A 55,813-nucleotide genomic window follows, 5' to 3' on the forward strand; every position below is an offset into this window, starting at 1 on the left:
TAAAGAGCGGCCGATGCCCACCGCGAAGCGGTATCAAGGGTTGGTCAAACAAGCCGTTTGCTGAGCGCCTTCAACTTAAAGCGGGGGCGTTCGGTGGCAAGTAGTGAATTTCAACAGCCTGTTAGGTGACCTGTCCAAGAATACGCTGCCGAGCGCGCGTGCCCTGTAGCTCTTCCAGAGCCCCTGAAAGACATGGCGCCGATAATCCCGTCCTTATGGCACTTATCACCTTACTGGACGCCCAACTCGCTTTCGGGCACGTCGCACTGCTAGACCATACAGGTTTCTCTCTAGAGGCCGCCGAGCGGGTCGGCCTCATCGGCCGCAATGGGGCTGGCAAGTCCTCCTTGCTCAAGATTCTGGGCGGGCTGGCCAAGCCCGACGATGGTTCGCTGCAGGTTCAGCAGGGTGTGCGAATTGCGTTCGTAGCGCAAGAGCCCGCGCTGGATGCCTCCGCCACGATTTTCAAGGCGGCGTCCGAAGGTCTCCAGCGCGTGATTGCCGTCCGCGACCTCTACCTCTCTGGAGCCGAGGGGCTGGATCTGGACGCTCTTCAGTCGGAGATCGAAGCCTACGATGCATGGAACTGGGAGCAACGCGTGGAAGAGACTCTGCAGCGTCTCCACCTGGATCCCAACGCGATCGTAGGCACGCTGTCCGGCGGGACGAAGAAACGGGTTGCGCTGGCGCAAGCGCTGGTCGCCCGGCCGGATGTTTTGCTTCTTGATGAGCCCACTAACCATCTGGACTTGGACTCCATCGAGTGGCTCGAAGACTTGCTGATCGACTTTCCAGGCAGTGTTGTCACCATCACCCACGACCGCGCATTTCTCGACCGCATCGCCACCCGCATCGTGGAGCTCGACCGTGGGCAGCTTCGCTCTTATCCAGGCAACTTTGCGCAGTACTTGCTGCAAAAGGAAGAGCAGCTCGCGCAAGAAGCCGTGATTGCCGCCAAGGCGGACAAGCTGCTTGCGCAGGAAGAAGTATGGATTCGCAGAGGCGTGGAGGCCCGCCGCACGCGCAGCCAAAGCCGCATCACGCGGCTGGAGCAATTGCGGGCACGCCGCGAGGCACGCCGGGACGTGGTGGGCAGTGTCCGCATGGACGTAGCCACTGGTGGGTCGAACGGCTACCAGGGGAAGATCGTTGCCGAACTGGAAGGCGTGAGCAAAGCTTTTGGGGAGAAGACCATCGTGCGCAACTTCACCGGCACGATCCTGCGGGGTGACAAGGTGGGTCTGATTGGCCCGAACGGTGCGGGCAAGACCACACTGCTCAAGATGATTCTGGGCGAGCTGGCGCCCGACAGCGGGACCATTCGCCAGGGAGCCAACCTGCAGGTGGCCTACTTTGACCAGATGCGACACGCCGTCAATCTGGATGCGACGTTGGAAGACTTCATCAGCCCGGGTAGCGAGTGGATTGAGATCGGCACCCAGCGCAAGCATGTGAAAAGTTATCTCAGCGATTTTCTCTTCTCGCCTGCGCGCGCTCACTCGCCTGTGCGCTCTCTCTCTGGGGGAGAGCGGAACCGGCTGCTGCTGGCGCGCCTGTTCGCGCGCCCGGCCAACGTGCTGGTTCTTGACGAACCCACTAACGACTTGGATATCGACACACTGGACCTGCTGGAAGAACTGCTAGAGAACTATGAAGGCACAGTCTTCCTGGTCAGCCACGACCGTACATTTCTCGACAACGTGGTCACCAGCACCATTGCGTTTGAGGGCGACGGGCTCTGGCGCGAATACGAAGGCGGCGTGCAGGACTGGCTGCTGCAGTCCAAACGGAGCCGCGCCTTGGCGGCGCCTCCCACCGCCCCTAGCAAGGCAGCACCTGAAAATACCGATGAAAATGGCACCCAGCGCTTATCCAGCAAGCGCGAGCAGCTATCAAAAAAGAAGCTTAGCTACAAGGAACAGCGGGAACTGGACCAGCTTCCGGACCTGATCGCAGGGCTTGAAGCCGAACAGCAGACGCTGCAGCAAGCGCTGGCCGATGGCACGCTTTACAGCACCGACCCGGCCCGCGCCACGGCCATGACCTCCCGGGCGGCAGCCATTGAAGACGAGTTGATGGCGGCACTGGAGCGGTGGACCGCCCTGTCAGCCTGACCGACTCCGGCCCGTGACGGGGCACCTTCCGCGCTTCGCCAGCCCCGGAAAACGACGCGCAGCGGCCAGCTCACTGCGGGAGGTTGAGGCCAGATCGCTCAGATGCGGTGGTGCAGGCGATCGGTGGCACCGCGCAGGCGGGTGATCAACGCGGGCGCAATTTGACCCAATGGCAGAACCTCATCTGCCGCACCATGGGCAATGGCTTCGCGGGGCATGCCAAAAACGATGCAGGTCGCTTCGTCCTGCACATAGTTGTAGCTGCCGGCGTCCTTCATCTCACGCATGGCTGCTGCGCCATCGTTGCCCATGCCGGTGAGCATGACGCCAAACGCATTGCGCCCCACCACAGCAGCTGCAGATTTGAACAGCACCTCGACGGAGGGCTTGTGTCGGTTCACGGGCGGGCCGTCGTCCACCACCGCCACATAGTTCGCGCCGCTGCGCGCCACGCGGAACTGGGTGCCGCCGGGCGCAATATAGGCATGGCCTGGCAGGATGCGCTCTCCGTTGACCGCCTCCTTCACCGTGATCTGGCACAGCCCGTTCAAACGCGCTGCAAAACTGGTGGTAAACCCGGGAGGCATGTGCTGCGTGATGACGATTGCCGGGGAGTCTGCCGGCATGTGCACCAGCACCTCCTTGATCGCCTCTGTGCCGCCGGTGGAGGCCCCGATGCAGATAAGTTTCTCGGTAGACAGCCGACCCAGCAGCGTGGTGGCCGGCACAGCGGCGCCCCCGGCGCCCGGATGGCCGGCAGGGGCCGCCTCACGAACGGGCGCCCGGCGCACTTGAGCGACGGCGGCAACCCGGATCTTGTCCACGATTTGCGCCGCCAGCTCGTTCAGCCCGCTGGCCAGGCCCACACGCGGCTTGGCGACAAAATCGACAGCGCCCAGTTCCAGCGCCTTCATGGTCACCTCGGCGCCGCGCTCGGTCAGGGTAGAAATCATAAGCACCGGCATGGGCCGCAGGCGCATGAGGCGCCCCAGAAAATCAATGCCGTCCATGCGCGGCATTTCGACATCAAGCGTGATGACGTCGGGGTTGAGCTCGCGGATCATCTCGCGCGCAATCAAGGGGTCATTGGCCGTGCCAATGCACTCCATGTCCCGCTGCCGGTTGATGATCTCCGACAGCAGACTCCGGACCAGCGCCGAATCGTCCACCACGATCACCCGGATTTTCCTGCTCATCAACTCACACCTTTTTCAAAACAGATCCACAGAACCGCCGGAGGTGGTCTTGGCCACGGTAGCGGCATTGCCGCGAACTTCCTGGGCCACGAGCGCCTCGGGGTGGGCGTGGGCCAGCCGCTTAACCATGGCCTTGCCCGTCACCGGGAAAAACACCACCTTGCGCGGATAGATGTCGAGCACATCTTCAGACACGATGGGAATACGCTCCGTGTGCAGGTAGTTCAGCACGAAGTTGGTGTTGCGCTCGCCCACGTTCATGGTCGTGAAGTTGTGCATGACCTGCGCGCCGCCGAATATCTTGGCCTGCATCGTCTCACGCCGCGCACCGAGTTTGAGCATTTCGTTGATGAGCAACTCCATCGCGTACGAACCATAGCGCCCGGACGCATCGGCCAGATCCCCATCGGGCAGCATGAAATGGTTCATGCCCCCCACACGCGCGCGGCTGTCCCACAGGCAGGCTGCAATGCACGACCCGAGCACTGTCATGATGACCAGGCTCTCATCGGCCACAAAGTATTCGCCCGGCAACACCTTCACGGAGTTGTGCTGGAAATGGTGGTCCAGGTAAAAGAATGACGCCTCTCCGGGCTTGCGGGCGCGCGCTTTCAGCTCTTGCAGGGAGGACTCGCGTACAGGCGCAGCGCCTCCTGCGTAGATGTCTGCGCTCAGCGGGGCGATGCGGGGGGCCCTGCGGCGCTCGGGCGCGCCCGGCGCGCCAGCAGTGCCGGAGAACGTGGAGGGCGATGCGCCTGGTGGGAGATTGGTCATGGGTGCGTACGGCTGGACAACACGGACAGGTCAACGGCGTTCGTACACCGTCTTGCCACGCAGGGTGAAAAGATCGCGGGACTCGCTGAAATTCTCGGCATGTCCCACAAACAGCATGCCGCCCGGCTTCAGCACCCGGTGAATCCTCTCCAACACCCGCCGCTGGGTGGGCGCGTCGAAATAGATCATTACGTTACGGCAGAACACCACGTCGAACGGCTCCTTGAACGGCCAGTCGTCCCGGATCAAGTTGACGCTCATGAAATCGATCATCCGCCGCAGCTCCGGCTTGGCCCGCACCATGCCGGCATTGCTTCCCTTGCCACGCAGAAAGAATTTTTGCAGGCGCTCCGGGCTCAGGCCCTTCAGTGCGTCCAGCCGGTACACGCCTTGCGACGCCGTGGCCAGCACGCGGGAGTCAATATCGCTCGCAGTCAGCTTGAAGGACGCGTTCGCCCCCAGCGCCTCAAAAGCCGTCATCACGATGGAGTACGGCTCTTCGCCCGTGGACGCCGCGTTGCACCAGACACGCCAATTGGCCGTGGGCTTGGCACGCAGATGCGAAGCGAATATCTCGAAGTGGTGCTGCTCGCGGAAGAACGCCGTCAGATTGGTGGTGAGCGCGTTCACGAACTCCTGCCACTCGGGGCCATCGTGCGTCTCCAGCCAGCCCAGATAGTCGTGAAAACTGGTGTGCCCCGTGTCACGCAACCGCCGCGACAGGCGGCTGTAGACCATGGCATGTTTCCCGTCGTGCAAGCTGATGCCTGCGCGCTGGTAAATCAGCGCCTGCACACGCGCGAAATCAGCGTTGGTCCAGACGAACTCCCGTCCCTGCGCGAGTGGCCCGGAAGGAGCGGCAGCCGCGGCATATGCCGGATCCACCCTGGGCGCGGCGGATCGGGCAGAAGAGGAGACGCTGGAGGAATGGGCCATATTGATCGTCCGAAAGGAAATCCTGTTCGCTCCAAGAGGCCGTCAAGCGGCACTTGCGACCTGCCACGCACCTAGACCGCCCCGGCGGTCTTCCAGGGCGCATGTGTCTCACTCGTTGGCGGTCACCAGCCCCATGTCTAAGCTGGACATGAGCTTCTCGATGTCCAGCAATATCAACATACGCTCACCCACCGAACCCAGCCCCAGAATGCAGCTGTTGTCGATGGCGCTCTCGATATCGGGGGCCGACCGGATGCTCTCGGGGGTCAGCTCCATCACGTCACTCACAGAATCCACCACGATCCCCACAACCCGATTGCGCAGGTTGAGGATAATCACCACCGTAAAGCTGTTGTAGTCCGCCTGGGCGCAGTTGAACTTGATGCGCATGTCCACGATGGGAACAATCGTGCCGCGCAGGTTGACCACGCCCTTGATGAAATCGGGCGCGTTGGCAATGCGGGTGGGCGGCTCATAGCCCCGGATTTCCTGCACCTTCAGAATATCGATGCCGTACTCTTCCTGGTCGAGGCGGAACGTGAGGTATTCACGCGCGCCTGCCGGTGCGGCTTCTGTTGCTTTCCCCATCACACTCATGGTGCATTCTCCTTTCTTGACCACACGACGCGCCGCGCGCGCCCGTGTTTGGCTCTAATGGCGGGCTCGGCGCACCAAGCCGCCGGTGTCCAGAATCAGGGCCACGGTTCCATCCCCCAGGATGGTGGCGCCTGACACATTCGGAACCTTGCGGTAGTTGGTTTCGAGGTTCTTGACCACCACCTGGTGCTGCCCCAGCAGTTCATCCACCAACAGCGCCACACGGCTGCCGTCGGCCTCCACCACCACCATGATGTTGCTCGATTTGTTGAGGTCGAAGCGCGGCACCTGGAAGATCTTCTCCAGGGCAATGACAGGCATGTACTCGTCGCGCACCTTTACCAGTTGTGAGCCCTGGGCAACGGTGCTGACGTCGTCGGCATTGACCTGGAAGGATTCCACCACCGACGACAGCGGCAGGATGTAGACCTCTTCGCCCACGCCCACCGACATGCCGTCCATGATGGCAAGTGTGAGCGGCAGACGCACGGACACCTTCATGCCATAGCCTTCGGCGGAGTCGATCTCCACCGAGCCGTTGAGTGCGGCGATGTTGCGCTTGACGACGTCCATGCCGACGCCGCGTCCCGACACATCCGTCACCTCTTCGGCGGTGGAGAACCCGGGCGCAAAAATCAGCTGCCAGACTTCGGCATCGCTCATCTGCTCGGATACGTCAAGGCCGCGCTCCTGCGCCTTCTTCAAAATCTTCTCGCGCGACAACCCGCGGCCGTCGTCGCGCACCTCGATCACGATCGAGCCGCCCTGGTGCGAGGCCGAGAGGGTGATGGTGCCGTGCTCGGACTTTCCTTTGGCCAGACGGTCGGCAGGCATTTCGATGCCGTGGTCACAGCTGTTGCGCACAAGGTGGGTCAGAGGATCGGTGATCTTTTCCACCAGCCCCTTGTCCAGCTCTGTGGCTTCACCCAGGGTGACCAGCTCAACCTTCTTACCCAGCTTGTTGGCCAGGTCGCGCAGCATGCGGGGAAAGCGGCTGAACACGATGGACATGGGGATCATGCGGATCGACATGACCGACTCCTGCAGGTCCCGCGTGTTGCGGTCCAGGTCGGTAAGCCCCGCCAGCAACTGCTGGTAGGCACCCGCGTCCAGCCCCCGGCTGTTCTGGGCCAGCATCGCCTGCGTGATCACCAGTTCGCCCACTAGGTTGATGAGCTGATCAACCTTCTTTACGTCCACCCGTATGGTGGTTGACTCCATCTGCGCCTGCATGGCCGCCTTGGGTTCAGCCGAGGCCGCCTTGGACGCTGCCTTGGCAGGCTGCGAGGCGGCTGCGGCTGCCCCTGGAGATCCATCGGCGTGCGGCGCGCCCGGCGCGCCATTGAAGAAACCATAGGGTGTCTCAGAGCCCGAGCCCTCGGCCACCACCGTCGGCTCGTCGTCGACGGGTGCATCTACGGCGGCAGGCGCTGCAGACGCGTCGCGGAACTGCACCTGCTCCTTGGACACATGAAAGGCAAACAGGTCGAGCAGGTCGTCCTGTGTGGACGATGTCTCTACCGCAAACACGCGGGTATTGGGCTGGGTGGCCGGCAAATCGCGGATGGTGCCGAGGCCGGGGATGTCGCGGAACAGCTCCTTGATCGCGTCGGCCTGCTCCAGGCGCTCCAGCGGGCCGACCTGGATTTCAATCTGGCGCGGCTGTCCGGCGACTGCAGCTTTGCTGGCGGCTGGCGCCGGTACGGCGGCTGCCACAGGCGCGGGCGCCGGGGCCGCAGGCGGTGGGGGAGGCGCAGATGCAGGGGCTTCAGCGGGCACACGGCCTGCAGCAAGTTCGCTGATGCGGTGGACCAGCGAGGTAGTGGATACGGCTTCTCCCTGGCCACCCGCCTGGTGGCGCGCGAGCAGGCTGCGCGAGGCGTCTGCAGACTCCAGCAGCACATCCACCATTTGTGGGATGGGCTGCAGCTCATGGCGGCGCAGGCGGTCCAGCAAGGACTCCATCTGGTGCGTCAGTTCGGCAACGTCCGAAAAACCGAAGGTGGCCGAGCCGCCCTTGATCGAGTGGGCGCACCGGAAGATGCCGTTGAGTTCTTCGTCGTCGGCGTTGGTCAGGTCCAGATTCAGGAGCATCTGCTCCATCTGGTCGAGGTTCTCGCCCGCTTCTTCGAAAAAGATCTGGTAGAACTGGCTCAGGTCGAAGTCTGCGCCGCCTCCTGATCCTTCTTGGTAGGTTTCCGCCATGGTGGGCTCCTGTGTACTGGCTGATGAGCGTCCGTCGGGCCTAACGGATCACTTTCTGGATGACTTCAATCAGGCGATTGGGATCGAACGGCTTCACCAGCCAGCCTGTGGCGCCCGCCGTGCGGCCCGCCTGTTTCATCTGGTCGCTGGACTCGGTGGTCAGGATCAGGATGGGAATCGTCTTGAACTTGGGGTGCTCGCGCAGCTTGCGGGTCAGCCCGATGCCGTCAAGCCGCGGCATGTTCTGGTCGGCCAGCACCAAGTCGATGTCGTGGCTCTCAGCCTTCTCCAGCGCGTCCTGTCCGTCCACCGCCTCCACCACGTGGTAGCCCGCACCCGTCAGGGTGAACGACACCATTTTTCGCATGGAGGGTGAATCATCTACGGCAAGGATCGATTGCATGTAAGGCTCCAACTGACTTGAATATATAGGTTAACCAGGGATCTGATCGTCAAAACAGGTCGACCGAACCTGCGTCCATCTCGCTTTGCGTCACCGGGTTGGGCCGGTCGGGCGCCATCTCCGCAAAAGGCGCGGCCTCCTCGCCCTCCTCGTGGCCCATGGCCTCAGAGGCGAGCCGGAAGGCGCACCCCTGCAGCACTTTCGTGGTGTGCCAGATGAGTTGGGAGGCCATGTCCTGGAACTGCAGCTCTGTCACCGCACTCCGCAGTGCTGCACGCGCTGCCACCAGCTCTGGCGTATCGGCCACCACAGCGTCCGACAAGGCCGCATTGGCCTCGCCAAAACGCTCCAGCAGGTTGTCTGTTGCATGATTGAGCAATCCTTCCAGCCGGTGAAGATCGTGCATGACCACCAGCAAGGAGTCCTGCAGTTCTGCCGCCACCATGACGGGAACCTGGACAGCAGGTCCTCCAGACGTTGTTAGCGTAGATTGCATCGTTTCTCCATCGCAGCACGCAGCAGCAAAACACGCAAAAACACAGGACTACGATACCTGCACAACAGCACTCGGACCCTCTCGCGAATCAGAGCGCCTGCGCCCATTTGACGCTGGCACCGAAACCATCCCAACCGGACAAACACCCTTGTTTGTTCCAATTTGTATCCTATGATAGCGCTCCTATGGTCACCATAGCACCGGACCAGGCATTGAACATTCTCCATTTGGAAGATTCATTGGCCGATCATGATCTGGCTGCCCGCACCCTGCGCCGCTCAGGGCTGTTGCTTCACATCACCCGTGTGGACTCGCTCACCGAGTTCCAGCACCTGACCGACTCCCAGCCCTTCGACGTCATATTGGCAGACTACCGATTGCCTGGATTCACGGCGCTGGACGCCTGGGCTCATGTTGCGCAAAAGCCGCACCACCCGCCTTTCATCCTGCTTTCGGGCGCTATTGGCGAAGCTGCAGCAGTCGATGCGATGCGACTGGGCATCGCCGACTATCTGCTCAAGGAAGACATGTCCCGGCTGCCCCACGTGGTGGCGCGTGCGCTGGAGGTACACGAAGCCCGGCGCGCTCACGACCTGGCCGTGGCCGAGCTGGGGGCGTCGCAGCGCCGGCTGGCCGAGTTGACGGAGCACCTGCAGTCATCCATCGAGCAGGAGCGCGCCTCCATTGCACGGGAGATCCATGACGACATTGGAGGGGCGCTGACGGCCGTGCGCTTTGATGTGGCATGGATCGGGCGCCATAGCGTTGATGCGGAGATGCAGGCCCATGCCGCATCGGCCGCCGAGATGCTGCAGCATGCCATTGGCGCTAGCCAACGCATCATGATGAACCTGCGGCCGCCCATCCTGGAGCAGGGCCTGGTGGCTGCAGTGCAATGGCTGGCCGCCGGCTTTGAGCGGCGCACAGGAGTGCCTGCGCGCGTGCATGCCAGCAGCGACACGCTGCATACGCCGCCCGACATCCAGCTGGTCGCCTACCGCACCGCCCAGGAGGCGCTGACGAACATCTCCAAACACGCCGAGTGCTCCCGGGTGGAGATTGATCTGTCTGACAAGGAAGACGTGCTGACGCTGGAGGTTTCCGACAACGGCCGGGGCATGGACCTGGAGCAGGCGCGCGACAAGCCCAAGGCCTTTGGGCTGAAAGGGCTGCAGGAGCGGGCGCGCACCGTGGGCGGCTGGCTGGACATCAGCAGCCGTCGCGGCCACGGGACATCGGTCATTCTGTCGGTGCCGCTAACATCGCCCGCATTGCCAACCGATACGGGAGATGTCCAGTGATTCATGTGGTCCTGTGTGACGACCACGCCGTGTTGAGGCGCGGCATTCGCGACACCCTCACGGAAGCCCCCGACATTCAGGTGACGGGCGAAGCCGGCGGATATTCAGAGCTGCGGAATGTGCTGCGGACCGCCGCTTGCGATGTCCTCCTGCTGGACCTGAACATGCCGGGCCGCAGCGGCATCGAAGTGCTGACCAGCCTGCGCGAGACCCATTCCAGCATCAAGGTGCTGATCGTCTCCATGTACCCCGAGGACCAGTACGCGCTGCGCTGCCTGAAAGCCGGTGCGCAAGGCTATGCCAACAAGGCGGGCGACCCAGTGGAGTTGATTGCCGCAGTGCGTACCGTGATGCAGGGCAAGAAGTATCTGACCCCCGAGGTGGCCCAGATGCTGGCAGACAGCTTGGCACAACCCACGCCGGAAGCTCCGCACACCACCTTGTCAGAGCGCGAACTGCAGACGCTGGTGAAGATTGCCTCCGGCCGCAGGCTGTCAGACATTGCCGAAGAGCTGATGCTGAGCCCCAAGACGGTGAGCGTGTATCGGGCGCGCGTGCTGGAAAAGCTCAAGCTCACCAACAACGCGGAGTTGACGGTTTACGCCATCCGCAACCAGTTGGTATGAAAAAGATAGCTGGCAGCGCTTGTCTTCAGGCGCTTCTAGCCCCCTAGGCGCTTGAAATCATTTTAAATCAAGCGCTACCAGCTATCATATTTGCAGCATTCACCGTCCGCCACCGAACAGGTCGATGGAGCGCTGCAACAACGCCAGCACGGGCTGCTCCAGCATGGGCAAGGTGGCCGCGATGCCCAGCAGGCCAACGGTGAGCGTGACCGGGAAACCCACGGCGTAGATGTTCATCTGGGGCGCTACGCGCGAGATGATGCCCATAGTGAGGTTCACGAACAACAGCAGCGCGATCATCGGCAAGGCGATCCACAGCGCGCTCGAAAAGATCCAAGCGCCCAGCTCGTACAGGCGCATCTGGCCCAGGGCCTCCATGAAGTTACCGTTCACCGGGAACCGGTCAAAACTCTTGACCACCGCCATCAGGATCATCAAATGCCCGTTGATGACGATGAAGAGCAGCAGAGCCATGTGCCCGAAGAAACGCGCCACGGCGCTGAGCTGCGCATTCGATGCGGGGTCGAAGAACGAAGCGAAGCTCAAGCCCATCTGCAGGCCGATCACTTCACCCGCCATTTCGACAGCGGCAAACACAATGCGTACCGAAAAGCCGATGGCCAGCCCCACCATCACCTGTTGCGTCACCGCCGCCAATGCCGCGCGGTCGTTCACGCTGATCACGGGCTGATCGCCCAGCACGCCCTGCGCGCACACGGCCACCAGAAACGCAAGCCCGATCTTGACCCGCATGGGCACCACGCGCATCGAAAAAATGGGGGCCACCGAGAACATGGCGAGCACCCGCAGAAATGGCCACAGGATCGGCGAGATCCAGGCGACCAGCTGGGCTTCTGAAAACGTGATCACGCCGAGGCCCCGTGCTGAACGGACTGCTGCAGGCTCAAGGGGACTAGCCAATCATCGAGGGAATGGACTCGATGGTTCGGCGGATGAAATCGACCAGCGTGCTCAGCATCCATGGCCCGGCAATCGCAAACACCACCATGGCGGCAATCAGCTTGGGAACAAAGGCCAGCGTGGCCTCGTGGATCTGGGTGACGGCCTGGAAGATGCTCACGAGCAAGCCCACGGCCATCACAACGCCCAGCACGGGCATGGCAATCATCAACAACAGCGTCAGGGCATCGCGCCCCATCGTCAACACCATCTGTGAGGTCATGGCGAGGCTCTCCTTGTCAGGGCACGAAACTGGCGGCCAGTGAGCCGATCAGCAGGTTCCAACCATCCGCCAGCACAAAAAGCATCAGCTTGAACGGCAGCGCCACGAGCACCGGGGACAGCATCATCATGCCCAGCGACATCAGGATGCTGGACACCACCATGTCGATCACAAGGAACGGGATGAAGATCATGAAACCTATCTGGAAGGCGGACTTCAGCTCGCTGGTGACGAACGCGGGCACGATGACCCTCAGCGGCGCGGTCTCGGCCGTCACCTGCGGGTCCAGCCGCGCAAGGCGGGAGAACAACGCGAAGTCGGACTGCCGGGTCTGCTTGAGCATGAAGCTGCGCATCGGGGCCTCGGCCCGCTCCAGTGCCTGCTCAAAAGTGATGGCGTTGGTGGTGTAAGGCACATAGGCGTCCTGGTACACGCGGTCCAGCGTGGGGCCCATCACAAAAAAAGTGAGGAACAGCGACAGGCCAATGATCACCTGGTTAGGCGGTGCCGATTGGGTGCCCAGCGCTTGGCGCAGCAGCGACAACACAATGACGATGCGCGTGAAGCCCGTCATCATGAGCAGTACGGCAGGCAGGAATGAAAGCGCTGTGAAGAACAGCAAGGTCTGGATGGGCACCGAATAGCTGGTGCCCGCCGGGCCGCTGCCGACCACGAGCGGCAGCGATGCACCCGATTGCGCCATGACCGTAAGGGGCGCGAACAACATCCCCAGAAGACACAGCGCAACGGCCTTCGATCCCGGCAACCTCCGCCGCATTGACTCAACCATGGGACGACTTTCCAGAATCGCCCACCGCCACAGCGATCTCCTGGGCAAACGAGGGATGGCCGGGCACGGCCGCCGGCGATGCCAACGCCCCCCCCGGCTGCGATGAAGCAGGCATCGTGTACAGGCAGCTTACGCTTTGTGCCGTGACCCCCAGCACCAGCCAGGTGCGCGCATGCTCGGGCCCCACTTCGACCGTCACCACCCTCTGGTGAGGCCCCACCGCCACGGCAGACAGCACTCGCGATGCGCCACCGGCGGCTAGCCCGCCCGCACCCTGCCGCTGCTGAATGCGCCGCACCAACCAGGGCAGCATGGCCATGGCGCCCACGAAGAGCACCACCACCAGCAGGGTCTGGGTCATGCTGCCGCTATCCACGGCTGACCCGGCGCAAGCGTTCGGAGGGTGTTACCACGTCGGTCAGGCGGATACCGAACTTGTCGTTCACCACCACCACTTCGCCCTGGGCAATGAGGTAGCCGTTCACCAGCACGTCCATGGGCTCTCCGGCCAGGGCGTCCAGCTCGACGACGGAACCCTGAGCGAGCTGAAGAATGTATTTGATGGGGACTTTGGTGCGCCCCAGCTCCACGGAGAGCTGGACCGGGATGTCCAGCACCATGTTGATGTCGTTGGCTGTTCCGTCTCCGCCGCTTCCGCCGCCAGAGAACGGCCGCACAGGATCGCCGGATAGCGGCCCGCCCTGCTCGGCGGCGTCGGGTTTTTCATCGGTGCGCTTTTGCTCTTCCAGCGCTTCGGCCCAGCCCGCGAACGGGTCTTCTGCGCCGGCGTCCTTGTTGTCTTCTTCAGTTGACATTTTTCTCTCCAAGCCAGCTCATGTCTGCGTTGCGCAGGCACTCTTCAATGCGAATGGCGTATTTTGAATTGTGGGTTCCGTACTGGCATTCGAAGATCGGAACCCCTCCGATCGATGCGCGAATGCGCGGCTCGCGGTCCAACTCGATGAAGTCGCCAGGCTTCATAGCCAACAGCTGCTCCACCGTGGCGTCGGCGCGGGCCAACTCGGCCACCAGGGTCACCTCGGCGGCCTGGATTTCGCGCGTCAAAACGCGCACCCAGCGGCGGTCCACCTCGATGGAGTCGCCCTGCGTCGACGAATAGAGCACGTCGCGGATCGGTTCCAGCGTGGCGTAGGGCATGCAGATGTGGATGGCGCCGGACAGGTCGCCAATCTCCAGCTGGAAGGCGGTGGACACCACAATCTCGCTGGGGGTTGCGATGTTGGCAAACTGCGGCTGCATTTCCGAGCGCTGGTATTCCAGCTCCAGCGGATAAATGCCTTGCCAAGCTTTTTTGTACTCCGCGCAGATCACGTCCACCAGGCGGTTGATGACACGCTGCTCGGTGGGCGAAAAGTCACGCCCTTCGATGCGGGTCTGGAACTTGCCGACTCCACCGTACAGCGTGTCGATGATGCCGAACACCAGCGACGGCTCGCACACGATCAAACCGCTGCCGCGCAGGGGACGGATGGCCACGATGTTGAAGTTGGTGGGGACCGCCAGTTCACGCAGGAAGGCGCTGTAACGCTGCACAGACACGGTGCCCACCGATATCTCGGGGCTGCGCCGGATGAAGTTGAACAGGCCGATGCGGAAATTGCGCGCGAACCGCTCGTTGACGATTTCCATCGTCGGCATGCGTCCGCGGACGATGCGCTCCTGGCTGGAAATGTCGTAGTTGCGTACCGAGCCCGCCTCCGCCACCTCTTCAACGGACTTCTGGCTCTCGCCTGTAACGCCCTCCAGAAGGGCATCGACCTCTTCCTGCGAAAGAAATGAATCACTCATGACGGATCCTTGCCGGGGTCACTGGATGATGAAACTGGAAAAGAGCACGCGGTGCACCGGGTTTCGCGGCTCCGCACGCCGGCGCGCGGGCCGGTCCTCGTCCTCATCCTCTTCGTTCTCCGCCGCCGCTGCGCGGGCACGCGCGCGTTCGGACGGCACCGAATAGCCCAACGGGCGCGAGACTTCTCGCAGGATGTCGTTTGCCAACTTTTCCTTGCCTTCGCGCTGCAGCAGTTCGCTGGATGTGCGCTGCGAAATCAGCATGAGGATGCCGCTGCGAATGGTGGGCAGGTAGAGTTTGACCTGCTCTGATGTTTTGGCATCGGCAAGCTCCAGCGTGATGCCGATCTGGGCAAATCGGTCGCCCCCGGGATCCGCCAGGTTGACGACCATGTTTTCCATGGCAAGGAAGGTGGGTGCAACCTTGGGGGCCTCTTTGCGCGCAGCCGCAGCGCCGCCTCCCTCCTCGTCATCGCCATGCGACCGGGTCATGAACCATGCCGCACCGCCGCCACCCACTACCAGCAGCAACACCACGCCGATGATGATCACAAGCATTTTTTTGCTTTTGGCCGGAGCCGCTGCGGGGGTATTGGCTGACACGATGCAGTTTCCTTGCGGTAGGGAGCAGGCCCCGCCTGCGCAAACAGCACGCAAGCCAAGCCGGTTGCTCCATTATTGGCCGGGGTGGCGACCAATAATAGCCAGAATAAAAGCCCAAAACCACGGTAGTCCGCGCGCTTCTGGTGCACCACTCAGCTTCGGCACCCCGCAGCTCTGGTACCCCTCAGACCACGCAGGCCCGCCATAGCCGAAGCAACCGAGGATTCATCGCATCGGCTCAGCGAACCGGGCCAGCCATCGGCACCCGCCCTCGGCCACCCCGCCTTACACGAAAATGTCGACCGTGCCGTCCCTTGCTACGCCCTCACGCGCGGCAGCCGCATTGCCCGCTGCAGAGGCCGACGACACCACCTGTGCCTGCCGGCCACCTTCGCGCTGGCGCTGCTGCCCGGCCTCCCCTGCGCCACCACCGTCGCGCGCAGATGTCCCCACCGACATGCCCGACAGCACCAGGCCTTCGCTGCGCAACAGCTCGCTCAGTTGCGACATGCTGCGGTCAAGCAGTTCGCGGGTTTCCGCCTGATCACTGCGAAAGGTCACATGGGCCTCATTGCCGGACAAACTCACGGAAACCTCCACCGGCTGGCCCTCCCGCTGCAGCGTCAGTTCTGCATTCTGGGTTTTCTGGTTCACCCAGTACGTCACTTGTTCTGCGACCTGGTCTTCAGCGGCCGCCTGGGCAGGGTCTCCAAACACGGCCGCGGCGTCCACGCCTTCCATCTCCTGCGTGTGTGGTCCTTCCACTCCGGCCATCCAGGTGCCTGCGCCCGGTCCACCGTCTGCAGACCTGCCTCCACCCTGCGCATGGCCCCCTTGCGCCGTGGCCCCGGTCGCCAGGCCTGCAATAGCCTGTGCCCCAGACTCGATCGAGGATGGCGCGCTGGGCATTGCGCCTGCGGGGCGGTCCTGGGTTTGGCCCGCCGACTGCGCGGCGGCCCACGCCGCACCATCGCCACCGAAAGGGTTGGATGCAGCCGCCTGATGCGCAACAGCAGCGGGATGGACTGCAGACGCCGCTCCCGCACGTGCCGACGCGGTCGCATCGGACGGTCCGGCGCCCATGACTGTTCCGCGCTGCGCCAATGCACTCTGCATGCGAGAGAGGATCCTTCCATAACCGGCAACGGGTCCTTGCAACCCCGCTGCCTGGGTGTCTGCGGCCCCGTCCAGCTGTGCCGTTTCCGCCACCAGGCCTTGGCGCTGACCTTGCCCACCCGTCAACGCGCCGGACCACCTTGACACCACGGCTCCTTCGTCCCCCGAAAGCGCCGCCGCGGTCCGCGACTGGGAGACTGCGCCATCGCTTGGCGGTACCCATCCATGCCATGCCGCCATGGCGGCCGCGTCCAAAACCTCGGAGGCATCATCGGATGGCAAGGCCAGATACCCATCGCTTGCTTCCGAGGAGCCCGCCAGCGCACCGCCCGGCTCGCCTCCCGCACCTGCGCCGGTCATCGGCGCTCCCTCAAGCGCCGCCAGCAGTGCGAGGAAGCCGCCGGGCGCCGCCGCCCCCGCGGCATCGCTGCCCTGGCGCGGGTTGCGCGTGGCCTGTGGCGCGTGCGCATTACCGGTGGAAGAAATTCTGGCCTGTTCCATTGCTCAATACTCCTGGCTGGCGGCGCCCTGCAACGCGTTGCGATATTGCAAGGCCGCCCGTTCATCGGTTTGTTTCTGATCTCTGCGCATTTGCTGCAGTGTCAGCTCCTGGCGGCGTTTTTCCAGCACTTTGCGCAGGCTGGCCAGGCGAAGCTCGGCGTCCAGCAGGGCCTGCCGGGCTCCATCCACCCGGTTTGCGTGCTCACCCACCACGTTGCCTTGCAGACTGGCGGCGTGGCCCAGCCTGTTCATGAACTGGTAGTGGTGGTACATCACCTCGGGCTGCCGCACCGTATCGGCCTTGGTGCCCCAGCGGGCCTCGGTTTCGCGGGCGTAGCCCTCCAGCTGGTCCAGCTGGTCCCGCGCAGCCTGCTGGGCAGCCTGCGTGTCCTGCAGCACCTTGCGGGCTTCATCACGCTTGCGGCTGGCCACTTCGACGGCAACCATGAGAGCGTTGAGGTTGGACATGGTGATGACGTCCTGCCAACCGTTAGTGCGCCAGGGCAGCGCCCATGGCCGCAATGCTCTGGTCCATGGAGGCGGCTTCGAACATGTCCTGCTGCAGGAACTCGGCCATCTGTGGCTGCAGGCGGATGGCCTCGTCCAGCGCCGGGTCGGAGCCACTCATGTAGGCGCCCACCTGGACCAGGTCGCGGCTCTTCTGGTAGCGCGAGTAAACCGCGCGAAACCGCCGGGCCAGCTCAAAATGCGCGCGCGGAATCACGTTGTGCATCACGCGCGATGCGGACTGCTCGATGTCGATAGCCGGAAAATGCCCGGTTTCCGCCAGCGCGCGGGACAGGACGATGTGCCCGTCCAGAATGGCGCGCGCCGCATCGGCGATCGGGTCTTGCTGGTCATCACCTTCTGACAGCACCGTGTAGAAGGCAGTGATTGAGCCCACGCCATGCAGCCCGTTGCCGCTGCGTTCCACCAACTTGGGCAGCTTGGCAAAACACGAGGGTGGATAGCCCTTGGTGGCAGGCGGCTCGCCAATGGCCAGCGCGATCTCGCGCTGTGCCATCGCGTAGCGTGTGAGCGAATCCATGAGCAACAGCACGTGCTTGCCCTTGTCGCGGAAGTGTTCGGCCGCGGCCGTGGCGTAGGCCGCGCCCTGCATGCGCAGCAACGGGGGTGCATCTGCCGGCGCCGCCACCACCACGGAGCGGGCCCGTCCTTCGGCCCCGAGGATGTCTTCCACGAACTCTTTGACCTCGCGGCCCCGCTCGCCGATGAGCCCCACCACGATCACGTCGGCGCGCGTGTAGCGGGCCATCATGCCGAGCAGCACGCTTTTGCCCACACCCGAGCCGGCAAACAGCCCCAGGCGCTGGCCACGGCCTACGGTGAGCAGTGCGTTGATGGCCCGCACGCCCGTGTCCAGCGATTCACGCACGGGGTCGCGGTCCATGGCGTTGATCTGGCGGCGGTCCATGGGCTCTGACACCACATCCTGTACCGGCCCGCCATGGTCCAGTGGAAAGCCCTGCGCATCCACCACGCGGCCCAGCAGCCCATCGCCCATAGGCAGCCGCAGCACACCGGCGCGCTGCACAGGGCGGGACGCCTCACCCAGCCGGGGCACAGATACATACGGCGCCGCGGGCACGACGCTGGCGCCACTGGAGAGCCCATGGATGTCACCCGCCGGCATCAGAAAAGCTCTGTCCCCAGAAAATCCCACCACCTCGGACAGCACTGGCGCGTGCCCCGGCATCTGCACCAGGCACTGCGAGCCCACGGGCACGCGGATGCCTGCAGCCTCCAGTACCAAGCCGGTCAACCGGGTCAGTGTGCCGCGGGTTTCCAACGGGGCACGCTCGGCCATCCGCTCGCGCGCGTCTTCCATGAAACGCGTCCATGCAGAGGGGGTTTCAACGGTCATCGTCGCCCTCCTCGGCCCAGGGCGATTGCAGGCCCAGGGCGGCAATGGCGCGCTGCCACCGCTTGTCCAGGCTGCCGTCCACCACCATGCCTGCAGATTCCACCAAGCAACCGCCCGCCGGCACTGCGGCATCGGCGAGCCACTGGATTGCGGGACCATCGATCTCGTCGCGCAAGGGCTGTTCCATCACCTCCAGGTCTGCGGGGTTGAGGCGCACGGTGGCTGGCCGCCCCTCCGTCACGACCATGCCCACAGCCTCGCGCACCACGGGTTGCAGTGCGTTGGGATTGACCGACAGTTCCTGGCGCACCACATGGCGCGCGATGTCGCAGGCAAGCTCCAGCATTTGTTGGGCCATTTGCTGCTGCATGTCGATCAGGCTGGCGTCCAGCGTCTGGAAGACTTGCTGCATGCGCGTGGCGGCTTCGCGGCCCTGGTTGGCGATGTATTCGTCCAGTCGGCGCTGCCACTCCAGCGCCGTCTCGGCCTGCCCTTGGGCAAAGCCCTCGGCGTACGCATCGTCGCAGGCCTGCTGCAGCATTGCCTGCTGGGCGGCCTCGTCGATCTCGACAGGCAGCGCCTCAGCCACGGGTTCCGGTTCGGGCTCCGGCTCGGGCTCGGAGCCATCCACAGCGCTGAACTTCCACTGCGTGAAGTCGCCGACCTCTTCGCTGGGGATGAAGCGCGAGTACGAGCGCTGGTTAGACGAAGGCATCATCACCGCCGCCTCCGATCACGATCTGGCCTTCGTCGGACAGGCGACGCACCGTCTTGAGGATTTCCTTCTGCTGCGCTTCAACTTCGGACAGGCGCATGGGTCCGCGCGATTCGAGGTCTTCGCGCAGCGCTTCGGCGGCACGGGAGGACATGTTGGACAAGAATTTTTCCCGCAGGTCGGGGACAGCGCCCTTGAGCGCAACGATGAGCGTCTCGGACGCCACTTCCTTGAGCACCGTCTGGATGGCCTTGTCGTCGAGCTTGAGCACGTCTTCGAACACGAACATCTTGTCCATGATTTTCTGCGCCAGGTCGGGGTCGTAGCCGCGGATCGACTCCAGCACCACAGCATCCATGTTGCCGCCCAGCATGTTGATGATTTCGGCAGCTGCCTTGACGCCACCCAGCGAGCTCTTGCGGATCTTGTCGCCGCCTGCGAGCACCTTGAAAAGCACTTCGTTGAGGTCCTTGAGCGCTGTGGGCTGGATGCCTTCGAGCGTTGCCACGCGCAGCAGGATCTCGCTGCGCTGGCGGTCAGTCAGGTGCATCAGGATGCCGGAGGCCTGGTCGCTGTCTAGGTGCACCAAGATGGCAGCCACGATCTGCGGATGCTCGTTGCGCAACAGCTCGGCCACCGACAGCGGGTCCATCCACTTCAGGCTCTCGATGCCCGACACATCGCCGCCCTGCAGGATACGGTCTATCAGCAGCCCCGCCTTGTCGTCACCCAGTGCGCGCTTGAGCACAGCCCGCACGTAATTGCCGGTGTCGGACACCAGCAGACTTTGCGCCGCGGCGGCGTTGGAGAACTTGTTGATGACCTGATCCACCTTTTCGCGCGAGACGGACCGCATGCGTGCAATGGTCTCGCCCAACTTCTGCACCTCCTTGGGCGAGAAATGCTTGAAGACCTCGGCCGCCTCTTCTTCGCCGAGGGACATCAGCATGATGGCTGCGTCGTTGAGTCCTTGGTCGTCCATAACAATGGTCCCTGGAATCGGTGGTCAGACGGGGTCGCCGTTCAGCCAGGTCTTCAGAATGTTGGCCACGGCCACGGGGTTTTCCTTGGCCAGTACGCGCGCTTCTTCCAGCCTCAGCTGCTCCGGCGTGGCCGGCAGGGCCTCGTCCTTCTTGCCGCCCGGGCCCGGCAGCGCGGGGCGCTCCAGCGCTTCGGCCTCCAGGGCATCCACTTGGCCGCCAGCCACAGGAACGGCTTCGGCCTTGGCGGGCTTGGGCGACTTGAGTGCGGGGCGCACCAGCCCCAGCAGCACCAAGGCGGCAAACAGCACCGCGCCCACAGGCCAGGCAAAGCTCTTGGCCAGCTCGATCGCCTCCGGCTGCTTCCACAGGGGCACGTCGCTCACGGCAGCGGTAGTCACTTGGAAAGGCGTGTTCATCAGATTGACCGAGTCGCCGCGCTCGCGGTTGAAGCCAATGGTTTCGCGCACGAGCGCCGTCATTTGCTCAAGCTGCTCAGCCGTTAGCGCCTTGGGCACCAGCTTGCCCTTTTCCTCGGTGGACTGGTAGTTGACCACCACAGCGGCGCTCAGGCGCTTGACGGCGCCCGTGCTGCCACGGGTCACACGCACGGTCTTGTCTACCTCGTAGTTGGTGGTGGACTCGCGCTTGCTGTTTTGCTCTTCCGTGCCCTGCGTGCCGCCCGCATTGGGCGCCGGGTTGGCACCGTTGATGGGCGCAGCCGATGGGGCTGGCGGCTGGTTGGCCACCGCGCCGGGCACCCCGGTGGCCGTCTTGTTGGCGCTGCCGCGGCTTTCCAGCACCTGCTGGCTGCGGATGGCTCCGGAGTCGGGCGTCTGGTTGGGACGGAACTGCTCGGACGTGGAATCGGTCTGCGTGAAATCCACCTCGGCCGTCACCTGCGCCTTGACGTTGTCGCGGCCCACCACGGGCTCCAGGATTTCCATAATCCGGCGCGTGTACTGCTGCTCGATCTGCTGCACATACAAAAACTGCTGCGCATTGACCTCCGCACCCGATGTGTTGTCCGGCGACTGCGAAAGCAGCTTGCCGGTGTCGTCCAGCACGCTTACGGCGGAAGGAGACAGCTCGGGCACGCTCGACGCAACCAGATGCACAATCCCCGCGAGCTGGGCGCGGTCCAGGATGCGGCCGGGGTGCAGGCTGACCAGCACCGAGGCCGAGGGCTTTTGCTGCTCGCGGAAAAACCCGTTCTGATTCGGCAGCGCCAGATGCACGCGCGCACCCTGCACGGACGACAGCGCCTGGATGGAGCGGGTCAGCTCACCCTCCAGTCCGCGCTGGAAGTTCAGCCGCTCCTGGAACTGCGTCATGCCGAACTTGCTGTTCTCCATCAATTCGAACCCGGTCACCGAGCCCTTGGGCAGGCCCTGTGTTGCCAGGCGCAACCGCACGTCATGTACCCGGTCGGCAGGAATCAGGATGGCGCCACCACCGTCGGCGTGCTTATACGGCACGTTCATCTGCGAGAGCTGGGCGACGATGGCGCCGCCATCCTTGTCGCTCAGGTTGGCAAACAGCACGCGGTAGTCGGGCTGGCGGCCCAGCACAATGGCCGCAAGTGCCACCGCCACCAGCAACACCACGCCCACGCCCAGACGCATGCGCTGCGCGCGGTCAAGGGAAGACAGCCGCTGCAGCCAGTTAGGGCTGGCGGGCGGTGTGGGGGCAAGAGGGATTTCAGCAACTGCAGACATCGTGCTTTCCAAAAAAGGACGGGCCTGGCGACAGACCAAAGCGTGGGGTCGATTATTCGGTCACGCTTCCAAAATGTTCGCTGGATAAGCCGCGCGTTTGGCCATCAATTCAGAGCGATGGGCGCGGGCGCGCTGGCTAGGATACGCAGCATACCCCCATTCCCCGACGGATACAGCCATGGACCTCCGCATCTCAAGCTCTACCGCCCCCTTGCAGGGCGCCGGCCTGGCGCGCCGTGCCGCTGCTGCCGCACCGCAAAACGACGTCAACGAAGTGGGATTCTCCAGCGCCCTCAAGGGCGCGCTGCAGTCCGTCAGCGCGGCCCAGAACCGCTCCGGCGACCTGCAAAAGGAAGTGCAGATGGAAAATCCCTCCGTCAGCCTGGAGGAAACCATGGTCGCCATGCAAAAAGCCCAGATCGGCTTCCAGGCAACGCTGCATGTGCGCAACCGCATGGTTCAGGCCTATACCGACATCATGAACATGCAGGTGTGAGCGGCAAGCACTATCAATTTGATAGCTACCAGCGCTTGAATACAAATGCATTCATTCGGAATGTCAGCGCAAAGCCTCAGATAGATTGCGCTAGCAGCTATCATTTTTAAGCACCAACAAGAAAGCCCCGCGTCGCGGGGCTTTCTTGTTTTACTTCTGGCGCCGCTTGTTGCGGCCCTCACCCAGCCCTAGGCCGAGGGAAGATAGGCTTGAACTCAGTGCATCATCTGCGGCTGGCCGTCGAACATGTGCTCGAACTGAGTCAGCCACGGCTCCGCCAGACAGCGGATCTGGGCGTCGTTGCGCAGGATGCGCTGCATGATGCGGGTCTTCTCGCGTCTGTGTTCCGGCAGCAGCTCCTGCTCCTGCGACTTGTAGCGCAGCTGCTCGATCAGGACAGCGCAGGCACCTTCGTAGCGCACTACACCATCCCAGTCCTTCAGCCGCGCAGCCTCAAGCATCTTGGCGCTGCTGTCTTCGATGGCTTTGTAGAAATCGATCAATTGGCTCTCCATGATGATCACACCCCCACCTTGGCAGAGGGCGCCCAGCCACTCGCGCCGCCAGAGCCGCCAATGGCAGCCCAGCTCTGGGCAACGGGCTCGATCAAGGCCACCACCTCTTCGAGCGGCGCCACGTCGTTGCGCAGGTTAGCGAGGGTCAGACGGGTTACGCAGTATTCGTACAAGGCACGTAAGTTGACGGCGATCTCGCCACCCTGAGCCGGATTGAGCGCCCCCTTGAGGCCCTCTTCCAAAATGCGGACCGACTTGCCGATAAGGCGCCCTTTGGCCTCCATCTCGCCCCGCTGCATGGCGCCGCGGGCCTCGTTAAGCGACTGCAGCAGGCCGTCGAAAAGCATCTGTATCAGCTGATGGGGGTTGGCGCCATCAACACCAGATTGCACGCCCACCTGGCGGTAGGCATTGGCTGCACGGGAACTGACGGGGGTGTACATGGCCTTCATTCCTTCTGACTACTTACCTTTTGTTTTCGGCAGTAGCGGCGCAAACTCAAGCGGAATTCAAACGAAATTTCACTCACCCCCGGCATCAGCCACCCGACTTGTTCCACGACGCAACCTGCTGGCTGATATAGCTGCTCAACGAGGTCAACGATGCCATCTTGGTGTCGAGGGCCGTATATTGCGCTCTTAAGCGCTTCTCCACCAGAGCAGCCCGGTCGTTGACCTTGTCTTGCTCAGCAGTATTGCGCTTGACGGCGGCGTTGAGCGCGTCCGCCTTATTGTTCATCAGCCCGTCAAGAGCCAGCAACCCGGATGTGAAACTCTTGAACTGCACGCCGATGCCCCCGCCAGCACCAGCGGTGGCAGGATTGGCAAACAACTCTTTGAGCGATGCGGGGTCTTTGAGGGCCGTGTCCAGCTTGGTGTTGTCCACCGCCAGCTTGCCGCCCCGCTCCATGGCAATGCCGACATCCGCCAGTCGCTGGAAGGCACCCGAGCCACCAGCCGCCCCCATGGTCAGCATGCGCAATGCCCCTTGTAGCCCCACGGCAGTGCTGTCCCCCTGCAAAATTCCCGCCACCTTGGTTTCTGCGTCGTAGCTGGTAGAGGTGCTAAGCAGATCGTTGACCGCGTTGTAGGCCGCAACGAAGTCCTGGATGTTCTTCTTCATGGCCGCGGTGTCGGGCGCCACCCGCATGTTGACTTCGTCCGTGGTGACCTTGGACACGGTAATGCTCAACCCTGGAATGGTGTCAGCAAACGTGTTGGTAGACGAAGAAATGTCAATGCCATTGAGTTTGGCGAGCGAGTTCTGACCATATTGAACGGTGTTGGCTGCCATGCCAGCACCGGGCGCATTTTGCGGGTCGAAGCTCAACGCCGACAGTCCGGGGGAGCCCGGATCCTCCGTCACCTGGATACGGAACCCTGACTCTTCGCCCGTTTTGGTCGAGCGGACCAAAAGCCTCTCACCCGTCGCGTCGCGCATGACCGTTGCCGTCACCCCGCCGTTGGCATCGTTGATTTTGGACGCGATGGTACTCAAGGAGTCAGTGGCACCCACAGTGACCGCGAGAGGCGAATCTGTACCCGGCGTGAACTGTGGAGGAGGCGTGGTGTGCAGCCAAGACCCCAGCTGGATAGTCAAGGTGCCACCACCCACAGCCGTGTCTTTCGGCACTGCGGAAGAAGCAACCGATTGGGCCCGCGCCAGCTGCTGCACGCTGATCCCCATGGTGGTGGCACTGGCAATACCTGTCACCGTGGCAGACACAGCTTCGCTGTTGGACGACGTGATCGACATCCCGTTCCAGGAACCATCACGCGTGAGCTTGGCCGCCGCATCCCCCAGCGTGGACATGAGCGATTTGATCTGTGAATAAGTGGAAAGCCGCGTCTGGATAGACGAGGCCTGAGTCTGCAACAGAGTAAGCGGGCGCTTTTCCAGGGCCACCATTTGCGAGACGATGCTGTTGACATCCAGCCCGCTGCCGATACCGATCGATGAAATGGCCATGTCGCTCTCCTTGGCATGCCCGTGAATGGGGCGTTGCAAAAAACTACACGATTCTTGCAAAAACCGGCCTCGTGTAAAAGCCGGAAAAGCGGCGAGGGGTGCCACCCCATCGCCGCTTTGGCAGGCCCGAAACTTGCCGGGCCTTGATCGCCTGCTCCGATTAACGCAGCAGCGACAGCACTTGCTGAGGCAGTTGGTTGCTCTGCGCCACCATCGCCACACCGGCCTGCTGCAGGATCTGTGTACGCGACAGGTTCGCCGTTTCCTTAGCAAAGTCAGCATCCACGATACGGCCGCGGGATGCGGAGAGGTTCTCAGCCTGGATGTCGATGTTGTTCACCGAGTTCTCGAAGCGGCTTTGCAAAGCACCAAGGTCAGCGCGGGCGGAGTTCACTTGATCGATGGCATCGTCAATCTTCTTGAGGGCCACCCAAGCATCTTTCTGCGTGTCCACCTTCAGCGTTTGGATACCCTTGATGTCGTCGCCCGTCGCAGCGGCCAGATTGTGGGTTCCGTCAAATCCCGTGCTAGCCGCCGTGAACCCCGTCATCGTTACCGTTTCAGGCGTTACACCGTCAGCCTGAAGCTTGGAAGACATGAACTCCAGCTTGTAAGTGCCGTCATCATTCTTCGTCATGAAGGCTGTCACACCTGTGTCTGCGGACTTGTTGTTGATGGCGGATACAACGTCACCCAGCCGCTGAACGCCCGAGCTGGCAGCGCGGATACCACCCAGGTCAATCGCGGAGCCGGAACCGACTGTGATAGACAGCGTGCCTGCATCGATCTTGGTGGCGAAACTGGTCACTGTTGCGTCGCTGGCATCTACCGAGGCCACCGAACCTGTCGAATAGTTGATGCTGGCCAGACCGCTGGCACGCGAATCGGTCAAAGCGCCCACCGTGATGTTGTCACCGGCATTGGCACCCACCTGGAACAAGGCACCAGCGAAAGAGCCGTCCAGAATCTTGGTGCCGTTGAAGCTGGTCTGCTTGGCCACTCGGTCGATTTCGTCTGTTAGTTGCTTCACTTCAGCTTGCAGGGCTTCACGGTCGCTCTTGCTGTTGGTGGCGTTGCTGGCCTGCACCGCCAGTTCCCGCATGCGCTGCAGCATGTCGCCCACTTTGCCCAAAGCGCCTTCGGCCGTCTGCGCCAGCGAGATGCCATCGTTGGCATTGCGAGCTGCCACACCCAGGCCACGGACTTGGGTATTCATACGCTCGGCGATGGCCAGGCCGGCGGCGTCGTCCTTGGCGCTGTTCACGCGCAGGCCCGACGACAGCCGTTGCATGGACGTGGCCAGCGAGCCCGCCGAAAGCCCCAAGTTGCGCTGCGCGTTCATCGAGGGGAGGTTGGTATTGATGGTAGAGGCCATTTGAAATGCTCCTTGGTAACTAAATTCCGGCTAAACCGCCGATCAAAACGCCAGCACATGCCAGCAGCCAAGACCGGGGCGGCAGTAACGTGAACCCATCCATCGCTTGCCGGTCAACAAATTCGCTCGAACCTGTTGGTTTGGTTATCGGGCAGGCCTGCCAGAAACTTGAGCACATGTAACAAAAAAATTTACTTTTCCCTGTGAGTCCGACTGGAACCGACCCGGCAGAACATCGATTTGGGGGGAATTCCACCTTTTTTTCCACCCGCCATCTCAAGGGGGCTTGTAGAAGAATTCCATCAACGCTAGGGCTACCAACTGCGGGTGGTGTCCTTGGTCACGGCAGCAATGCCCTAGCTTTTTGAAGGAGTTCCGCAATGGCCTCAACCATCAACACCAACATTGCCTCGATCAATGCCCAGCGCAACCTGGGGCTCTCGGCCAGTTCTCTGGCCACCTCCATGCAGCGTCTGTCGTCGGGCCTGCGCGTCAACAGCGCCAAGGACGACGCGGCTGGCCTGGCGATCGCCGAGCGCATGAATACTCAGATCAAAGGGTTGACGGTGGCGGCCCGCAATGCCAACGACGGCATTTCGCTGGCCCAGACGGCTGAAGGCGCATTGGGCAAAGTGGGCGATATGCTGCAGCGCATGCGGGAACTGGCGGTGCAGGCCAGCAACGCCACCAACAGCAAGGCCGACCGGGAAGCACTGCAGGCGGAAGTGAAGCAGTTGTCGGACGAAATCGACCGTGTAGCGAAGCAAACCACATTCAACGGACAAAAAATTTTGGATGGATCGTTTGTAGGCGCCGTCTTCCAGGTCGGCGCGAATTCGGGGGACAACGTTACGCTGGGCGCCCTGGCTGACACACGGGGTTCAGGTCTGGCGAACATTAGCTATTCCACCGGCTCGGTGCCATCCATCGACACCGCCAATACGACGATCACGGGATATGCCACCGCCGTGCCCGCTGGCACACTTACCATCCAGGTCGGTGCGAGCGCTTCTGCTGTCGATCTGGGACCGATCAAGGGTGCTTTGTCAGGCGTGGAGCGTCTCGGTCAAGTGATCTCGGCAATCAATGCGAAGTCTGCCGACACCGGGGTTACCGCGTATCTGTCCAAAAACGACGATGGCACCTATGCCATGGAGCTGATGTCCGCAAAGATCGGGGCCGATGGCGTCACCCCGGAACCGGTGACGATGACCGGCTTTGACGTGGCAACGACCGGCTTTGACGGGTCGGCCATCACCTTTGCAGACGCTGTGGGTACGGAAAAGACTGGTATCGACAATGTAACGGTGGCTACCCAGCGCGACGCGTGGGTGGCGCTCAAGAAGATAGACAGCGCCATTGACCAGGTGAACTCTGCCCGCGCCGACCTGGGCGCCCTTCAGAGCCGATTCGAGAGCGCCGTGGCCAATATCGACATTCAGGTAGAGAATCTCGCAGCTTCCCGCGGCCGTATTGTGGACGCCGACTTCGCCAAGGAAACTGCAAACCTCTCGCGGACCCAGATCCTGCAGCAAGCGGGCACTGCAATGGTGGCGCAGGCAAACCAGTTGCCACAGCAGGTGCTGCAACTGCTGCAAGGCTAAAAGCGCACAGCCCCCTCCCCGCAAATCGAACCAAATGCGCCAATGCCGGCGGGGCCTGGTTCGGCAACTCCGAGCGCTCTGCGGATTGCCGACGCTGTCTGTGGAACTGAAGAGGCGCAGGCCGCTTCCTTGCAGGCTAGAAAAGCACTCGCTGACCGCCGATTTCACAGACGCGCTGGACTAGACTCCTGGCTCGCCCCGGCATGGGGATTCAGAATTTTGCTCCGGAGAGCCTCTTGCATGAACAGAAGCCCAACGCTGCTTTTGAGGGCGCACTATCAACGCCTTGAAGAACAGTATATATCGCAGCTGTTTGCCTCGGACCTGAGCGGCAAGAGCGTTCTGGATGTTGGCTGTGGCGAGGGCAAATACATGCGTCTGCTTGGTGGCAGGTGCTCAAGAATCGTGGGCGTCGATGCCAATCTGGAACAGGTGGAGGGCTTGCGACGAGAGGGTTTCGAGACGTTTCTGCCCGAAAACCTTCCGCGTCAGCGCTACGACGTCATTCTGATGTCCCACGTGATAGAGCACATGTCGGCGCCTGATCTCGTGGGATTCATGGATCGCTATCTCCCCCTCTTGGCAGACGATGGCAAGCTGATCGTCCTCACGCCCCTGCCCGGCCTTCGCTTCTGGCACGACTACACCCATGTCCGCCCCTACACGCCGCAGAGCGTAGGCATGATGTTCGGCATTCTCGGTGCGCCAGCGGCGTTTAGGCCAATGGTTCGGATGCAACTCCAAGAGATCCGGTTTTTTCGAGACAGTTGGCGCATCCGCCATAGCCGCCACTACTACCCCAGCACCCTGAGAAAAGTCGATGCGCCCAGCGCGCGCTGGAGCCGTAAACTGGTTTCCGCCGCCAATACCGTAATGGCGGTCCTGCATGTCGTTTCTGGAGGCAGGCTCGGGCCTCTCGCAAGCTGGGCGGGGGTGTACCGTTTCGCGACGGTTGAACCGGAAACCCGTTAATGACACCCCATTCAAAAACACGGGTGCTCGTTTTCCCTGGGGAAGCGGAAAACGCCTTCGAGCTCTTTCAGGCGTTACGCTACTCTACCCGTTTTGAGGTTTGGGGAGCGTCCAGCCGGCCTGGCTACGGAAGCTGGTTGTTCCCGCGCTATCGCGACGACCTGCCCCAGATCGACGAAGAGAATTTCCTGATGGAATTCAACCGCTTCATCGGAGACCATCAGATTTCCCTTGTGTTCGCCACGCACGACCAAGTCGCGCTTTTTCTGGCGGAACAAAGCAGTGCATTGAAAGCCACATTGGTGGGTTCCGGCGTCGAGTGCGCACGACTTTGCCGCGACAAGAGTCTTTTGTATACAACGCTCGCGGGGGAAGCCTTCTGCCCACGCACCTACGCGCACCCGCAGGCAGTGGAGCAGTGGCCGGTGTTCATCAAGCCGAGCCGCGGCCAGGGTGGCGTAGGAGGTGCACGCGCAAACGACCTTCAGACACTGTTGCGCCTGTGGTCTCAAACATCTGAGCCGGTCGTCAGCGAATACCTGCCCGGCGAAGAGTTCACGATCGACTGCTTTTCCGATCGCCATGGGCGTCTCCTGTTCGCAGGTCCTCGGTCCCGTGATGTCGTCAAGATGGGGATCGCGTTCGAATCACGCACGGTGGCCCTCGATGCTGCAACGCAACACATCGCCGAGGTCATCAACGCAAAGCTCAAACCCCGAGGCCTCTGGTTCTTCCAGACCAAGCGCAGCCACACCGGCGCGCTGAAGCTGCTGGAAGTGTCGTGCCGCGCCGCCGGGACCATGGGCGTATACCGGCAGCAAGGCGTCAACCTGCCGCTGCTTGCAGCGTATGACGCATTGGGCCTGGATGTTCGCGTGCTGAAGAACGAGTTTCCAGTCTCTTTGCGCCGCAGGCTGCTCAGCAGCTACAAGATCGACCACAGCTTTAGCACCGTTTATGTCGACTATGACGACACCGTCATAGTCGATGGTGAAGTGAACGCCGCGCTGATGCAGTTTCTGTACACCTGCCGCAACCGGAATAAAAAACTGGTGCTAATCAGCCGTCATGCGGGGGACCTCAAGGCTCATATGCGAGCCTTCAGGGTGTTCCCGGAGCTTTTCGATCAAATCCACCACATTGCGGATGCAGAGAAAAAATCGGACTACGTGACCGAATCCAGTGCGATCCTGATTGATAACTTGTTCGTCGAGAGGGAAGAAGTCCTTGCTCGCACGGGCGTCCCCGTTTTTGACGTCGATGCCATAGAAGGACTGCTTTGAGTTCCGATGCACGCCCCACCATGAGCACCGAAACACCGCTGGTCAGCATATTCATGCTCACCTATAACCACGCGCCTTACATCGAACAGGCAATGCACAGTTGCCTCGCGCAGCAGACTTCGTTTCCCTTCGAGCTAGTCGTGTGCGACGACGCTTCGACCGACGGCACCGCTGAAATTGTCGAACGATGGTCGCGCGAACATGCCAACCTCGTTCTCCTGAGGCAGCCGGTGAACGGGCGTGGCCTCAACAACTGCATGGACGGGCTTCGCTACGTCCGCAGCAAGTACATCGCATTCTGCGAAGGCGACGACTACTGGAAGACGCCCCACAAGCTCGAAAAGCAGGTGAGCTTCCTGGAAGAACATCCGGACTTTGCCGTTTGCTGCCACCGCGTGGAAATGCAGTTCGACAACCGGCCGGGCGACGAGAAGAAGCAGTACATCTACAAGGACTGCTCAGCCGACGACGAGCGGATCCGGCAAGGCATTTTTCACGCCGACGAGGCCATCGCCAACTACTACTTTCAAACAAGTTCTTTCGTGTTCCGCTGGCGGTTCCAAGAAGGTCTGCCACCATGGTTCCGCAAGTGGATGCTCTACGACCATGCTCTGATGATGCTGCATGCGGTGGAGGGCAAGATCAAGTATTTCGACGACGCGATGAGCGTGTGGCGGCGCAACGAAAGCGGCTATTCATGGCTGCAGAACGTGGACAAAGGCGTCTTCTTCCAGAAGGAAGGCGACGGCTGGATTCGCTTCTATGAGGAAATGGACACCTTCTTCGCGGGCCGGTTTCATCTGCAGATCAGGGAACGTGTTCTGCTTGCCTTGCGCGGCATGATCACCAACTGCCTGGAAACCGGAGACCTTGACCAGGCGCGAAAGATCATCGAGGACCACCAGCAATGGTTCTTGAAGCTCGTCAAAGACAATGCGCCGCTGCTAGACGCAGTCAGGCTGGCCATACCGGAGCAAGTGGACCGGATGCCTCCGTGGACAGGCAGACCTGGACACAACGGTGAACCGCCCCCCGCGCCTTCCATAGGCGGCTTCAAGGAATTTGAGCTTCCAAGCATTCCTCCGGCACCCGACAGCGTCTGGCACCACTGGACCGCCGATCAGGAGTTTTCTTGCTTCGCCACCCCGCTGGCAGCGCTTATGGCATGGGTCTACCACCGCCGTGTTCGGCGGCTGTGGTTGCCGGCAATCATTTCGCGGACTCTGCGGAACGAGCTTCAGAACCTGTGGTTTCCCCACCAGTTCTATCCCGTTGGCAGCGACTTCACGCCCTCTGCCGATTTCATTGCGCACACGCTGCCGGGCGATGCGGTCCTGACGGTCTCATGGATGGGGCGGCCGCCGGCGTCTACCCTGAAACAAGCGCTGCGCCAGCGCAAAGATGTTCTCTGGATCGATGATCGCAGCGACGCACTCTGGCCTGGAACGCCGCTGGAGGCCGATGCCACACTTTACAGCCCCTCTGATGTGTTGGGCGTGCCGGACGGGGGGATTCTGGTCGGCGTCGGCGTGGGCGCGCTGCAGCCCCGCTCTACCCAGGAAAACACGTTCGCGACCCAGCGCAGAGACCTCTTGCTGGAGCGCCTTGAAAACCCGATCGTCAGCAGCGACCTCGTGGCGCGCGAAAAGGCAGTCCGGTTCGGCCATCCCTCGCCCGCAGGCGCGATGAGCCGACTGTCCACGGAGATGCTGGCACGCATACCGATGCCGATGGTTGCAGCGCGGTGCCGGGAGAACTGGGCGGTGCTGCACGGCCTGTTGCGCGAGTGGGCGCTGTGGCCTCAGTCCTCACAGGTGGACTTCGCACCGTCCGCCTTTCCGCTAGTGCTGCCCGCATCGATTCCGCCCGTTTTTCTCCGAACGGCCCTGAACCGCAAAGGCGTCCTGTGCACGGCCCCCACCCTCGCTTTGGACGACAAATACGACCCCACGCTGGGAGAAGAGACTGAACTTCTCAAACGATTGCTTCTTCTGCCCTGCGACCACCGGTACAGCGAGCAAGAAACGCGTCGCGTCGCCCAGGAGGTTCTCGCCATCCTGCAAGGCGAATCCGATTTCGGCACGCCGGGTGCACGTCCTGCGCCTGTCTGAAGTCCTTCTCCCGGCTCACCCCTCCCGCTCAGAACGCCCCCGCAAGGAAACCATCATGCGATTTTGCAACCGCCCCTACGATCATCTGCATCTCACACACGGCGGCAAAACCTACTGCTGCAGCTGGGCGTCCAAGCGCGAGATCGGAAACCTTTCGCGCCAGTCCGTGCAGGAAATTTGCGAAAGCCCCGACGCCCAGGCGTTGCGGGAATCCATCGAAAATCAGAGTTTTGAGTACTGTCTGAAGACCTCATGCCCCTTCCTCAGCAACGACACCCTGCCAGACCTGTCGCCCGAGGACTTTCGCAAGGAAGTTGAATCCCGCGCGGGCAAGCCGCCCACCAACTTCAACATTGCCTACGACTACACCTGCAACCACGCCTGCCCCAGCTGCCGCAACGGTCTGTTCAAGACAGACTCCAGCTATCGCGATCTGATGGGTGTCATGGAAGAAAAACTTCTTCCCTATCTCGGAAACGCGAAGTTCATGGAGGCCTGCGGGAACGGAGACGTGTTCTCCAGCAAGTACATGATGAGCATGCTGTCCAAGGTCAAACCTTCCGACAGGAACTGCGAGATCTCGCTGGAGACGAACGGAGTGCTCGTCAAGAGAAACTGGGACAAGGTTCAGCATCTGGAGGAATACCAGCTCACCGTCATCGTGACGCCCAACAGCTTCGAGCGGGCCACCTACACACAACTGAGCGGGGGTTTTGACAACCTGGATGTGACGCTGGAAAGCCTGGACTTTCTTTGCAGCCTCCGGCAGGCCAAGCGGCTCAAGAACCTCATCATCACGATGGTGGTACAGCCTGCGAACTTCCGGGAGGTTCCCTCTTTCGTTCAAACCTGCCTGGACCGATTCAAGGCAGACAAGATTCAGCTACGGCCTCTGCTGCCCTGGTTCACGTTGTTCCACGATGTCAATTTCAGCCAGCAAGACCTTACCAACCCCAAGCACCCTGACCATGCGGAGTTCGTGAGCGTCATGAACCATCCTGTGTGCCAGCACCCGAAGGTCTTTCATTGGTCTGGAAAGACGTTCTCCCGATGAGGTTGCCCGTGCAGCGCGCACCGTGCCGGTCATTGCCCGCGGGCAGCGCCCTGCTCAAGGGCCTCGATGCGCTGGCGCAGCAGTCCGCCACCCGACCGCTCGAAGCCTTCCATCCACAGGTTGCGCTGCCAGATCATGACCTTGGCGTAGTCCCAGTACTGGTTGAAAATTTCCCGCCCATGGTGGTGGGGCACCGGCGTCAGCGCTGCCACAGGGCGCGGCAGGGGGCGGCCGGGCGTGATGGACTGGCACCAGAATGCCGGCGCCAGGAAGGTCTGGAAATGCACCTGCTGGTAGCCCTCGCAATCGGCTGGCGCCCCTGGGGCCTCTGGGTTTCCAGGGACGTCCACAGGAACAAACGGGCGAAACAGCACATGGGCCGTCTTGCCGAACCAGGGCGCCTCCTGCAGCATGCCCGAGGAAATGCCCACCAGCTCCACATCGTCATGCGTGCTGAGAATCTGGTAGGCATTGAGGGGGCAGGGCGCGGCAGCCTGCCCCGTTATACGTTCAAGCTGCGCCCGCTCTTCCTCGGCAAACTCGGTCGCCAGAGGATGCCCTTTGTAGAGAAAACGGCGCCCCTGGCACAGCAAGCGCAGGCGGTCGGCAAAGTCACTGCAGCGCAGCGACCGCCCCTCCGGACCCAGCAGCGAAGCGTCCAGGGGTGTCTGGCCCACGAAAAGCAGGGCTCCGTTCAGGTCGTCGAAGTGGTAGCGCCCATAGTCCTGGAGTTCACGTTGGTGCATGCGCACATTCGCTGCCAGCATCGCCGCCTCCATGCGGATTTCCTCGGTGGCCACGGCGAATTCAGCGACCCGGCGGCCTATGTCGGCGTCCGAGCTGCGCACGCAGACATAGAAGTCGCGCCCGAAACGCAAGGGAGACAGGCGCAGATCCACGTAATGGATTCCACGGTCCCGGCAGGCATCTCTCAGCCATGGAGGGATTTCACACGTCAGCAGCAATGTGTCCTCAGAGATGAAGGCAAACAGGTAATCCGCCGCACGCGAAGGGACCGCGTGGTACAGGGCGGCCCACAGCGCTTTCCGGGCTTCGGCGCTCTCGCTGTCCATGCCAGCCAGCCTGCGAAACTCGTCCGGATCGAAACCGCCATCGGTCCACGCCGATTTCCTTGTCCTGACCTCGGGCGAGTAACCAATGTCCACCCCGCAACCTTGCAGGATGGGCTCGCGGGCAAGGTCAAAACACGCCTCAGGAAAGGCCCGTGTGCCGCGCAGAAGATCGGGCAGGCAAACGATCTTGTCGAATGGTTTCATTTACTAAACACATGATTTGGACTGCCAATCGCGATCCGATTCTCAAACCAAACGGTAGTTTTCAAGCAATTTCCGGATCGCACCAACCTCATTGAACATCATGACGTCAATAATCGACAGATGGGGCACAAAGGGCTCCCCAAACTGCAAGTAATCCTCCGCATCCGAATGCAAAAACCGCAGTTCAATCCCATGCGATCGAAAGGCTTCACGGTCATAGAGTGCCTGCCCTCCTTCCGCGTTGACATAAACGTCGGCCTCCAAGGTCTTGCAGATAGAGAGTATTTTTTCCTGGGCGCGAAGGGTGTTGTCCTTTGCGAGGTGCGACGACACCACGATGCGGGTGTCAATTCCCAGATCGGCGGCGATCTGCTCGAGGGCATGGGTAGCAAACCGGGCGAGGTTTCTATCGGGAAAATCGCATATCCGCTTCAGCAGAGGTATCACCCGCGAAAAATGGGGTGCCCTGCGGTAGGCTTGTTCGACAGTCTTGAGAAATTTTCTGAAATCATCTGCAATCACGATCTCGTTGATCAGTCGGTTCTGGCTGGCTTGCGAAAGCGATATGCTGAAACGCCGTCGCTGCCCGCCCAGCAAGATATTGTTTCTCGCAATCCATCCCCGCTGAATGAAATGGACGTCGTCGTAGACCACATACTCATCCACCATCCCCAGCAGCTGAAAATATCCCAAATAGGGAAAAAGATACGGCTGCATGATGGCGACTTTTTTCGTCATATTTCCGTGGTGCAACAAGCAAATGTTTCAGGATCGCTCATTGGCTTGAGCACGAGGACATGGGGACGGTCTACGGAATATTCTGGCACGGGATACCTCGGCCATACCGGCTTTCACCGCCCTGCCCCACACCGACCCCGCACGCGCAACAGCCGAAAACTACAAAAAAGATAGCACCTCACGCTGGGTCACATTGGATTTCAAAAAGAAAACACCTGAAATGATTACATGGCAAGCGCTGGCCGCTCTCATTTTTGAAGCAACGGACGTCCCTACGGTGCCCGGCTGGGCGGACCGACGTCCATCCCTTGCGAGCGCGAACCTGCGCAGCCCTGCCGCACTGTAAGACCATGGACTCCCTGCCCATCATCTGCCTGCTCGATCTTCTCCAGCAGCCCCAACCGCTGTGCCAGGGGTTTCTCGACCTGGTGCGCGAACCCATACGCCAGGGCTGCGGCGTGGAACTGCCTAGTACCCGCGCGGTTCAGTTCGGCTACGGGCTTGCCGTCGGCTTCGACCTCGCACGCTTTCGCGCGCTGGCCGATGTCGACATGGGCAGCGCACAGCACGGGACGCAATGGGCAGCGTGCTTTCACCACCTTCCCGCAGCCGCCCTCGACGAGCTAGCGCAACATTGGCCGACGCGGGGCACGGTGCTGTCGTATGAGATGCCCCCATGGCTCAGGCAGGTGTGCGAACAACGCGGAACGCCCTTTCTCGATGTGCGCCTGTCTCCGCTGCGGTTCGGCAGCGATCTTTACGTCGCCATGCGCAGTTCGGACGACACCCTGTCCGAGAGGATTGCCGCCCGAGCCGTGCCGCCCGACGAGATCCGGCTCGAAGCCGCCACGCTTACCGCCAATGTGCGGATGCACCGAACGCAACTGGAAGTCGCAGGCCGACATGTGTTCCAGGATCTGGCGGGCAGCCTGGTTCTTCTAGGACAGGCGCCCGGCGACACCTCGCTGCTCACACCCGACGGTCAGCGACTGCGCTGGGCGGATTTCGCAGAACCCTTACGTGCGCTGAGTACAGGGCGGCGCGTGTTCTTCAAGAGTCACCCCGTGGCTCCCGGGTTGGCCGAACTGGAGTGCGCGGAACTGGCCCGCATCATCGGCCAGCCGGTGGAGCCATGCCACCAGAGCGCCTACCAGCTGCTCAGCACGCCTGAGGATTTCGAACTCGCGGGAATTTCTTCAGCACTGCTCCAGGAGGCTGTCTGGTTCGGCAAGAAGGCGCACATGCTGCACGCCCCCGCCGTTCCGCTGGCGCATGAGTCTGCGCCGTCTGCCGCAGCCTTCCATCAACTGCACTTCAGGACGGTGCTCTCCCCCGCGTTCTGGCACCAGGTGCTGGCGCCGGAGCGCCCGGCGCCCAGCGTGGCGGCGCTGCCGGATCTGGCGCACCACCATGCCAGGACAACGCTGGACCGTTGGGGGGATTACGCCAAGGTGGCCACCTGGGAGCGCAGCATCACCCGGGAGGCCTTCGAACGCGGCGGCGGGAGCCAGCTGCGCCAGCGGCTCGACACATGGCACAAGAAGCCGCAAGAGATCCACACCACACGGCCGGTGCTGCCGCTGCGCGCAGGCATTGCTTCATCGACCGAGCCTTTGAGGCTGCACGTGGGCTGCGCCAGCACGCGGCTGGAGGGCTACATCAACATCGATTGCCGCGCGACCGAAGCGACCGACCATGTGTGCCAGGCCGGCGACATCCAGATTACAGCGCCCGGAACCGTCACAGAGATCTACTCGCGCCACATGCTGGAGCACCAGGACCCTCAGGAGGCGCGCGAGACCCTGCGCCACTGGCACGACCTGCTGGCGCCCGGGGGCGTGCTGCACCTCATCGTGCCGGATGTGGAGTTCCACGCGCGCCAGATTCTCGGGCTCGCTACCAGCAGTTTCGTGAACCAGATGGATCACGCCTTCGCCAGCCTTTGGGGGTGGCGGGATGAAGCACGAGGAGGAGACCGGGAAGACGCCCACAGGTGGGGCTACACCGAGCGCAGCCTGAGCGAGACGCTGTTCGCTGCAGGGTTCACCACCGTGCGGCGCCGCACTTCCGGTGTCGACAGTGAGCCCTGGCACCTCAACATCCTGGCGTATAAACCTTCTGCCGCACCATGACCACACCGACCAGCATGCCCGGAGGTTCGACGAATGCGCCCGCTGCGGTGGGTTCGCAGCGCTGGGCCAATCTCGTCCCAGAGCATCTGGTCGAGCAGCCGAGCCCAGAACGTGCGGCCGAGCTGTTCAAGCGCAGCGTCAGGCTCGTGGAGATCGAGGTGTTCTCGTACTGCAATCGCAAGTGCTGGTTCTGCCCCAACGCCACCCATGACCGCATCTCCAGCAACACCTTGATGCCGGCTGAGATGTACACATCCATCCTCGCACAACTGGCTTCCATCGACTACGACGGCGGCATCACCTACAGCCGCTACAACGAGCCACTGGCGGACAAGATCATCCTGGAGCGCATCGCGCAGGCCAGCCGCATGCTTCCGCGGGCGCAGCTGCACAGCAACACCAATGGCGACTACCTGAATCACGAGTATGTTGAACAGCTGTATGCCGCTGGCCTGCGCAACCTGAACATCCAGATCTATCTGGGGAACAACGAACGCTATGACCACGCCAAAATCAAGGCGGCGGGAGAGAGGACGCTTCGGCGTGTGCAGCTTCCCCACACGCTGGTCAGCGACATTCCAGGCGAATGGTATGAGCACCGTCTGCACTACCAAGACATGGCGATCCGGCTGTATGGCCGCAACTTTGAAACCGGCGGCACCAGCCGCGCGGGCGAGGTGCCCATCCACCTGGGTTACCGCCGCACCTCGCCTTGCCTCATCCCTTTCTGGGCCGTGTACATCGATCACGATGGCTCCACCGTGCCGTGCTGCAACTTCCGCTCCGACATCCCGGCCCATGCGGAGTACGTGATCGGCAACCTGGCCAGGCAGCCTGACCTCTTTCTGCAGTACGCAAGCCGCTTCGCCGCAGACTTTCGCGCCAGCCTCATCCACGAGGGCGTCAAGCAAGGCCTGTGCAGCAACTGCCACTTTGCCGAAGAGCGCCCCACGGCGGAGCAGGCCGTCCAGCTCGCCGGACTGCTCGCCACTAGGAGCCTTCGATGAGCGTGGTCCAGCTCACCCCCGCGCTGCGCGAAGCTCTGCGCAAGCGCGGCTTTTTCATGGACGGCAACTTCACCGGTGCCGCGTTGTCGCCCGATTTGTGCATCGAAACGCCCTCCAGCACCAATGCCCTCCTCGGGCTGGACTACCCACTGCGCATCGGAGCCTTCAGCCACCTTAACGGCGGCTTCATCCAGAACGCGACTATCGGCCGCTACTGCTCGTTCGCCCGGGACGTGCAGATAGGCCATGGCCGCCACCCGGTGGACTGGCTGTCCGTTTCTCCCCTTCAGTACAGCCAGGGCTACCGCGGCTGGCAGCATGCGGCAGGGCTCCCCCCTGTGCCCAGCACCAGCCCATTCGACTGGGCAAGCCACACCACGGTGGGTTCAGACGTGTGGATTGGCAACGGCGTCTTTGTGCAGGACGGCGTGCATATCGGCCATGGGGCCATCGTGGGCGCTCGCAGCGTGGTGACGCGTGATGTCGCCCCCTATGCCGTCGTGGCGGGAAACCCCGCACGGCTGATCAGAATGCGCTTCCCTCCAGACATCGTCGAGCGGCTGCTTGCTGTCGAGTGGTGGCGCTACGCCCTCTCGGACTTCGGCGCTGTGGATTTCTCCAACATCCACGCAACGCTGGAAAAAATAGAATCACGGGTTGCTGAAGGCACGCTCCAGCCGTTCGCCCCTGCCACGATCGATGCGAACACACTTCGCGCGCCGCCCCCTGTGTCCCGCGTCCACGTGGCCGTTCATGCTGAGATGCAGGAAAAGATCCGCAGCCTCAAAGATAGCAAGCAGGGAAAGACGGCCTACATCCTCGGAAACGGGCCTTCGCTGAACGGGCTTGACGCCAAGGCGCTGATGCACGAGGAGTCCTTCTGGTGCAACCGGGCCTGGGAGATCACCCGGAAATATCCCGGCCTTCGCTTCACACCCAAATACTATTTCGTGGCCGATCCGCAGGCATTTGATCAATACCCCGACGAAATCATGGGGGTTCATGCCGACATCAAGTTCCTGCGCTCCGATGTCGAGCAGAAGGCCCGGGCGTCTCACCCGGAAATGCTGAACCAGCAGAATGTCATCACGTTCCCGCTCACGGAGTCGCCGTATATGGATGAAGGCTATTTTTCCCATGATCCTGCGTACGCCGTCTTTCGGGGTTTCACGGTGGTGCTCAACGCGGTGCAGTTCGCGTTTTACATGGGCTATCAGAAGGTTCTGATCGGCGGAGTGGATCTGGATTACTCGCAGCCGTACTTCTTTGGCGAACGGTCTGCGGGAGACATGCCCGTGGACCGCGCTGCGGCGTCTTTCCGCATCGCCAGGCAGTTTTTCGAGCGGCACGGCCGGCTGTTGGCAAAAATCACCCCCTCTCCCAACCTTCCGATCGAATACGTCCATCCCGAGAGCTACCGATGATGAATGAAGCCCAACCCTTCTTGTGCGACGGCGTCGGCGTGTGCCGCATCGGCAACGCGGACATCCGCTACCTACTCAGCCACCAGGGCAAGAACGCCTGGCGCTTCGACACCCTGTACACCAAGGAGCCCGAAACACTGGAGTGGATCGACGGCTTTGCAGAGAACGCCACGCTGTGGGACATAGGCGCCAACATCGGGATGTATTCCATCTACGCGGCGTTACGCGGGGTGAACGTGGTCGCCTTCGAGCCGCATTTTGGAAACTACTTCCAGCTCTGCGCCAACATCCACATGAACGGATTGCAGGACAAGATCAAGGCCTACTGTTTTGCGCTATCAGAGCACATGGCGGCGGGCACCATCAACCTGTCCTCGGTGGGCATGGGCACCGCCATGAGCTCGTTCAACTGCGATCTCGACTATCTTGGCAACCCCTACCGCCCGGTGTTCCGGCAGGGAATGATGGGCTGCAGCATCGACCAGGCCGTGGAGCTGTTTGGCATGCAGGTGCCAGAGCACATCAAGATCGATGTCGACGGGATCGAGCTCGACATCGTCAAAGGCGCCCGCAAGACCCTGGGCGATCCCCGCCTCAGGTCTGTGTCCGTTGAACTCGTCGAGGGGCTGCCCGCACAGGTGGACGGTGTGCACGAGATCATGCGTGGTGGCGGCCTGGAATTCATGCACAAGAAGCAAAGCACCATCTACCCCTATCACCAGATCGAAGGTGTTCTCAACTATCTTTATCAGAGGCCGCAGTGACTGAAGCTCAGACCTATCAACTCGACGCCGCGCAAACGGTGAGCAGGCTGGTGGAGAAAATCCGGGCCGCCCACATAGACCCTGCACCCTCCGAGAATATCTACATGGAAGATTTGCTGGAGCCGCGGCTCTATAGCGAGATCCAGAAGCGGCTGCCGCCCAAGGAGGCATACGAGATACTCAACCACGCGGATGCCAGGCTCCCCGACGGAAGGTACACGCGCCTCATGCTCGATCTCACCGAGGCTACGCTGAAGCGGCTGGAGGGGGCCGATCGCGTCTTCTGGACCGAGATGGCCCGGATCTTCTCGTCCGATGCGTTGAAGGATGCGATCCTTGAAAAATTCCGAAGCCGGATCCACGCGAGATTCGGCGAGGAGATACCTGAAACGGAAGCGATTCCCATTTTCTACAAGGATTTCCCCGGCTATTTCATCCGCATCCACCAGGACCATCCGATCAAGGTTGCGACCCTGCAGATCTACCTGCCCCGGGACGAGTCCCAGACGCATCTCGGAACCTGCTTCTACCGCAAGGACGGCGACGGTTTCGCCAGGCTCAAGCGCAACGCATTCAAGCCCAATTCCGGGTATGCCTTTGTCCGCACCGACAACAGCTGGCACGGAGTGGACCCGATGGGCCCCGACGAAGACGAGCGAAACTCCGTCGCCATCACGATCTACGTGAAGGGTTCTCAATACAAGAACACCCTCGGCTACCAAAAGAGATAGTCCGGCCGGGCCATTCATCGACACACCCCATGCAACCACAGGCAGCAGGCACAAGCAACATGCGCAACACCCTGGCAGACATCCCCCACTTTCAGCTCAGAACGGACGTGGTGAAGCTGCTCGCGCCCGGCTCCTTGGGGGTCGAGCTGGGGGTGGCGGAGGGCAGGTTTTCGGAAAGCCTTTTGCGCACAGGACGTTTCGCCCATCTCTTCAGCATCGACATGTGGGCGGGCGACCGGAACCACGACACCGCCCAATACAAGACGGCCCTGCAACGCTTGTTGCCCTTCAAGGAACAGAACACCACCCTGCGCATGACCTTTGACGAAGCGCTGGACCTGTTTCCGGATGCGTATTTCGACTTCATCTACGTCGATGGCTACGCGCACACGGGTGAAGAAGAAGGGCGGACGTTCCGCCACTGGTGGCCCAAGCTCAAGCCGGGCGGCGTCATGGCCGGTGACGACTATTCGCCCCAATGGCCGCTGGTCATCCAGGCTGTCGACCGCTTTGCGGCAGATTTCCAGCTGGAGATCGCCATCCTGAATTTTCAGAAGTCCGACGATCCGTGGTCGCGCTACCCCACCTGGGTGACGACAAAACCCGAGGCCAAATGAGCATCCTCCGCGCGTTTCGCTTTGATGCCTTCTACCGCGCAGACTCCTAGGCGAACTTGGCCAGCGCATGTTCAAGTGTTGTGCACACCCGCTGGCGCTGTTCGTGCGTGATGCCCAGAAAAAACGGCAGCCCCAGAAGCGTGGCAGCCAGGGCCTGCGCGTTCGGCGTGTCCAGGGGCGTGCAGCAATGCCGCAGCACGCCCATGTTCGTCAGCAGCGGCTGGTACCAGCGCCGCGTCATGATGCGCCCGCGGTGGCAGGCCTTTTCAAGCGCCGCGCGCGCCGCTTCGCTGGGCAACCGGGCGCACAGCAGGGTGGGCGCCATGAGCTCGCCCCCGTGGCCCTGCTGCTGCCATACCAGCGGTCCCGGGCTTGCCTGGGCAAAATCTTGCATTAAATCCGCCCTCAGCGCTCTCCTGCATTGAGAACTTTGCTCCCATTTTTGCAGCGAAATCAAACCGATTGCAGCATGGTATTCGCTCATCTTGGCGTTCGTCCCGACGCCGGCCAGTGCGCCCAGAGGGACATCGGCCGCCGGGTCCAGATTGATGCCGAAATTGGACAGCTCGCGCACCCGCGCGGCCAAGCCAGGGCGCGTGGAGACGATGAGCCCTCCCTCGCCCGCAGGCAGGCTCTTGGTGGTGTGCAGGCTGAAAACCAGCGTGCCCTCGGCGCCGGCCAGCCACTGGCTGCCGTAGGCGGCTGCGGCGTCGATCACCACCGGCAGCCCGGTGTCATGCTCGAACTGCTGCCATGCCGGCATGTGATGGGGCATGCCGAACGTCGCGACGGGCAACACGGCATCCACGCGGGCTACGGCGCAGGCAGCGCGCGCGATATCGGGCGTCAGCATCCACGAATGCGCATCCACGTCGGCCAGCACCGGCACATGGCCGGCACGCAACACTGCCGTTGCCGTTGCAACGAAGGTGAATGCGGGCACAAGCACCCGGGAGCCCGGGGGAAGATCCAGAGCCTGCAGGACCAGCTCCAGCCCCAAGGTGGCGTTGGTCACCGTAGTGACCTGGCCGACAGGCATTTGGAAGCGCTCGGCAAAGGCGCTTTCCAGCTCTTTGACCAGCGGGCCGAAGTTGGAATAGTGGCGCGCGGCGTGCATGCGTTCGAGCCACGGCAGCAGCGCCTGGGGCGAGGGCATGTCGGGCACCAGCAGCGGCACCCAATCCTGAGGGGGACAGGTTCGCGGGGACTTCATGCGGGTGCCTCGGCCAGGGCCAGCCAGTGGTCGACGTTGGAGCCGACGCTGCGGGCTTGCCGGTCACCGCGCAGCCAATTGAGCCACATGAGCCGGTACGCCCTCTCCAGCTCGGCGGTGCGCCCGGCGTAGTCCATGAAAAAGCTGTTGCGCATCAACTCACGCGCGCCCAGGCGCTGTTGCTGCAGCCGCTGCGGGTCGTCCATCAGGCGCAGTGCGGCCTGCACATAGCTCTCTGCGTCCTGCGCAATCTCCCCCCCGCCCCCCAGCGCACGCAGGGTCAGCGCGGTCGAGGCGTCCACGCTGCGCTCCGCGTTCATGGCCACGATGGAAAGCCCCATCCACAGCGCGTGCAGCGTCGTGGTGCCGCCGGAGATGGGCGAGGTGTCCAGCATCACGTCGGCGATGTGCCCCAGTTCCATGAACTGGTTGAGCGGCTGCTGGTGCAGGACGAAAACGCGGTCCAGCGGCATGCCGGCCGCCTCCACGCGCGGCTGCATGTTGGCCTGTGCAGCGTCGGCGGTGAACTCCTTGACCAGGATGACGAGCCGCGCATCGGGCCGCAACTGGAGAATACGCGCCCACACTGCCAGCATGGCATCGGTGATCTTGGCCGAGCTGTTCAGCGAGATCAGTGTGGGATAGCCATTGCGGAGCATGGGCTGCTCTTCGCTCAGCGGCGCATATTCGGGTGGCGCGTAGCTTGCCATCCCGCGCAGGCGAAACAGTGTTTCGCTGTAGTACTTTTCATGGCCTGGGGGGGCGCTGTCGAATCCGATCAGGCGGTAATCCATCGCCTTCATGCCCAGAGGCAGCATGAAACCCAGCCACGTGACTTGCACTGGAGCAGCGCGGCGCGCGAACACCAGCAGCCGGTGCCCTGACGTGTGCCCCGAAAGGTCCACCAGCACGTCGATGCCATCAGCGCGGATGCGCTCCAGCAACGCCTCATCGGACTCGTGCATCACGTCGTGCCAGTGGGGCACGCACTGCCGGATCAGCTCGGTGACGCCGTCCGCACGGCCGCTGGAGTACACATGCACCTCGACGGAGTCGGGATCATGGTGGCGAAGGATCGGCAGCATGAAGAAGGCAACAGAATGCTCCCGGAAGTCGGCCGTGACGTAGCCCACCTTGAGGCGCTTTCGCGGACCACGGTCCTTTACGACCAGCGGTGCCGCCTTGCGCGTCAGAGGGTCGGCAAAGCGCCTGCCCCAGTCCTGATAGGCCTCCAGTGCCTTGATCGGATCGCGGTGCGAATGGCTGTGGATGAAGGCGCGCATCGCCCAGAGGGCGGACTCGTTGCGTTTGCGGCACGCCGAATCGATCATGGCGCAGGCTTCTTCCTGCCGCCCCGTGCTGTACAGCGCAAGGGCCAGCAGGTGTTGCGCCTCCGGCAGCCCCGGGCGAATCTGTAAGGCGGTTTCCAGCGCAGGCACGGCCTGCCCCCAGTTGGACATCTTGGCAAAGATGCGCCCCACCTGCACCCAGAGGTCCGCGCGCCGCGGCTCGATAGCCAATGCCCCGGTGAGCCTTGTCATCGCGCCCACCAGATCCTGGTCCCGCTCACTCTGCTCCGCCTGGATCAGATTGACCAATAGATCAACTTCTTCCCGAGAGTCCAAGGTGTTGCTTTTGTCAATCATGAATATGTGTCTGATTGGATCCTGTGTATAAACACTGAACGGCGGTGTGAAGAGGAGTGCTTACTTGCATGGTAGGTGCGGCAAGCTATCGACATCCCGATATAAAAGCCCCGTTTGATGGTCTATTGCCCATTTGCCAGCCGCCCAAAGCGCCGCACAATGGCTTCAACTGGCGAGATCCCGCCCAAACCTGCCTCGCTTGATCGGGGCCTCTGACAGAATACCGCCATCATGTTCGTCATCATTGGTTACATCCTTGTTTTCGGCTGCATCTTCGGGGTGTACATCCTGCATGGCGGAAACATTCAGGTGATCTTGAAAGCGCTGCCTTTTGAGACGGTCACCATTCTGGGGGCTGCCATTGGGGCGTTTGTGGTCAACAACCAGCCCAAGGTGCTGAAGGCCACCATGGCGGCGATCCCCATGGCGTTCAAGGGGTCGAAGTACACCAAGGCGCGGTACATGGAGCTGATGGCCATGCTCTACGACATCCTGCAGAAGGCCCGCAAAGAGGGTCTGATGGCGATTGAAAAGGATGTGGAGGCGCCAAACGAGTCGGAGATTTTCAAGAAGTACCCCACTGTGGGCAGCGACCACCATGTGATCGAGTTCACCACAGACTACCTGCGCATGATGGTGTCTGGCAACCTCAATTCCCATGAAATCGAGGCGCTGATGGACAGCGAGATCGAGACCCACCACCAGGAAGCGCACGCGCCGGTGGCCGCGATTGCCCGGCTGGCGGGCGCCTTGCCCGCTTTCGGGATCATTGCGGCGGTGCTGGGGGTGGTGAACACCATGGGCTCGGTGGGGCAGCCGCCGTCCGTGCTGGGCGGGATGATCGGCTCGGCACTGGTGGGTACCTTCCTGGGCATTTTGCTGGCCTACGGCGTGGTAGAGCCCCTGGGCGGGCTGGTGGAGCAAAAGACCGAAGATGCCGCCAAGGAGCTGCAGTGCATCAAGGCCACGCTGCTGGCCAGCATGCAGGGCTACAACCCGGCTACCGCCATCGAATTTGGCCGCAAGGTGCTGTTCTCCGGCGACCGCCCCAGTTTCTCGGAGCTGGAAGGGCATGTGAAAGGCAAGAAGTAGTAGCGGGCTTGATGCCTCGAACCACGACTGCGCAGCGCCATGGCAGAAAAAAAGCTTCAACCCATCATCATCAAGCGCGTCAAGAAAGGCGGGCATGCCGTGCATGGCGGCGCCTGGAAGATCGCCTATGCCGACTTCGTGACGGCGATGATGGCGTTCTTTCTGCTGATGTGGCTGCTAGGCTCCACCGCCAAGGGGGAACTGCAGGGCATTGCGGCGCACTTCTCCTCCCCGCTTAAGGTGGCCATGACCGGTGGCGACGGGGCGGGCAACAGCTCCAGCGTGATTCCCGGGGGCGGCAACGATCTGTCCAAGGTGCACGGCCAGGTGCGGCGCTCGGACGCAGAAGAGGCCAAGCAGCGCCGTATGAGCATTGATGCCGCGCGGGCCGAGCGCGCCAAGCAGGACCTGGACCGCATCAAGGCCTTGGAGGCCAAGATTGATGCGCTGATCACCGAAAACCCTCGGCTGAACGAATACAAGTCCCAGATCCGCATCGACATTACGCCCGACGGCCTGCAGATCCAGATCGTGGACGACCAGAACCGCCCCATGTTCGACAGCGGCAGCGCGTTGGTAAAACCCTACATGCGCGACATCCTGCGCGAAATTGGCGCGGCCCTGGGCGGGGTGGAAAACCGCATCAGCCTGGCGGGACACACCGACGCCGTGCCCTATGGCAACAGCGACCGCGGCTACAGCAATTGGGAGCTGTCGGCCGACCGCGCCAACGCCTCGCGCCGCGAGCTGGTGTCGGCCGGTATGCCTGACGCTAAACTGGGCCGTGTTGTGGGTTTGGCGGCCAGCGACTTGCTGGAGCCTCAAAACCCCCGCTCCCCGGCCAACCGGCGCATCACCATCACGGTGCTCACCCGCGAAGCCGAAGAACGACTCATGGGCAAAGGGATTCCCGATATCACTTCAACGGAACTGCTGAACGAAAAGCGGGAAAATCCTCCCCCCAGCAGGTGATGGTTACGACTTGTCACCAACCCTGCCGCCCATGACAATACTTACAGTACCTCTCGACCGAAAGGGTCCCAAGTGACCACAGCCCTTCGTTTTTTGATCGTTGACGACTTTTCCACCATGCGACGCATCGTGCGCAACCTGCTCAAGGAGAGCGGTTTTTCGGATGCGGACGAGGCGGAAGACGGCGTTGCCGCATTGAACAAGCTGCGCAGCAGCAAGTTCGATTTTGTGGTGACGGACATCAACATGCCCAACATGAACGGCTTTCAGCTGCTGGCCGAAATCAAGAAGGACGACAAGCTCAAGCACTTGCCCGTCCTGATGGTGACCGCTGAAGCCCGCAAGGAAGACATCGTGGCTGCCGCCCAGGGTGGCGCTGCGGGCTACATCGTCAAACCCTTCACCAAGGCCACCCTGGAAGAGAAGGTGACGCTGATCCTCAAGAAAATGGGGCTATGAGACCATGGACGCCACTCCGGACAACAGCCAGCCGGCCGCTGAAGCCGATGTGCACCACAAGATCGGGCTGCTGACACGCCAGCTTCATGACTCCCTCAACGAGCTGGGCTACGCCGACAAGCTGCGTGGGTCCATGGGAGAGCTGCCCGATGCACAAAGCCGCTTGTCGTACATCGCGCGCCTGACGGGCGAGGCAGCCGAGAAGGTGCTCAACCGGGTCGAGCAGGCCAAGGCCCAGCACGACTACATCGCCTCGGAAACGCGCCGCGTGGTGAACTCGCTGGTGAAAGACCCGGTGGCCGCAGTGGCCAAGGGCGAGATCATGAACTTCCTCACCGACGTGGAGCGGGTGACGCAGGAGGCGGATACGCACCTGACGGAAATCATGATGGCGCAGGATTTCCATGACCTGACCGGACAGGTGATCGCCCGGGTGGTTAACCTCGCTGCCACCATCGAAGAGCAGCTGGTTCAGTTGCTCATCCAGACCGCGCCACCCAACGCGCACGTCCCGCCCGTCGAAGCCAAACCCGCCCATCTGCAAGGCCCCGTGGTGGACCCCGAGAACACGCCCGACGTGGTGACCGACCAGTCGCAAGTGGACGACCTCCTGGCCAGCCTGGGCTTCTGACTCCCGCAGTATTTATGGTCAAAATGGCCGCCAGCGCTTATCCATCAAGCGCTGGCAGCTATGCTTTTTGAAGCACCCTCCGATCTTTCAGATCTTTGAGAGTGCCTGGCCGGCGGGGCTGAAACCTCCCGCGACGGCCCGGAAAAGAGGGGGCCGCCGCCCCCTTATCCACCTTTAGATTTCAGGGTCGCTCACGACAATGGCATGGCACCAGCCGTCGTCATGCCACCATGGAATCCAGCCAAGACAAAAGCCTCCCCGCGTCAGAGCGCAAGCTGCAAAAAGCGCGCACCGACGGTCAAGGCGCGCGCTCGCGGGACCTGTCCCACTTGGCCATTCTGGGCGCTGGGGCAGCCTGCATGCTGCTGCTGGCCCCCGAACTCATGAACCGCATGATGCTGGCCATGAGCCAGCAACTGGCCTTTGACGCCGCCGTGGTCATGTCGCCTGCCCAGATGCTTACCCGCCTGTCAGACATGGTGGCCATCGGGGTGGTGGCCAGCGCCGTGTTTGCCATCCTGACCAGCAGCGCCGCGCTGGTGGCGGCCATCGGCGCCGGGGGCTGGATATTTAGCCTGAAGCCCATCACGCCACAGTTCAACCGGCTCAACCCGATCTCCGGGTTGGCCAACCTGTTCTCCAAACAGCAAATGGCGAACGTGGCCAAGATGGTGCTGCTGACGGCCATCATCACCTACGTGGCCTGGAAGTTCATGGGCAACAGCATCGAGCAGGTGGCCATGCTGGTGCTGCAGCCCTCCCCGCTCGCCATCAGCCAAGTGGCCGACTGGCTGACCGCTGGCGTGAGCCTGATGCTGCTGGTGGTGTTTCTTGCAGCGCTCATCGATGTGCCGCTGCAGGCGTACTTCTTTAAAGAGCGGCTCAAGATGTCGCACGAGGAAGTGAAGCAAGAGCACAAGGAATCCGACGGCAACCCGCACACCAAGGGCCGCATCCGCCAGAAGCAGCGCGAGATTGCAGACCGAGCCAGCGTGGGCGCCGTGCCCAATGCCGATTTTGTGGTGATGAACCCCACCCACTACGCCGTGGCCCTGAAGTACGACGACAAGACCATGAGCGCTCCCCAGGTGATTTCGCGGGGCACGGACCTCACCGCATTCCGCATCCGCGACCTGGCCAAGCAGCACGGCGTGCCCGTGCTGCAGTCCCCCATGCTGGCGCGTGCGCTGTACGCCCATGCCGAGCTGGACCAGGCCATTCCCGCCACGCTGTACACCGCCGTGGCGCAGGTGCTGGCCTATGTGTACCGCCTCAAGGCCGCCATGCGGGGCGAAGGCCGCATGCCCGACGCGATGGTTGACCCGTACGTGCCTCCCGAACTCGATCCGCTGAACCGCACCCCGGTGCAAGGTGCCCAAGCATGAACAACTCCGTAAAGTCTCTGCAGCAATGGGCGGGCGCCCACTCGGGCGCCCTGCAAGGCATGTCGGCCCCGCTGCTGGTGGTGGCCATTCTGGCGTTGATGGTGCTGCCCATCCCGCCGTGGATGCTGGACGCGTTCTTCACGCTCAACATCGCGGTGGCGCTGATGGTGATGATGGTGGCCGCCTACATGATCCGGCCGCTGGACTTCGCGGCGTTCCCCTCGGTGCTGCTGCTCACCACGCTGATGCGGCTGTCGCTGAACGTGGCCTCCACCCGTGTGGTGCTGCTGGAAGGCCACCAGGGCCCGGGCGCTGCAGGTGCGGTGATCGAGGCCTTCGGGCACTTTTTGATTGGCGGCAACTTTGCCGTGGGTCTGATCGTGTTCGCGATCCTGGTGGTGATCAACTTCGTGGTGATCACCAAGGGCGCGGAGCGCATTGCCGAAGTGTCCGCGCGCTTCACGCTGGACGCCATGCCCGGCAAGCAAATGGCCGTGGACGCCGATCTGAACGCGGGCCTGATCGATGAGAAGGAAGCCAAGCGCCGTCGCGCCGAAGTGGGCGAGGAAGCCAACTTCTTCGGCTCCATGGACGGCGCCTCGAAGTTCGTGCGCGGCGATGCGATTGCCGGCATCCTGATCCTGATCATCAACATCGTGGGCGGTTTCGCCATCGGCATGCTGCAGCACGGCCTGTCTGCCGGGCAGGCAGCCGACAGCTACATCCTGCTGGCCGTGGGCGACGCGCTGGTCGCACAGATTCCGGGCCTCTTGATCTCGGTGGCAGCCGCCATGGTGATCTCGCGCGTGGGCAAAGAACACGACATGGGCCGCCAGATTGTCGAGCAGCTGTTCATGTCGCCCCGCGTGCTCGGCGTGACGGCCGGCATCCTGGTGCTGCTGGGCCTCATCCCCGGCATGCCGCATCTGGTGTTCCTGAGCATGGGCGCGCTGCTGGGATACGTCGCCTGGCTGATGCACGAGCGGCAGAAGGTACCGCCGCCGGTGGAAGCGCCGCCAGCCCCGGTCAGCGATGGCGAAGCCACCTGGGACGACTTGCAACCCGTGGACCTGCTGGGCCTGGAGCTGGGTTACCGCCTCATCAGCCTGGTGGACAAGAGCCGCCAAGGCGACCTGCTCACCCGCATCAAGGGCGTGCGCCGCAAGTTTGCGCAGGAGGTCGGCTTCTTGCCGCCCGCCGTGCATGTGCGCGACAACCTGGAGCTCAAGCCCAGCGGCTACCGCATCACGCTGCGTGGTGTGGTGGTAGGCGAAGGCGAGGCCTTCCCCGGCATGTTCCTGGCCATCAACCCGGGCGGCATCACCACGCCGCTGATAGGCACGCCCACCACCGACCCGGCCTTCGGCCTGCCCGCGCACTGGATCGACGACCGGCAGAAGGAAGCCGCACAAATGGCTGGTTTTACCGTCGTTGATTCCGAAACCGTGATGGCCACCCATTTGTCACACTTGATGCAAGTGCAAGCCGCCAAGCTTCTGAGCCGCACAGAAACCCAGCAGCTGGTGGAACACGTGGCCAAACTGGCCCCCAAGCTCATCGAAGAAGTGGTTCCTAAAATGGTCTCCATCGCAACGTTCCAGAAGGTGCTCCAGCTGCTGCTGGAAGAGTCTGTGCACATCCGCGATATCCGCACCATCATCGAAACCCTGGCCGAACATGCCGGTAGCGTCTCCGACCCCGTCGAGCTGGCCCGCCGCGTGCGCATTGCCCTGTCGCCAGCCATCGTGCAGCAGATCTACGGCCCCTCGCGCGAGCTCAACGTCATCGCCATCGAGCCGGGTCTGGAGCGCCTGCTGGTGCAGGCCCTGGGCAATGCCGCGGGCCCGGCGCTGGACCCAGGCGTGGCCGACATCCTCACGCAAAAGGCAGCCGAAGTGGCCATGAAGCAGGAGGAAATGGGCCTGCCCGCCTGCCTGCTCGTTCCCGATCAGATCCGCAACGCCATCTCCCGCCTGGTGCGCCGCGTCGCGCCCCGCCTGCAGGTGCTTGCGCACAGCGAAATCCCCGAGACCCACACCATCCGCATTGGGCCGATCCTTAAAGGTGCATCAGCATGAACATCAAACGCTTTACCGCCCCAACCTCTCGGGAGGCTTTGGCCAAGGCGCGCATGGCCTTTGGCGACGGCACATTGATCCTGTCCAACCGCCCCACCGCCAATGGCGTGGAAGTGGTGGCCACGGCCGAGGACACGCTGTCTGCGCTGGACGGCGGCAGTGCAGGCGGTGCATCGTCGTCCACACCGCCCCTGCTGGCACCGCAGCCTGCCCGCAGCAGCGCCGCGCCGCGCGCCAGCATGGCCGCTGCGTCCTCGCTGGGCCGCAACCCGGTGGAAGAGGACACCGAGCAGCTGGCCATGAGCACACTGTCGTTCCAGGACTACGTGCGTGAGCGCATGCTGCGCCGCCGCCACGAGGCGCTGCACGGCAGCGCCGAGCCGCAGACGCTGTCGGAGCGCAGCCGCGACCAGGAGCCCGACCGTGAACGGAGCCTAGACCGTGAGCGCGAGCGCATGGCCGCCCCCGCCGTGGTGCGCCACAACCCGCTGCGCACCATCCCCATGGACATCCCGCCCGAGCCGCCCCGCCGCCGCCAGGACGCTGCAGCGAACAGCGCCAGCCTCGCGCAGTCGAGCAGCAACCAGCAAAGCGTGATGAACGAACTACACGCGATGAAGGAGCTGATCGAGGACCGCTTCAACACCCTGGCCTGGCTGGGCCAGGCGCGGCAGGACCCGATCCAGTCCAACCTGATGCTCAAGATGATCCGCGCGGGCTACTCGCCCTCGCTGGCGCGAGCCGTGCTGGAGCGCATGCCTGAAGACCTGTCGGCTGGCGAATCGGTGCGCTGGCTCATGGACGTGCTGGAGCGCAACCTCAAGACCGATCTGGCCGAGCCGCCGCTGTACGAACAAGGCGGCATCTTTGCCATGGTGGGCTCCACCGGCGTGGGCAAGACCACCACCACAGCCAAGCTGGCCGCGCTGTGCGCGCGCATCCACGGCCCCGGCAGCGTGGGCCTGATCACGCTGGACACCTACCGCGTGGGCGCGCATGAGCAGCTGCGCACCTACGGCCGCATGCTGGGCATCGTGGCGCACCTGGCGCACGACCGCGCTGCGCTGCAAGACCTGCTGGGCCTGCTCAGCGGCAAGAAGATGGTGCTCATCGACACCACCGGCGTGGCCCCGCGCGACCCGCGCAAGCGCGACATGCTGGACGTGCTGGACCTGCCGGGCGTCAACCGCCTGCTGGTGCTCAACGCCGGCTGCCATGGCGACACGCTGGACGACGTGCTCACCGCCTTCAAGACCGCAGGCACGCACGGACCTGTTCCGCAGGCCATCCTCTCCAAGGTGGACGAGGCCGTGAAGCTGGGCCCCGCGATTGACGCTCTGATCCGCCACCAGATGGTGCTGCGCGGCGTGACCAATGGCCAGCGCGTGCCCGAAGACTGGGAACGCGCCGACGCACACAAGCTCATTTCCACCTCCATGCGTTCGCCCGCCAAATCGGCGTTCGACCCCAAGGCGGCGGACCTGAACTTCTTTTTCTCGCACTCGCCCGACACCGTGGCGGACAGGGGGCTGGTCGATGCTTGATATCGGATTCCACCAGGCCGCAGGCCTGCACAGCTTCACTCCGCAGGCCGACCTGCGCGTGGTGGCCGTGGCCAGCCAGGACAACAGCCCCACGGGGCTGGAGGCCCTGTGGCAGATCTGCGCCAGCCTGCAGCGCCTGGGCTACCCCGTGGTGGTGCTCGACGGTACTGCGCAGGAGACCGACGACTCCCCCGGCCTGCTGCACCTGCTGCAGCAGGCGTCGTGGCGCGACGATGTGCAACTGAACCTGGGGGCCACGGCCTCCTCGCTGGCCGTCATCCCGGCCGCGCGCGGCATGCTGCGCATGAGTCGTGCGGCCGAGCGCAGTGACGCCGCGCCGCTGCACAGCCTGCTGCCCTACTTCAGGACCTATGGCATCGTGGTGCTGCACGCCCCGGCCGCCACGCTAGGACCCCTGCTCACGCACACGGCCACCGTGCCGCTGGTGGTGATGGGCGACGGCGCCGCCGGAGTGATGAGCAGCTACAAGAGTCTCAAGCAGATCGCGGTGGACACCGGCCTGCCCTGCATGGTGGCCGCCCTGCTGCGCGGCGCAGGCGCCGCCGAACGGCGCAAGACCAAGTCGGCCCTGCTCACCCTGCAGGGCTGCGCAGAACGCCACCTGGGCGGCCCCGTGCGGACCACCACCATCGCCACGCAGAACCCCCAGGAGCTTCAGCGCCTGGCCTTGCAACTGCTGGAAAATGCGGGCACCATCGCTGAGTCGCTGCCCGCGTTGCACTCCTTTGCCCCCAAGGGCAGTTCCGCACACCTTGTACGGAGTCACTGACGTTCACCCGGTGCATCACACGCTCACTATGTACACCGCCAAAGGCCAGCTTGATCGTGACGCGATGATCCGCCAGCATGTTCCGCTGGTCCGCCGGATCGCGCACCACATGATCGCCAAGCTGCCTCCCAATGTGGAGCTGGACGACCTGATCCAGGTCGGCATGATGGGCCTGGCAGAAGCCTTGTCGCGTTACGAAGTGGCGCAGGGCGTTCAGTTTGAAACCTTCGCCACCCAGCGCATCCGCGGCGCCATGCTCGATGAACTGCGTGAAGGCGACTGGATGAGCCGCAGCTCGCGCAAGAGCCAAAAAGACATTGAGCACGCCGTGCAGCGCCTGGAGCAAAAGCTCGGCCGCAGCCCGCTCGAATCCGAAATTGCGAGCGAGATGGGCCTGAGCCTGGCCGATTACCAGAGCCTGCTGGGCAAGGTGCGCGGCACGCAGCTGGTGTACCTGGAGGACATGACCCATGGCAACGAGGACGATGACGGTTTTCTGGACCGCCACGTGGCAGATGCCGACGCCGACCCGCTGGAACTGCTGCGCGACCAGCGGCTGAAGATGTCCCTCGTCAACGCCATCAAGAGCCTGCCCGAACGCGAACAACACATCATGGGCATGTACTACGAACATGACATGAACCTCAAGGAAATCGCCGCCGTGCTGGGCGTGACCGAATCGCGCGTGTGCCAGCTGCACAGCCAGTCCATCGCGCGGCTGCGCGCCAAGATGCGCGCGCATTGAGGAACCTGTTCAAGCCCCCTGAGTCGCCTGCGGCGCCTTCCCCCACAGGGCGACACCAACCATGGCCTGGCGAAGCCAGTTCCAAGGTGGCGCTGGCGGGGCCTCAGGTCGGTGTTGAACGGCGCCCTGCGCTGCGCTAGTTGGTCAGATACGCTACAGAAAGAAGAGCTGCTAGCGCTTGATGGATAAGGACTTCAGATGAAAAACATCTGAATCCCTTGATCTTCAAGCGCTAGCAGCTCTCTTTTTTGGAGCATCGCCCCAAACTGTCATCGGTGCAGCTCTTAACCCGCTGCCTTGTAGATCCGCGCGGCGCCATTGCCGGGGCGCGCGCCGTAGGTGCTGGTGTCTGTGGGCGGGAGCACGGTGGCCACCTGACGGTCGGTCAGGGCGGCGACGCGCGCCAGGTTGTCGCGCTGCATGGCGACGCTGTCGCTTACGGCCTGCAGGCGCTGGGCGACAGAGGGAGGAAGAGATGTGCGGTCGGTGCGCCCCAGCACCTGGGCCAGGTCGGCGGCGGCGTTGCGTAGCGCGGTGCCACACCGCTCCAGCGCGGGCGCGTCCGTGGCCAGCAGGGCGGCCGAGACGGCCTCGACCTGTTGTTCAACATGGCTCAGCGCAGATTCCAGGTCCATGCAGAGGCTTCAGAAATGGGGTGGAGGTGCCGAGAAAAGGACGGGTTCAACCGCGCGAGCGGGCCAGGATCTCCTGGGCGTTGGACAGCATCTTGTCGGCAATGGCGTCGGCATCCACCGAGAACGTGCCGTTTTCAATTGCGGTGCGCACGGCCTTGACCTTGCCGGCATCGAAATCGCCTGAAGTGCGGGTAGCTTGGTCAAGCCCCCGGACGGAGCTGGAAACCGTGACAGGCACACCGGCGGCCGACGCGGCCACGGCGTCCTTGGCGGCTCCTTCAGCGCGGGCTGCAACTGGGCTTTTGGCGGGCTTTGCCTGCCCGGTTTGTGCCAGCGCGGCCGGGAGTTCCGGTTTTTGACCTATCTTCATCGCTCTCTCCATTGCCCCGCATCATGTGGGGCACAGTAGCAATGTTTTCGACGCATTTGCCGGCGACTTTAGCCATTTATCGTGGCTGCGTCATCAAAGTGCGACCTCTACTGTTCCATCGGCACCCACAATTCCAGCAATGATTCGGCCATTGTTCATGCGGATGCGCACAGTTTCTCCAGCACCCGCTGCTGCCAGCGCCTGTCCGGCGGCCGTGACGGCATAACCTGGCCCCTG

The 55,813-nt window shown here is 62.6% G+C and carries 55 protein-coding genes (1 of these 55 cut by a window edge); 24 read left to right on the forward strand and 31 right to left on the reverse strand.

Annotated elements, in window-relative coordinates:
* Positions 1-215: 215 nt before the first annotated feature.
* Positions 216-2,114 carry an ATP-binding cassette domain-containing protein gene (locus tag ACK4HJ_RS17610; protein ID WP_409833971.1) on the forward strand — a complete coding sequence of 633 codons (1,899 nt, stop codon included), beginning with the start codon at positions 216-218 and terminating at the stop codon, positions 2,112-2,114.
* A gap of 98 nt (positions 2,115-2,212) precedes the next feature.
* On the opposite strand, the gene ACK4HJ_RS17615 is transcribed toward ACK4HJ_RS17610, so the two are convergent.
* From ACK4HJ_RS17615 to ACK4HJ_RS17645, 7 genes are all read right to left on the reverse strand, one after another.
* The gene (locus ACK4HJ_RS17615) at positions 2,213-3,310 is read right to left on the reverse strand and encodes a chemotaxis response regulator protein-glutamate methylesterase (protein WP_409833972.1); all 1,098 of its coding nucleotides are present in this window, start codon (positions 3,308-3,310) and stop codon (positions 2,213-2,215) included.
* A gap of 15 nt (positions 3,311-3,325) precedes the next feature.
* A complete protein-coding gene (cheD, locus tag ACK4HJ_RS17620; RefSeq protein WP_409833974.1) occupies positions 3,326-4,084 on the reverse strand; it encodes a chemoreceptor glutamine deamidase CheD in 759 nt (252 codons plus the stop codon).
* 30 nt (positions 4,085-4,114) lie between these two features.
* Positions 4,115-5,020, reverse strand: a complete 906-nt coding sequence (locus ACK4HJ_RS17625; protein WP_409833976.1) for a CheR family methyltransferase — start codon at positions 5,018-5,020, stop codon at positions 4,115-4,117.
* Between the two features lie 108 nt (positions 5,021-5,128).
* The gene (locus ACK4HJ_RS17630) at positions 5,129-5,617 is read right to left on the reverse strand and encodes a chemotaxis protein CheW (protein ID WP_409833978.1); all 489 of its coding nucleotides are present in this window, start codon (positions 5,615-5,617) and stop codon (positions 5,129-5,131) included.
* Positions 5,618-5,671: 54 nt separating this feature from the next.
* Positions 5,672-7,822 carry a chemotaxis protein CheW gene (locus ACK4HJ_RS17635; protein WP_409833979.1) on the reverse strand — a complete coding sequence of 717 codons (2,151 nt, stop codon included), beginning with the start codon at positions 7,820-7,822 and terminating at the stop codon, positions 5,672-5,674.
* Between the two features lie 40 nt (positions 7,823-7,862).
* Positions 7,863-8,225 carry a response regulator gene (locus ACK4HJ_RS17640; RefSeq protein WP_409783904.1) on the reverse strand — a complete coding sequence of 121 codons (363 nt, stop codon included), beginning with the start codon at positions 8,223-8,225 and terminating at the stop codon, positions 7,863-7,865.
* 49 nt (positions 8,226-8,274) lie between these two features.
* Entirely contained in the window at positions 8,275-8,721 is a 447-nt protein-coding gene (locus tag ACK4HJ_RS17645) for a hypothetical protein (RefSeq protein ID WP_409833981.1), read from the reverse strand.
* Between the two features lie 185 nt (positions 8,722-8,906).
* On the opposite strand from ACK4HJ_RS17645, the gene ACK4HJ_RS17650 reads away from it, so the two are divergent.
* Positions 8,907-10,022 carry an ATP-binding protein gene (locus ACK4HJ_RS17650; protein ID WP_409833983.1) on the forward strand — a complete coding sequence of 372 codons (1,116 nt, stop codon included), beginning with the start codon at positions 8,907-8,909 and terminating at the stop codon, positions 10,020-10,022.
* On the forward strand, positions 10,019-10,648 hold the full coding sequence (locus ACK4HJ_RS17655; RefSeq protein WP_409833985.1) for a response regulator: 630 nt from the start codon (positions 10,019-10,021) through the stop codon (positions 10,646-10,648). The genes ACK4HJ_RS17650 and ACK4HJ_RS17655 overlap by 4 nt, the downstream gene beginning before the upstream one ends.
* A gap of 99 nt (positions 10,649-10,747) precedes the next feature.
* Here ACK4HJ_RS17655 and fliR read toward each other — a convergent pair whose 3' ends face one another.
* From fliR to fliF, 13 genes are all read right to left on the reverse strand, one after another.
* Positions 10,748-11,518, reverse strand: coding sequence for a flagellar biosynthetic protein FliR (gene fliR, locus ACK4HJ_RS17660; protein ID WP_409833987.1), 771 nt, complete (start codon positions 11,516-11,518; stop codon positions 10,748-10,750).
* A 43-nt stretch (positions 11,519-11,561) separates the two neighbouring features.
* Positions 11,562-11,831, reverse strand: a complete 270-nt coding sequence (gene fliQ / locus ACK4HJ_RS17665; protein ID WP_409833989.1) for a flagellar biosynthesis protein FliQ — start codon at positions 11,829-11,831, stop codon at positions 11,562-11,564.
* A 16-nt stretch (positions 11,832-11,847) separates the two neighbouring features.
* Positions 11,848-12,609: a flagellar type III secretion system pore protein FliP gene (gene fliP / locus ACK4HJ_RS17670; RefSeq protein ID WP_409834113.1), complete on the reverse strand. Its 762-nt coding sequence runs from the start codon at positions 12,607-12,609 to the stop codon at positions 11,848-11,850.
* A gap of 4 nt (positions 12,610-12,613) precedes the next feature.
* Positions 12,614-12,982 carry a FliO/MopB family protein gene (locus ACK4HJ_RS17675; RefSeq protein ID WP_409833991.1) on the reverse strand — a complete coding sequence of 123 codons (369 nt, stop codon included), beginning with the start codon at positions 12,980-12,982 and terminating at the stop codon, positions 12,614-12,616.
* Positions 12,983-12,989: 7 nt separating this feature from the next.
* The gene (fliN, locus tag ACK4HJ_RS17680) at positions 12,990-13,436 is read right to left on the reverse strand and encodes a flagellar motor switch protein FliN (protein ID WP_409833993.1); all 447 of its coding nucleotides are present in this window, start codon (positions 13,434-13,436) and stop codon (positions 12,990-12,992) included.
* Entirely contained in the window at positions 13,426-14,430 is a 1,005-nt protein-coding gene (gene fliM / locus ACK4HJ_RS17685) for a flagellar motor switch protein FliM (protein WP_409833995.1), read from the reverse strand. The genes fliN and fliM overlap by 11 nt, the downstream gene beginning before the upstream one ends.
* 18 nt (positions 14,431-14,448) lie before the next feature.
* A complete protein-coding gene (gene fliL, locus ACK4HJ_RS17690) occupies positions 14,449-15,033 on the reverse strand; it encodes a flagellar basal body-associated protein FliL (RefSeq protein WP_409833997.1) in 585 nt (194 codons plus the stop codon).
* 285 nt (positions 15,034-15,318) lie between these two features.
* On the reverse strand, positions 15,319-15,798 hold the full coding sequence (locus tag ACK4HJ_RS17695; RefSeq protein ID WP_409833999.1) for a flagellar hook-length control protein FliK: 480 nt from the start codon (positions 15,796-15,798) through the stop codon (positions 15,319-15,321).
* An 855-nt stretch (positions 15,799-16,653) separates the two neighbouring features.
* Complete coding sequence (fliJ, locus tag ACK4HJ_RS17700) at positions 16,654-17,118, reverse strand: flagellar export protein FliJ (protein ID WP_409834001.1); 465 nt, start codon at positions 17,116-17,118, stop codon at positions 16,654-16,656.
* Positions 17,119-17,140: 22 nt separating this feature from the next.
* Positions 17,141-18,535 (reverse strand): flagellar protein export ATPase FliI, encoded by a 1,395-nt coding sequence (gene fliI, locus ACK4HJ_RS17705; protein ID WP_409834002.1) that lies wholly within the window; start codon positions 18,533-18,535, stop codon positions 17,141-17,143.
* Positions 18,525-19,253, reverse strand: a complete 729-nt coding sequence (locus ACK4HJ_RS17710) for a FliH/SctL family protein (protein WP_409834004.1) — start codon at positions 19,251-19,253, stop codon at positions 18,525-18,527. The genes fliI and ACK4HJ_RS17710 overlap by 11 nt, the downstream gene beginning before the upstream one ends.
* The gene (gene fliG, locus ACK4HJ_RS17715) at positions 19,237-20,232 is read right to left on the reverse strand and encodes a flagellar motor switch protein FliG (RefSeq protein WP_409834006.1); all 996 of its coding nucleotides are present in this window, start codon (positions 20,230-20,232) and stop codon (positions 19,237-19,239) included. The genes ACK4HJ_RS17710 and fliG overlap by 17 nt, the downstream gene beginning before the upstream one ends.
* Before the next feature lie 24 nt (positions 20,233-20,256).
* The gene (gene fliF / locus ACK4HJ_RS17720; protein WP_409834008.1) at positions 20,257-21,948 is read right to left on the reverse strand and encodes a flagellar basal-body MS-ring/collar protein FliF; all 1,692 of its coding nucleotides are present in this window, start codon (positions 21,946-21,948) and stop codon (positions 20,257-20,259) included.
* A 178-nt stretch (positions 21,949-22,126) separates the two neighbouring features.
* Here fliF and fliE point away from each other — a divergent pair, with 178 nt between their 5' ends.
* Positions 22,127-22,444, forward strand: coding sequence for a flagellar hook-basal body complex protein FliE (fliE, locus tag ACK4HJ_RS17725; RefSeq protein WP_409834011.1), 318 nt, complete (start codon positions 22,127-22,129; stop codon positions 22,442-22,444).
* Positions 22,445-22,659: 215 nt separating this feature from the next.
* On the opposite strand, the gene ACK4HJ_RS17730 is transcribed toward fliE, so the two are convergent.
* From ACK4HJ_RS17730 to ACK4HJ_RS17745, 4 genes are all read right to left on the reverse strand, one after another.
* On the reverse strand, positions 22,660-22,959 hold the full coding sequence (locus tag ACK4HJ_RS17730; protein WP_409834115.1) for a flagellar protein FliT: 300 nt from the start codon (positions 22,957-22,959) through the stop codon (positions 22,660-22,662).
* A 5-nt stretch (positions 22,960-22,964) separates the two neighbouring features.
* Entirely contained in the window at positions 22,965-23,402 is a 438-nt protein-coding gene (gene fliS / locus ACK4HJ_RS17735) for a flagellar export chaperone FliS (RefSeq protein ID WP_409834013.1), read from the reverse strand.
* 94 nt (positions 23,403-23,496) lie between these two features.
* On the reverse strand, positions 23,497-24,927 hold the full coding sequence (gene fliD, locus ACK4HJ_RS17740) for a flagellar filament capping protein FliD (protein ID WP_409834015.1): 1,431 nt from the start codon (positions 24,925-24,927) through the stop codon (positions 23,497-23,499).
* Between the two features lie 160 nt (positions 24,928-25,087).
* Positions 25,088-26,302, reverse strand: a complete 1,215-nt coding sequence (locus ACK4HJ_RS17745) for a flagellin (RefSeq protein WP_409834017.1) — start codon at positions 26,300-26,302, stop codon at positions 25,088-25,090.
* Positions 26,303-26,682: 380 nt separating this feature from the next.
* On the opposite strand from ACK4HJ_RS17745, the gene ACK4HJ_RS17750 reads away from it, so the two are divergent.
* From ACK4HJ_RS17750 to ACK4HJ_RS17770, 5 genes are all read left to right on the forward strand, one after another.
* Positions 26,683-27,906, forward strand: a complete 1,224-nt coding sequence (locus ACK4HJ_RS17750) for a flagellin (protein WP_409834019.1) — start codon at positions 26,683-26,685, stop codon at positions 27,904-27,906.
* 240 nt (positions 27,907-28,146) lie between these two features.
* Positions 28,147-28,878, forward strand: a complete 732-nt coding sequence (locus ACK4HJ_RS17755) for a class I SAM-dependent methyltransferase (RefSeq protein WP_409834021.1) — start codon at positions 28,147-28,149, stop codon at positions 28,876-28,878.
* Positions 28,878-30,161 (forward strand): ATP-grasp domain-containing protein, encoded by a 1,284-nt coding sequence (locus ACK4HJ_RS17760; RefSeq protein WP_409834023.1) that lies wholly within the window; start codon positions 28,878-28,880, stop codon positions 30,159-30,161. Before ACK4HJ_RS17755 ends, ACK4HJ_RS17760 begins: the two co-directional genes overlap by 1 nt.
* A 20-nt stretch (positions 30,162-30,181) precedes the next feature.
* Positions 30,182-32,272: a glycosyltransferase family 2 protein gene (locus tag ACK4HJ_RS17765; protein ID WP_409834025.1), complete on the forward strand. Its 2,091-nt coding sequence runs from the start codon at positions 30,182-30,184 to the stop codon at positions 32,270-32,272.
* Positions 32,273-32,327: 55 nt separating this feature from the next.
* Positions 32,328-33,326, forward strand: coding sequence for a radical SAM/SPASM domain-containing protein (locus ACK4HJ_RS17770; protein ID WP_409834027.1), 999 nt, complete (start codon positions 32,328-32,330; stop codon positions 33,324-33,326).
* Between the two features lie 29 nt (positions 33,327-33,355).
* Here ACK4HJ_RS17770 and ACK4HJ_RS17775 read toward each other — a convergent pair whose 3' ends face one another.
* Positions 33,356-34,603, reverse strand: coding sequence for a hypothetical protein (locus ACK4HJ_RS17775; RefSeq protein ID WP_409834029.1), 1,248 nt, complete (start codon positions 34,601-34,603; stop codon positions 33,356-33,358).
* A 42-nt stretch (positions 34,604-34,645) separates the two neighbouring features.
* Positions 34,646-35,341: a WbqC family protein gene (locus ACK4HJ_RS17780; RefSeq protein ID WP_409834031.1), complete on the reverse strand. Its 696-nt coding sequence runs from the start codon at positions 35,339-35,341 to the stop codon at positions 34,646-34,648.
* A 350-nt stretch (positions 35,342-35,691) separates the two neighbouring features.
* Here ACK4HJ_RS17780 and ACK4HJ_RS17785 point away from each other — a divergent pair, with 350 nt between their 5' ends.
* From ACK4HJ_RS17785 to ACK4HJ_RS17810, 6 genes are read left to right on the forward strand one after another with little or no spacing between them, the layout of a single operon-like run.
* The gene (locus tag ACK4HJ_RS17785) at positions 35,692-37,473 is read left to right on the forward strand and encodes a class I SAM-dependent methyltransferase (protein WP_409834033.1); all 1,782 of its coding nucleotides are present in this window, start codon (positions 35,692-35,694) and stop codon (positions 37,471-37,473) included.
* Positions 37,470-38,480 carry a radical SAM/SPASM domain-containing protein gene (locus ACK4HJ_RS17790; RefSeq protein ID WP_409834035.1) on the forward strand — a complete coding sequence of 337 codons (1,011 nt, stop codon included), beginning with the start codon at positions 37,470-37,472 and terminating at the stop codon, positions 38,478-38,480. The genes ACK4HJ_RS17785 and ACK4HJ_RS17790 overlap by 4 nt, the downstream gene beginning before the upstream one ends.
* The gene (locus tag ACK4HJ_RS17795; protein WP_409834037.1) at positions 38,477-39,904 is read left to right on the forward strand and encodes a 6-hydroxymethylpterin diphosphokinase MptE-like protein; all 1,428 of its coding nucleotides are present in this window, start codon (positions 38,477-38,479) and stop codon (positions 39,902-39,904) included. The genes ACK4HJ_RS17790 and ACK4HJ_RS17795 overlap by 4 nt, the downstream gene beginning before the upstream one ends.
* The gene (locus ACK4HJ_RS17800) at positions 39,904-40,668 is read left to right on the forward strand and encodes an FkbM family methyltransferase (RefSeq protein ID WP_409834039.1); all 765 of its coding nucleotides are present in this window, start codon (positions 39,904-39,906) and stop codon (positions 40,666-40,668) included. Before ACK4HJ_RS17795 ends, ACK4HJ_RS17800 begins: the two co-directional genes overlap by 1 nt.
* Positions 40,665-41,399 (forward strand): hypothetical protein, encoded by a 735-nt coding sequence (locus tag ACK4HJ_RS17805; protein ID WP_409834041.1) that lies wholly within the window; start codon positions 40,665-40,667, stop codon positions 41,397-41,399. The genes ACK4HJ_RS17800 and ACK4HJ_RS17805 overlap by 4 nt, the downstream gene beginning before the upstream one ends.
* Before the next feature lie 29 nt (positions 41,400-41,428).
* Positions 41,429-42,016: a class I SAM-dependent methyltransferase gene (locus ACK4HJ_RS17810; protein ID WP_409834043.1), complete on the forward strand. Its 588-nt coding sequence runs from the start codon at positions 41,429-41,431 to the stop codon at positions 42,014-42,016.
* A gap of 46 nt (positions 42,017-42,062) precedes the next feature.
* On the opposite strand, the gene ACK4HJ_RS17815 is transcribed toward ACK4HJ_RS17810, so the two are convergent.
* Positions 42,063-43,229 carry a DegT/DnrJ/EryC1/StrS family aminotransferase gene (locus ACK4HJ_RS17815; protein WP_409834044.1) on the reverse strand — a complete coding sequence of 389 codons (1,167 nt, stop codon included), beginning with the start codon at positions 43,227-43,229 and terminating at the stop codon, positions 42,063-42,065.
* Complete coding sequence (locus tag ACK4HJ_RS17820; RefSeq protein WP_409834046.1) at positions 43,226-44,875, reverse strand: glycosyltransferase; 1,650 nt, start codon at positions 44,873-44,875, stop codon at positions 43,226-43,228. The genes ACK4HJ_RS17815 and ACK4HJ_RS17820 overlap by 4 nt, the downstream gene beginning before the upstream one ends.
* A gap of 231 nt (positions 44,876-45,106) precedes the next feature.
* On the opposite strand from ACK4HJ_RS17820, the gene motA reads away from it, so the two are divergent.
* The 9 genes from motA (at position 45,107) to ACK4HJ_RS17865 (ending at position 54,571) form a co-directional block, all read left to right on the forward strand.
* A complete protein-coding gene (motA, locus tag ACK4HJ_RS17825; protein ID WP_409834048.1) occupies positions 45,107-45,967 on the forward strand; it encodes a flagellar motor stator protein MotA in 861 nt (286 codons plus the stop codon).
* A 39-nt stretch (positions 45,968-46,006) separates the two neighbouring features.
* On the forward strand, positions 46,007-46,939 hold the full coding sequence (gene motB / locus ACK4HJ_RS17830) for a flagellar motor protein MotB (RefSeq protein WP_409834049.1): 933 nt from the start codon (positions 46,007-46,009) through the stop codon (positions 46,937-46,939).
* A gap of 72 nt (positions 46,940-47,011) precedes the next feature.
* Positions 47,012-47,398 carry a chemotaxis response regulator CheY gene (gene cheY, locus ACK4HJ_RS17835; RefSeq protein WP_409834051.1) on the forward strand — a complete coding sequence of 129 codons (387 nt, stop codon included), beginning with the start codon at positions 47,012-47,014 and terminating at the stop codon, positions 47,396-47,398.
* A 4-nt stretch (positions 47,399-47,402) separates the two neighbouring features.
* Positions 47,403-48,029 carry a protein phosphatase CheZ gene (locus tag ACK4HJ_RS17840; RefSeq protein ID WP_409834053.1) on the forward strand — a complete coding sequence of 209 codons (627 nt, stop codon included), beginning with the start codon at positions 47,403-47,405 and terminating at the stop codon, positions 48,027-48,029.
* Between the two features lie 230 nt (positions 48,030-48,259).
* On the forward strand, positions 48,260-49,414 hold the full coding sequence (locus ACK4HJ_RS17845) for a flagellar biosynthesis protein FlhB (protein WP_409834055.1): 1,155 nt from the start codon (positions 48,260-48,262) through the stop codon (positions 49,412-49,414).
* On the forward strand, positions 49,411-51,492 hold the full coding sequence (gene flhA / locus ACK4HJ_RS17850; protein WP_409834056.1) for a flagellar biosynthesis protein FlhA: 2,082 nt from the start codon (positions 49,411-49,413) through the stop codon (positions 51,490-51,492). Before ACK4HJ_RS17845 ends, flhA begins: the two co-directional genes overlap by 4 nt.
* On the forward strand, positions 51,489-53,036 hold the full coding sequence (gene flhF, locus ACK4HJ_RS17855) for a flagellar biosynthesis protein FlhF (protein ID WP_409834058.1): 1,548 nt from the start codon (positions 51,489-51,491) through the stop codon (positions 53,034-53,036). The genes flhA and flhF overlap by 4 nt, the downstream gene beginning before the upstream one ends.
* Positions 53,029-53,826 (forward strand): hypothetical protein, encoded by a 798-nt coding sequence (locus tag ACK4HJ_RS17860; protein ID WP_409834059.1) that lies wholly within the window; start codon positions 53,029-53,031, stop codon positions 53,824-53,826. Before flhF ends, ACK4HJ_RS17860 begins: the two co-directional genes overlap by 8 nt.
* Positions 53,827-53,854: 28 nt before the next feature.
* A complete protein-coding gene (locus ACK4HJ_RS17865; RefSeq protein WP_409834061.1) occupies positions 53,855-54,571 on the forward strand; it encodes an RNA polymerase sigma factor FliA in 717 nt (238 codons plus the stop codon).
* Between the two features lie 284 nt (positions 54,572-54,855).
* Here ACK4HJ_RS17865 and ACK4HJ_RS17870 read toward each other — a convergent pair whose 3' ends face one another.
* The 3 genes from ACK4HJ_RS17870 to flgA form a co-directional block, all read right to left on the reverse strand.
* Positions 54,856-55,206 (reverse strand): hypothetical protein, encoded by a 351-nt coding sequence (locus ACK4HJ_RS17870; RefSeq protein WP_409834063.1) that lies wholly within the window; start codon positions 55,204-55,206, stop codon positions 54,856-54,858.
* A 46-nt stretch (positions 55,207-55,252) separates the two neighbouring features.
* On the reverse strand, positions 55,253-55,576 hold the full coding sequence (flgM, locus tag ACK4HJ_RS17875; RefSeq protein ID WP_409834065.1) for a flagellar biosynthesis anti-sigma factor FlgM: 324 nt from the start codon (positions 55,574-55,576) through the stop codon (positions 55,253-55,255).
* 93 nt (positions 55,577-55,669) lie between these two features.
* Positions 55,670-55,813: the final stretch of a flagellar basal body P-ring formation chaperone FlgA gene (flgA, locus tag ACK4HJ_RS17880; protein WP_409834117.1), read on the reverse strand. The gene runs 576 nt beyond the window's last position; 144 of the gene's 720 nt are visible here — the last part of the coding sequence; the start codon falls outside the window, past its right edge — the gene reads right to left on this strand; its stop codon occupies positions 55,670-55,672.

The sequence above is a fragment of the Acidovorax sp. genome (assembly GCF_046294525.1).
Taxonomy (GTDB): Bacteria; Pseudomonadota; Gammaproteobacteria; order Burkholderiales; family Burkholderiaceae_C; genus Acidovorax.

Coding starts and splice junctions, on each gene's coding strand:
- ACK4HJ_RS17730 (WP_409834115.1), bottom strand. CDS start 22,959: ATGGAGAGCCAATTGATCGATTTCTACAAAGCCATCGAAGACAGCAGC.
- ACK4HJ_RS17610 (WP_409833971.1), top strand. CDS start 216: ATGGCACTTATCACCTTACTGGACGCCCAACTCGCTTTCGGGCACGTC.
- ACK4HJ_RS17815 (WP_409834044.1), bottom strand. CDS start 43,229: ATGAAGTCCCCGCGAACCTGTCCCCCTCAGGATTGGGTGCCGCTGCTG.
- ACK4HJ_RS17860 (WP_409834059.1), top strand. CDS start 53,029: ATGCTTGATATCGGATTCCACCAGGCCGCAGGCCTGCACAGCTTCACT.
- fliS (WP_409834013.1), bottom strand. CDS start 23,402: ATGTACACCCCCGTCAGTTCCCGTGCAGCCAATGCCTACCGCCAGGTG.
- ACK4HJ_RS17710 (WP_409834004.1), bottom strand. CDS start 19,253: ATGATGCCTTCGTCTAACCAGCGCTCGTACTCGCGCTTCATCCCCAGC.
- ACK4HJ_RS17645 (WP_409833981.1), bottom strand. CDS start 8,721: ATGCAATCTACGCTAACAACGTCTGGAGGACCTGCTGTCCAGGTTCCC.
- ACK4HJ_RS17750 (WP_409834019.1), top strand. CDS start 26,683: ATGGCCTCAACCATCAACACCAACATTGCCTCGATCAATGCCCAGCGC.
- ACK4HJ_RS17780 (WP_409834031.1), bottom strand. CDS start 35,341: ATGACGAAAAAAGTCGCCATCATGCAGCCGTATCTTTTTCCCTATTTG.
- fliQ (WP_409833989.1), bottom strand. CDS start 11,831: ATGACCTCACAGATGGTGTTGACGATGGGGCGCGATGCCCTGACGCTG.
- ACK4HJ_RS17770 (WP_409834027.1), top strand. CDS start 32,328: ATGCGATTTTGCAACCGCCCCTACGATCATCTGCATCTCACACACGGC.
- ACK4HJ_RS17650 (WP_409833983.1), top strand. CDS start 8,907: ATGGTCACCATAGCACCGGACCAGGCATTGAACATTCTCCATTTGGAA.
- ACK4HJ_RS17785 (WP_409834033.1), top strand. CDS start 35,692: ATGGACTCCCTGCCCATCATCTGCCTGCTCGATCTTCTCCAGCAGCCC.
- flhF (WP_409834058.1), top strand. CDS start 51,489: ATGAACATCAAACGCTTTACCGCCCCAACCTCTCGGGAGGCTTTGGCC.
- fliP (WP_409834113.1), bottom strand. CDS start 12,609: ATGCGGCGGAGGTTGCCGGGATCGAAGGCCGTTGCGCTGTGTCTTCTG.
- ACK4HJ_RS17800 (WP_409834039.1), top strand. CDS start 39,904: ATGAATGAAGCCCAACCCTTCTTGTGCGACGGCGTCGGCGTGTGCCGC.
- fliN (WP_409833993.1), bottom strand. CDS start 13,436: ATGTCAACTGAAGAAGACAACAAGGACGCCGGCGCAGAAGACCCGTTC.
- ACK4HJ_RS17765 (WP_409834025.1), top strand. CDS start 30,182: ATGAGCACCGAAACACCGCTGGTCAGCATATTCATGCTCACCTATAAC.
- ACK4HJ_RS17625 (WP_409833976.1), bottom strand. CDS start 5,020: ATGGCCCATTCCTCCAGCGTCTCCTCTTCTGCCCGATCCGCCGCGCCC.
- ACK4HJ_RS17675 (WP_409833991.1), bottom strand. CDS start 12,982: ATGACCCAGACCCTGCTGGTGGTGGTGCTCTTCGTGGGCGCCATGGCC.
- ACK4HJ_RS17615 (WP_409833972.1), bottom strand. CDS start 3,310: ATGAGCAGGAAAATCCGGGTGATCGTGGTGGACGATTCGGCGCTGGTC.
- cheD (WP_409833974.1), bottom strand. CDS start 4,084: ATGACCAATCTCCCACCAGGCGCATCGCCCTCCACGTTCTCCGGCACT.
- ACK4HJ_RS17775 (WP_409834029.1), bottom strand. CDS start 34,603: ATGAAACCATTCGACAAGATCGTTTGCCTGCCCGATCTTCTGCGCGGC.
- flhA (WP_409834056.1), top strand. CDS start 49,411: ATGAACAACTCCGTAAAGTCTCTGCAGCAATGGGCGGGCGCCCACTCG.
- ACK4HJ_RS17760 (WP_409834023.1), top strand. CDS start 28,878: ATGACACCCCATTCAAAAACACGGGTGCTCGTTTTCCCTGGGGAAGCG.
- ACK4HJ_RS17630 (WP_409833978.1), bottom strand. CDS start 5,617: ATGAGTGTGATGGGGAAAGCAACAGAAGCCGCACCGGCAGGCGCGCGT.
- fliF (WP_409834008.1), bottom strand. CDS start 21,948: ATGTCTGCAGTTGCTGAAATCCCTCTTGCCCCCACACCGCCCGCCAGC.
- ACK4HJ_RS17790 (WP_409834035.1), top strand. CDS start 37,470: ATGACCACACCGACCAGCATGCCCGGAGGTTCGACGAATGCGCCCGCT.
- fliD (WP_409834015.1), bottom strand. CDS start 24,927: ATGGCCATTTCATCGATCGGTATCGGCAGCGGGCTGGATGTCAACAGC.
- fliE (WP_409834011.1), top strand. CDS start 22,127: ATGGACCTCCGCATCTCAAGCTCTACCGCCCCCTTGCAGGGCGCCGGC.
- flgM (WP_409834065.1), bottom strand. CDS start 55,576: ATGAAGATAGGTCAAAAACCGGAACTCCCGGCCGCGCTGGCACAAACC.
- ACK4HJ_RS17755 (WP_409834021.1), top strand. CDS start 28,147: ATGAACAGAAGCCCAACGCTGCTTTTGAGGGCGCACTATCAACGCCTT.
- ACK4HJ_RS17640 (WP_409783904.1), bottom strand. CDS start 8,225: ATGCAATCGATCCTTGCCGTAGATGATTCACCCTCCATGCGAAAAATG.
- fliJ (WP_409834001.1), bottom strand. CDS start 17,118: ATGTCCAACCTCAACGCTCTCATGGTTGCCGTCGAAGTGGCCAGCCGC.
- fliG (WP_409834006.1), bottom strand. CDS start 20,232: ATGGACGACCAAGGACTCAACGACGCAGCCATCATGCTGATGTCCCTC.
- fliM (WP_409833995.1), bottom strand. CDS start 14,430: ATGAGTGATTCATTTCTTTCGCAGGAAGAGGTCGATGCCCTTCTGGAG.
- ACK4HJ_RS17865 (WP_409834061.1), top strand. CDS start 53,855: ATGTACACCGCCAAAGGCCAGCTTGATCGTGACGCGATGATCCGCCAG.
- ACK4HJ_RS17795 (WP_409834037.1), top strand. CDS start 38,477: ATGAGCGTGGTCCAGCTCACCCCCGCGCTGCGCGAAGCTCTGCGCAAG.
- ACK4HJ_RS17635 (WP_409833979.1), bottom strand. CDS start 7,822: ATGGCGGAAACCTACCAAGAAGGATCAGGAGGCGGCGCAGACTTCGAC.
- fliI (WP_409834002.1), bottom strand. CDS start 18,535: ATGACCGTTGAAACCCCCTCTGCATGGACGCGTTTCATGGAAGACGCG.
- motA (WP_409834048.1), top strand. CDS start 45,107: ATGTTCGTCATCATTGGTTACATCCTTGTTTTCGGCTGCATCTTCGGG.
- motB (WP_409834049.1), top strand. CDS start 46,007: ATGGCAGAAAAAAAGCTTCAACCCATCATCATCAAGCGCGTCAAGAAA.
- ACK4HJ_RS17840 (WP_409834053.1), top strand. CDS start 47,403: ATGGACGCCACTCCGGACAACAGCCAGCCGGCCGCTGAAGCCGATGTG.
- ACK4HJ_RS17845 (WP_409834055.1), top strand. CDS start 48,260: ATGGAATCCAGCCAAGACAAAAGCCTCCCCGCGTCAGAGCGCAAGCTG.
- ACK4HJ_RS17745 (WP_409834017.1), bottom strand. CDS start 26,302: ATGGCCTCTACCATCAATACCAACCTCCCCTCGATGAACGCGCAGCGC.
- ACK4HJ_RS17810 (WP_409834043.1), top strand. CDS start 41,429: ATGCAACCACAGGCAGCAGGCACAAGCAACATGCGCAACACCCTGGCA.
- ACK4HJ_RS17870 (WP_409834063.1), bottom strand. CDS start 55,206: ATGGACCTGGAATCTGCGCTGAGCCATGTTGAACAACAGGTCGAGGCC.
- ACK4HJ_RS17820 (WP_409834046.1), bottom strand. CDS start 44,875: ATGATTGACAAAAGCAACACCTTGGACTCTCGGGAAGAAGTTGATCTA.